At 48.6% G+C, this 57,671-nt stretch carries 51 protein-coding genes, 3 tRNA genes and 1 pseudogene (2 of these 55 only partly in view); 18 read left to right on the top strand and 37 right to left on the bottom strand.

Going from position 1 to position 57,671, the window contains the following annotated elements; translation table 11 throughout:
• The 21 genes from NYE58_RS27545 to NYE58_RS27645 all read right to left on the bottom strand — a co-directional run.
• Positions 1-754, bottom strand: the 5' portion of a protein-coding gene (locus tag NYE58_RS27545; protein ID WP_341003567.1) for an MTP-1 family protein. Its footprint begins 212 nt before the window's first position; the window shows 754 of its 966 coding nt (coding positions 1-754); the start codon lies at positions 752-754; the stop codon falls past the left edge of the window.
• Between the two features lie 26 nt (positions 755-780).
• Positions 781-2,991 carry a GH92 family glycosyl hydrolase gene (locus tag NYE58_RS27550; protein WP_341003568.1) on the bottom strand — a complete coding sequence of 737 codons (2,211 nt, stop codon included), beginning with the start codon at positions 2,989-2,991 and terminating at the stop codon, positions 781-783.
• A 66-nt stretch (positions 2,992-3,057) separates the two neighbouring features.
• Positions 3,058-5,520 carry a discoidin domain-containing protein gene (locus NYE58_RS27555; RefSeq protein WP_340397244.1) on the bottom strand — a complete coding sequence of 821 codons (2,463 nt, stop codon included), beginning with the start codon at positions 5,518-5,520 and terminating at the stop codon, positions 3,058-3,060.
• Between the two features lie 275 nt (positions 5,521-5,795).
• Positions 5,796-6,272 (bottom strand): GDSL-type esterase/lipase family protein, encoded by a 477-nt coding sequence (locus NYE58_RS27560; RefSeq protein WP_306083607.1) that lies wholly within the window; start codon positions 6,270-6,272, stop codon positions 5,796-5,798.
• A complete protein-coding gene (locus NYE58_RS27565) occupies positions 6,269-7,327 on the bottom strand; it encodes a glycoside hydrolase family 130 protein (RefSeq protein WP_340397247.1) in 1,059 nt (352 codons plus the stop codon). The genes NYE58_RS27560 and NYE58_RS27565 overlap by 4 nt, the downstream gene beginning before the upstream one ends.
• Before the next feature lie 98 nt (positions 7,328-7,425).
• On the bottom strand, positions 7,426-8,370 hold the full coding sequence (locus tag NYE58_RS27570; protein WP_340397249.1) for a DUF1861 family protein: 945 nt from the start codon (positions 8,368-8,370) through the stop codon (positions 7,426-7,428).
• A 208-nt stretch (positions 8,371-8,578) separates the two neighbouring features.
• A complete protein-coding gene (locus NYE58_RS27575) occupies positions 8,579-9,625 on the bottom strand; it encodes a response regulator (protein WP_340397250.1) in 1,047 nt (348 codons plus the stop codon).
• Positions 9,625-11,376, bottom strand: a complete 1,752-nt coding sequence (locus tag NYE58_RS27580; RefSeq protein WP_339287605.1) for a sensor histidine kinase — start codon at positions 11,374-11,376, stop codon at positions 9,625-9,627. The genes NYE58_RS27575 and NYE58_RS27580 overlap by 1 nt, the downstream gene beginning before the upstream one ends.
• A 208-nt stretch (positions 11,377-11,584) precedes the next feature.
• Entirely contained in the window at positions 11,585-13,210 is a 1,626-nt protein-coding gene (locus tag NYE58_RS27585; RefSeq protein ID WP_339287606.1) for a hypothetical protein, read from the bottom strand.
• A 37-nt stretch (positions 13,211-13,247) separates the two neighbouring features.
• On the bottom strand, positions 13,248-14,966 hold the full coding sequence (locus tag NYE58_RS27590; protein WP_341003571.1) for a hypothetical protein: 1,719 nt from the start codon (positions 14,964-14,966) through the stop codon (positions 13,248-13,250).
• Between the two features lie 84 nt (positions 14,967-15,050).
• Positions 15,051-15,932 (bottom strand): carbohydrate ABC transporter permease, encoded by an 882-nt coding sequence (locus NYE58_RS27595; protein ID WP_340397255.1) that lies wholly within the window; start codon positions 15,930-15,932, stop codon positions 15,051-15,053.
• Positions 15,933-15,948: 16 nt separating this feature from the next.
• Positions 15,949-16,878, bottom strand: coding sequence for an ABC transporter permease (locus tag NYE58_RS27600; protein WP_076208696.1), 930 nt, complete (start codon positions 16,876-16,878; stop codon positions 15,949-15,951).
• Between the two features lie 377 nt (positions 16,879-17,255).
• Positions 17,256-17,393 carry a hypothetical protein gene (locus tag NYE58_RS27605; RefSeq protein WP_179089147.1) on the bottom strand — a complete coding sequence of 46 codons (138 nt, stop codon included), beginning with the start codon at positions 17,391-17,393 and terminating at the stop codon, positions 17,256-17,258.
• Between the two features lie 66 nt (positions 17,394-17,459).
• Complete coding sequence (locus NYE58_RS27610; protein WP_341003572.1) at positions 17,460-17,609, bottom strand: hypothetical protein; 150 nt, start codon at positions 17,607-17,609, stop codon at positions 17,460-17,462.
• 620 nt (positions 17,610-18,229) lie between these two features.
• A complete protein-coding gene (locus tag NYE58_RS27615; protein ID WP_339287611.1) occupies positions 18,230-19,198 on the bottom strand; it encodes an MTP-1 family protein in 969 nt (322 codons plus the stop codon).
• 23 nt (positions 19,199-19,221) lie between these two features.
• Positions 19,222-21,432 (bottom strand): GH92 family glycosyl hydrolase, encoded by a 2,211-nt coding sequence (locus NYE58_RS27620; protein WP_341003573.1) that lies wholly within the window; start codon positions 21,430-21,432, stop codon positions 19,222-19,224.
• Positions 21,433-21,545: 113 nt separating this feature from the next.
• Positions 21,546-26,450 carry an S-layer homology domain-containing protein gene (locus tag NYE58_RS27625; RefSeq protein WP_341003574.1) on the bottom strand — a complete coding sequence of 1,635 codons (4,905 nt, stop codon included), beginning with the start codon at positions 26,448-26,450 and terminating at the stop codon, positions 21,546-21,548.
• Between the two features lie 72 nt (positions 26,451-26,522).
• Entirely contained in the window at positions 26,523-26,666 is a 144-nt protein-coding gene (locus tag NYE58_RS27630) for a hypothetical protein (protein WP_341003575.1), read from the bottom strand.
• A gap of 138 nt (positions 26,667-26,804) precedes the next feature.
• Positions 26,805-28,355, bottom strand: a complete 1,551-nt coding sequence (locus NYE58_RS27635) for an extracellular solute-binding protein (protein WP_341003577.1) — start codon at positions 28,353-28,355, stop codon at positions 26,805-26,807.
• Between the two features lie 73 nt (positions 28,356-28,428).
• Complete coding sequence (locus NYE58_RS27640; protein WP_076205096.1) at positions 28,429-29,307, bottom strand: carbohydrate ABC transporter permease; 879 nt, start codon at positions 29,305-29,307, stop codon at positions 28,429-28,431.
• A gap of 10 nt (positions 29,308-29,317) precedes the next feature.
• The gene (locus tag NYE58_RS27645; protein ID WP_042130110.1) at positions 29,318-30,256 is read right to left on the bottom strand and encodes an ABC transporter permease; all 939 of its coding nucleotides are present in this window, start codon (positions 30,254-30,256) and stop codon (positions 29,318-29,320) included.
• Positions 30,257-30,493: 237 nt separating this feature from the next.
• Between NYE58_RS27645 and NYE58_RS27650 the strand changes: the two genes are divergently transcribed.
• The 6 genes from NYE58_RS27650 (at position 30,494) to NYE58_RS27670 (ending at position 37,099) form a co-directional block, all read left to right on the top strand.
• The gene (locus tag NYE58_RS27650) at positions 30,494-32,806 is read left to right on the top strand and encodes a helix-turn-helix transcriptional regulator (RefSeq protein ID WP_341003579.1); all 2,313 of its coding nucleotides are present in this window, start codon (positions 30,494-30,496) and stop codon (positions 32,804-32,806) included.
• A 357-nt stretch (positions 32,807-33,163) separates the two neighbouring features.
• Complete coding sequence (gene manA, locus NYE58_RS27655; RefSeq protein WP_341003580.1) at positions 33,164-34,108, top strand: mannose-6-phosphate isomerase, class I; 945 nt, start codon at positions 33,164-33,166, stop codon at positions 34,106-34,108.
• A 135-nt stretch (positions 34,109-34,243) separates the two neighbouring features.
• Positions 34,244-34,642 (top strand): sigma-70 family RNA polymerase sigma factor, encoded by a 399-nt coding sequence (locus NYE58_RS27660; protein WP_341003581.1) that lies wholly within the window; start codon positions 34,244-34,246, stop codon positions 34,640-34,642.
• Positions 34,643-34,692: 50 nt separating this feature from the next.
• The gene (locus NYE58_RS27665; RefSeq protein ID WP_076148292.1) at positions 34,693-34,890 is read left to right on the top strand and encodes a helix-turn-helix domain-containing protein; all 198 of its coding nucleotides are present in this window, start codon (positions 34,693-34,695) and stop codon (positions 34,888-34,890) included.
• Between the two features lie 700 nt (positions 34,891-35,590).
• Positions 35,591-35,809, top strand: coding sequence for a helix-turn-helix domain-containing protein (locus NYE58_RS37580; protein WP_445671793.1), 219 nt, complete (start codon positions 35,591-35,593; stop codon positions 35,807-35,809).
• A 78-nt stretch (positions 35,810-35,887) separates the two neighbouring features.
• Positions 35,888-37,099, top strand: coding sequence for a tyrosine-type recombinase/integrase (locus NYE58_RS27670; protein ID WP_341003584.1), 1,212 nt, complete (start codon positions 35,888-35,890; stop codon positions 37,097-37,099).
• 168 nt (positions 37,100-37,267) lie between these two features.
• Here NYE58_RS27670 and NYE58_RS27675 read toward each other — a convergent pair.
• The 3 genes from NYE58_RS27675 to NYE58_RS27685 all read right to left on the bottom strand — a co-directional run bounded on the left by NYE58_RS27675 (position 37,268) and on the right by NYE58_RS27685 (position 38,751).
• Positions 37,268-37,353 (bottom strand) — tRNA-Leu (locus NYE58_RS27675).
• A gap of 159 nt (positions 37,354-37,512) precedes the next feature.
• Entirely contained in the window at positions 37,513-37,989 is a 477-nt protein-coding gene (locus NYE58_RS27680; RefSeq protein WP_076136668.1) for a WGxxGxxG-CTERM domain-containing protein, read from the bottom strand.
• Positions 37,990-38,064: 75 nt separating this feature from the next.
• Positions 38,065-38,751 carry a M15 family metallopeptidase gene (locus NYE58_RS27685; RefSeq protein WP_076220018.1) on the bottom strand — a complete coding sequence of 229 codons (687 nt, stop codon included), beginning with the start codon at positions 38,749-38,751 and terminating at the stop codon, positions 38,065-38,067.
• 117 nt (positions 38,752-38,868) lie between these two features.
• Here NYE58_RS27685 and NYE58_RS27690 point away from each other — a divergent pair, with 117 nt between their 5' ends.
• Complete coding sequence (locus NYE58_RS27690) at positions 38,869-39,033, top strand: hypothetical protein (protein WP_169744799.1); 165 nt, start codon at positions 38,869-38,871, stop codon at positions 39,031-39,033.
• On the opposite strand, the gene NYE58_RS27695 is transcribed toward NYE58_RS27690, so the two are convergent.
• The gene (locus NYE58_RS27695) at positions 39,030-39,365 is read right to left on the bottom strand and encodes a YolD-like family protein (protein ID WP_076128863.1); all 336 of its coding nucleotides are present in this window, start codon (positions 39,363-39,365) and stop codon (positions 39,030-39,032) included. The two genes, NYE58_RS27690 and NYE58_RS27695, sit on opposite strands and share 4 nt — an antisense overlap.
• 214 nt (positions 39,366-39,579) lie before the next feature.
• Entirely contained in the window at positions 39,580-40,140 is a 561-nt protein-coding gene (locus NYE58_RS27700) for a hypothetical protein (protein ID WP_076128860.1), read from the bottom strand.
• A gap of 117 nt (positions 40,141-40,257) precedes the next feature.
• On the opposite strand from NYE58_RS27700, the gene NYE58_RS27705 reads away from it, so the two are divergent.
• The gene (locus NYE58_RS27705; protein WP_076128858.1) at positions 40,258-40,746 is read left to right on the top strand and encodes a PH domain-containing protein; all 489 of its coding nucleotides are present in this window, start codon (positions 40,258-40,260) and stop codon (positions 40,744-40,746) included.
• Between the two features lie 73 nt (positions 40,747-40,819).
• Here NYE58_RS27705 and NYE58_RS27710 read toward each other — a convergent pair whose 3' ends face one another.
• Both NYE58_RS27710 and NYE58_RS27715 read right to left on the bottom strand, forming a co-directional pair.
• Positions 40,820-42,295 carry a glycosyl hydrolase gene (locus NYE58_RS27710; RefSeq protein WP_076276762.1) on the bottom strand — a complete coding sequence of 492 codons (1,476 nt, stop codon included), beginning with the start codon at positions 42,293-42,295 and terminating at the stop codon, positions 40,820-40,822.
• A gap of 174 nt (positions 42,296-42,469) precedes the next feature.
• Complete coding sequence (locus NYE58_RS27715) at positions 42,470-42,886, bottom strand: cytidine deaminase (RefSeq protein ID WP_038572821.1); 417 nt, start codon at positions 42,884-42,886, stop codon at positions 42,470-42,472.
• A 106-nt stretch (positions 42,887-42,992) separates the two neighbouring features.
• Between NYE58_RS27715 and NYE58_RS27720 the strand changes: the two genes are divergently transcribed.
• Positions 42,993-43,424 carry a NucA/NucB deoxyribonuclease domain-containing protein gene (locus NYE58_RS27720; protein WP_076192139.1) on the top strand — a complete coding sequence of 144 codons (432 nt, stop codon included), beginning with the start codon at positions 42,993-42,995 and terminating at the stop codon, positions 43,422-43,424.
• Between the two features lie 81 nt (positions 43,425-43,505).
• Here the strand turns inward: NYE58_RS27720 and NYE58_RS27725 are convergent, their stop codons facing one another.
• Positions 43,506-43,655, bottom strand: a complete 150-nt coding sequence (locus tag NYE58_RS27725; protein ID WP_155288175.1) for a hypothetical protein — start codon at positions 43,653-43,655, stop codon at positions 43,506-43,508.
• A 149-nt stretch (positions 43,656-43,804) separates the two neighbouring features.
• Here NYE58_RS27725 and NYE58_RS27730 point away from each other — a divergent pair, with 149 nt between their 5' ends.
• The 7 genes and pseudogenes from NYE58_RS27730 (at position 43,805) to NYE58_RS27760 (ending at position 47,670) form a co-directional block, all read left to right on the top strand.
• Positions 43,805-43,981, top strand: coding sequence for a YjfB family protein (locus tag NYE58_RS27730; protein ID WP_076098563.1), 177 nt, complete (start codon positions 43,805-43,807; stop codon positions 43,979-43,981).
• Between the two features lie 163 nt (positions 43,982-44,144).
• The gene (locus NYE58_RS27735) at positions 44,145-44,696 is read left to right on the top strand and encodes an ImmA/IrrE family metallo-endopeptidase (protein WP_036683410.1); all 552 of its coding nucleotides are present in this window, start codon (positions 44,145-44,147) and stop codon (positions 44,694-44,696) included.
• 66 nt (positions 44,697-44,762) lie between these two features.
• Entirely contained in the window at positions 44,763-44,924 is a 162-nt protein-coding gene (locus NYE58_RS27740) for a hypothetical protein (protein WP_155288176.1), read from the top strand.
• A gap of 365 nt (positions 44,925-45,289) precedes the next feature.
• The gene (locus NYE58_RS27745) at positions 45,290-45,625 is read left to right on the top strand and encodes a DUF3139 domain-containing protein (protein ID WP_076220020.1); all 336 of its coding nucleotides are present in this window, start codon (positions 45,290-45,292) and stop codon (positions 45,623-45,625) included.
• Positions 45,626-45,738: 113 nt separating this feature from the next.
• Positions 45,739-45,831: pseudogene (locus NYE58_RS27750) on the top strand (phosphomethylpyrimidine synthase ThiC); the annotation flags it as partial.
• 358 nt (positions 45,832-46,189) lie between these two features.
• Positions 46,190-46,684 carry an RNA polymerase sigma factor gene (locus tag NYE58_RS27755; protein WP_076220021.1) on the top strand — a complete coding sequence of 165 codons (495 nt, stop codon included), beginning with the start codon at positions 46,190-46,192 and terminating at the stop codon, positions 46,682-46,684.
• Positions 46,681-47,670, top strand: coding sequence for a hypothetical protein (locus NYE58_RS27760; RefSeq protein ID WP_081387487.1), 990 nt, complete (start codon positions 46,681-46,683; stop codon positions 47,668-47,670). The genes NYE58_RS27755 and NYE58_RS27760 overlap by 4 nt, the downstream gene beginning before the upstream one ends.
• 782 nt (positions 47,671-48,452) lie before the next feature.
• Here the strand turns inward: NYE58_RS27760 and NYE58_RS27765 are convergent.
• On the bottom strand, positions 48,453-48,956 hold the full coding sequence (locus NYE58_RS27765) for a hypothetical protein (protein WP_076128844.1): 504 nt from the start codon (positions 48,954-48,956) through the stop codon (positions 48,453-48,455).
• A 399-nt stretch (positions 48,957-49,355) separates the two neighbouring features.
• Between NYE58_RS27765 and NYE58_RS27770 the strand changes: the two genes are divergently transcribed.
• Positions 49,356-49,721 (top strand): hypothetical protein, encoded by a 366-nt coding sequence (locus NYE58_RS27770; RefSeq protein WP_076128842.1) that lies wholly within the window; start codon positions 49,356-49,358, stop codon positions 49,719-49,721.
• A gap of 33 nt (positions 49,722-49,754) precedes the next feature.
• Positions 49,755-50,972 (top strand): sialidase family protein, encoded by a 1,218-nt coding sequence (locus NYE58_RS27775; RefSeq protein ID WP_076128840.1) that lies wholly within the window; start codon positions 49,755-49,757, stop codon positions 50,970-50,972.
• Between the two features lie 441 nt (positions 50,973-51,413).
• Here NYE58_RS27775 and NYE58_RS27780 read toward each other — a convergent pair.
• The 7 genes from NYE58_RS27780 to carB form a co-directional block, all read right to left on the bottom strand.
• Positions 51,414-51,487 (bottom strand) — tRNA-Ile (locus NYE58_RS27780).
• Positions 51,488-51,531: 44 nt separating this feature from the next.
• Positions 51,532-51,608: transfer RNA gene (locus NYE58_RS27785), tRNA-Met, on the bottom strand.
• An 82-nt stretch (positions 51,609-51,690) separates the two neighbouring features.
• Positions 51,691-51,855: a hypothetical protein gene (locus NYE58_RS27790; RefSeq protein WP_167347621.1), complete on the bottom strand. Its 165-nt coding sequence runs from the start codon at positions 51,853-51,855 to the stop codon at positions 51,691-51,693.
• 112 nt (positions 51,856-51,967) lie between these two features.
• A complete protein-coding gene (locus tag NYE58_RS27795) occupies positions 51,968-53,455 on the bottom strand; it encodes an ABC transporter substrate-binding protein (protein ID WP_076219144.1) in 1,488 nt (495 codons plus the stop codon).
• 1,551 nt (positions 53,456-55,006) lie between these two features.
• Positions 55,007-55,645, bottom strand: coding sequence for an orotate phosphoribosyltransferase (gene pyrE, locus NYE58_RS27800; protein ID WP_076279282.1), 639 nt, complete (start codon positions 55,643-55,645; stop codon positions 55,007-55,009).
• Positions 55,642-56,388: an orotidine-5'-phosphate decarboxylase gene (pyrF, locus tag NYE58_RS27805; RefSeq protein ID WP_076146022.1), complete on the bottom strand. Its 747-nt coding sequence runs from the start codon at positions 56,386-56,388 to the stop codon at positions 55,642-55,644. Before pyrF ends, pyrE begins: the two co-directional genes overlap by 4 nt.
• Positions 56,389-56,499: 111 nt before the next feature.
• Positions 56,500-57,671: the 3' end of a carbamoyl-phosphate synthase large subunit gene (gene carB, locus NYE58_RS27810; protein WP_076185242.1), read on the bottom strand. The gene runs 2,056 nt beyond the window's last position; only the last 1,172 of its 3,228 coding nucleotides appear in the window; its start codon lies off the right edge, out of view — the gene reads right to left on this strand; it ends in the stop codon at positions 56,500-56,502.

Raw genomic sequence — 57,671 nt, forward strand, 5'->3', positions numbered from 1 at the left:
CCTGCGCCTTATGCGTTTCGGGATCGAATACAAAGCTGATGTTCAGATACACTAGGATTTCCTGGCCGTCTTCGCCTTTGTCCAGATAGCTTTTATGTCCGATGACGCCAACCTTGCCGCTGCTCAGCAAGTAAGCCTGGTTGCAGCCGCCCCATTCATCCTTCCCGAACAGGCCGTCAATCACCGAAGCGTTCTCGATCACCTCCGCCGTGAGTTCGTCCAGACTGTTAATGATCGCAAACCCGACGATGGATTCACTGCCGTAACGCTTGCGGATTTCTTCGCTCCGTGGTCTGGAGAACACTCCAATCCGCTTGTCCTTCAATTGAACAAGGCGAATATCCTTCATGTAATCCGGGCCGGTCGTGAAATAGTAGAGATTATTCAGATCCGTGCCTCTGTAAAAATAGCCGTAGTAGGTCTCTCCCTTGCCCTGCTTGTAGCGGACATGGGTGCCTCCCAGAATCATCGTTCCGTCCATGATGCTGATATACGGGTCCTCCAGCTGATAAATCATGCTGTCTTGAACCAGCGTCCACTCGTCCTCCCCGGTCTGCTCGAACAATCTCACCCAGGAGCGTGCCCACTCCTCGCGTTTTTCCACACGGCCGTAGATATAGGTTTTATCTTCCCATGGAAAGGGGAGGGAGGGATTGTAGACATCGAACCCCTCGACTCCATGAAATTGCAGCTTCTTGCTGTCATAAATCGTCTTGGTCTCTTCGAATTGCTTTCGTTGTTCCTGAAAGTTCATCATTGTTGCCTCGTTTCTTGTAGGATTTATCGCCGGGCGGACAGGGAATAGGGAAGTGCCTTATTCGCTGACGCCAACTCATCCGGTTCTGCGGACAGCTTGAACTCAATCGCTGCTCCCTGCACGAGCTGTTCATGGGAGAAGTACAAGTCTTGGTGCCGCTGCCCGTTCAGCTTGACCTCCTGCACGTAGCAATGGCCTTCCGCCTGATTCTCCGCCTCCATGTGGATTTCCTTCCCGTTCTCCAGATGCAGGGTGATTCGTTCGAAGACGGGACTGCCGATTACATATTCGGGAACGCCGGGACAGAACGGATACATCCCCAGGCTAGCAAAAATATACCACGCGCTCAGGCTACCGTTGTCTTCATCGCCAGGCAGTCCATCCGTCTCAGCGCTGAACAGCTCCTCGGCCGTTTTTCTCACCCAGTACTGGGTTTCGGACGGCGAGCCGATCACCGCGAATATATAGGGCAGATGAAAGCTGGGCTGGTTGCTGATGGCAAATTGCCCGAAATTGACAGCAGCCATCTCCGACATCTCATGAATCTCGATGTCATAGCCGCCAGTTTTGAATTCCGGAGGAGCGGTCATCAGCTCCTTCATCCGTGCTAGAAGCACCTCTCTTCCGCCCATGTGTTCGGCCAGCCCCAGCATGTCATGCTGAACGGCCCAGCTGCTCTGCCAAGGCCCCCCTTCACAGTAGGCTCCGCCCCACTTCAGGAGATCGAACGCCTCCAGCCAGCTTCCATCCGCTTTCCTGGCCCGCATGAAGCCAATCTCAGGGTCAAGCAGGCGGGTGTAATTGCCCGCACGGCCGATCAGCAGCTCGTAATCTTCCCTTCTCCCCAGACCCTTTGCGACCTGGGCAACACAGAAGTCCCCGTAGGCATAATCCAGGGTGCTGCTGACACTTTCATGATAGACCTCTCCCGGCAGGTATCCGTATTTCTCATAGGCCTCGAAGCCCTTTCTTCCGAAACGGGGGTCCTTGGAAGCCTTCAAGGCATGCTTGCGCAAGCCTTCATAGGCAAGCTCCACATCAAAGCCTTCGATGCCTTTGGCATACGCATCGGCGAACACCGCATCAATCAGCGTCCCCGGCATGGCGCTACGTTCACCCGGCGAGCACCATTTGGGCAGCCAGCCACCCTCTTGATAGGCATTGACATAGGATTGCAGAATCTCGCCCAACCGGCTTGGAAAGAGCAGGCTGAACAAGGGATACGAGGTCCGGAACGTATCCCAGAACCCGTTGTCGCAGTACATCGGCCCTTTCTCAATCTGTCCGTTATATGGACTGTAATGGACCTGCTGCCCGTCCTCCGTGAATTCATGCCACATCCGGGGAAACAGGCAGGTCCGGTACAGGCAAGTGTAGAAGGTGCGGAGCTTGCGTTCGCTCCGGTCCTCGACCTGAACCCGGCTCAGCGTATCTTCCCAAGCCTCGGCCGCTTCCGCCCGAACAGCATCGAAGGATTTGCTGCCGATCTCCTGACGGAGATTGGCGGCGGCCTGCTCGATGCTGATGAATGAAGTGCCTACCGTAAGCCCCGCTTCGCCAGACTCCGGCAGGCACAGGCCGATAAAGGCTCCGACACGTTCACCGGTTCCGCTCAATTGAATAACAGTCGCCCCGTCCCCTGTGAAGGTGCCGCAGGCCTCTACATCAAAGTCGCAGTCGAAATCCATCACGAAATACATAGCGAAGTTCTCGGGAACGCCCTCCGAATTGGCCCGGGTGTACCCGCTCAGTCTTCGGGCTACAGGGTCGATCGTAACCGAGGATTCGCCTGCAAACGGCACGGCGAGAATTCTCGCCTCCTCACGCTGCGTGAACTTCAGGCGAATGCTCGCACAGCGCTCTGTCGGGCTAAGCTCCAGTGAAGCACGATAGCGCCGCAAGGAAATACGGAAATAGTCGGGCTTAACCGTCATGTCCTCCGGGCGAAAGGAGGAAGAACGCTGACTGGCCGGCAGGGCCAGTACCCCGCTCTGCGGCATCAGAACGAGATGTCCATAATCCCTAATCCATGGACTGGGCTGATGGGTCAGACGAATCCCTTCGAAATGACGGTGATCGGGATGGAAGAACCAGCCATGGCCACCTTCGTCCGTTTGCGGACTCCACGCCGCCATGCCGAATGGCCGTGCAATGAGCGGAAGCGTATTTCCGTTGGAGAATCGAAATGTAGAGGCTGTCCCCTGCAGAGGATTGACATGCTGTAATAAATTCAAGATTAAACACCAACCTTTTCTTCATGTTCTTTTTCTAGAAAACAGATCCATCTCTTTCATTCCGCATTAGTTGCTATACACTTCAAAGTCATAGATCGAATAGGCATATTGCGTGCCTCTCGCCGTTCCATACATTCTTACATACCGTGCATTGACGGGATTAAAGGTTATGTTCTGCACCCCGCCGGTTCCCGATGTCGTCGTATACACATCCGTCCAGCTCGATGCATCATTCGAGGTCTGGAGCTTGAAGCTGCTGGCATAGGCCGCTTCCCAGCGGATCACCGCCCTGCCCACAGGCTGTGCCGCTCCCAAGTCCACATAGATCCATTGGGGGTCTCCGGAACCCGACTCCCATCTCGTGGCTGCCGCTGCATCCGTAACGCCGCCTGCCAGATTGCCGTTCGTGTTCGAGCTTGCCGCCGCCTGCTTGCCCGCAGCCAAATCAGCCGGAGCATACACTTCAATTTCATAGATTGAATAGGCATACTGCGTGCCTCTTTCCGTTCCATACATTCTGACATATCTGGCGTTTACGGGACTGAATGCCATGTTCTGCACCCCGCCGGTGCCGGACGCCGTGGTATAGACATCGGTCCAATTCACCGCATCCACCGAGACCTGAAGCTTGAACGCTTTGGCATAGGCCGTTTCCCAGTTCAGAGTGACGCTGCCGACCGTCTTGGCCGCTCCAAGGTCGACGTAAATCCACTGCGGGTCTCCGGAACCTGATTCCCATCTTGCTGCTGTCATTCCGTCCGTAACGCCATTTGCCACATTGCCGTTCGTGGTAGAGCTTGCCGTTGCAGTCTTGCCGAAGGCCAGATTATTGGAAGGGCGGTATCCGACAAACACATTGTTGACCAGAATCTTGTTTCCGCTGTACGTTTTGGTTCCGTTTGCCGGCGTAAGAACGATGACTGAAGCCGAATCGGCGGCGATGGAGAAGGATTGCGTTCCGCTTACGTTTGTTTTCAGCACTGTGTCGCTTACAGCATCATAGATATCCACAGGGGACGCGCCTACATTGATATTTACCGTTTGACCGCTGGTGTAGGGATTGTAGTACAAATACGACGGATAGGCCGGATCATGGAAAAAGTCCGTTTTCAACAAATCAAGCTGCAGAATCTGGCTTACATTGGTCGTCTTCACGATTCCGCCGAATACGCCGGACAACGCTCCGGAGTAGATGCCAAGGTTCGTATTGTAAGGCCAGTTGTAGGTCAGCGGATCTCCCGTTGCGAATGGCGCCTTGCTGCTGTCACCGATCTTCTGATACCGGAGGCCTTCATAAGGAATCGCATGATTCGGGTCGCCCGCCCAGGCGCTGTCCTGCTGGTCCGCCCCAATCTGATCCCCGTAGAACAGTCTTGCATTGCTTGCGGCATTCAGCATCCATTTGCCGATGGCTCTGGCGTACCGCTGGTCATATCTCGCCACAGGAACGATGCCCATCGCTGCAGCGAACGTATTCATGGTGAAGGCGTAATTCCCGCCATTATCGCCTACCGAGCCCATAAGCCCATCCATGGCATGGCTGCCGAAGCTTCCGTTAACTCCGCCCCAGAACGGCCGGTGGGTCGAATTCGTATCGAATGCCCAGTTCATCATTTTGGTGACGTCGTAATTGCCGCCTTGCTCCGCGTTTAAACGGGAGGCGAGCAGCGGACCCCAGTATTCAAGCACCTCATAAGAAGGATTGCTGGATAGATTCTGCAGGAAATCCATGCTCCATTTAGAAGCGTTCAGATAGTCGGTTCCGCCGAATTTTTTGTACGCCCAATATTGCAGCAGACCCGCCCCGATTGCAGCGTCAGGCTCTGTACGGTTTCCGGTAATGGGAGCATCCGCCCCGAAGTCATAACCCAGATAGTTGAAATTCACGTTGCTTCCGCCCATATCGACAATCGCATCATGCCAGCTGTTCGCCGTGTTCTGCAAAACGGCGTCCATGGCGGCCGATGGGTACAAATAATCAAGCCCGGCGAATATCAGCGTGGGATAAAGTGCGTACCAGAACTCCGTGCTGGCCGAACCGGAACCCGGATTGTTGTTGATGATGCCTTCGGCGGTGTAGTAGGTTCTGGTCATATCCGCGAAGTTGACACCCGCGTAGCCATTGCCGGTCTGGTTGCTTTTGTCGATGCCGGCCAGGGCTCCCCCCAGCACAGCCGCCATGCCGGCAACCGCTTCCTGGCCGCCGTTCGAAATCGGATTCTTGGGTCCGACATAGGCTGGAAGCTTGAAGGTGGTCGTGGACATATTCAGATGGGTGTCATCCCACAGAGCGATTGGCTTGTATGTTCCGGTGGAGGCAAAGTCGAACACGGTAGCATCAAAATTGCGGGCTCGCTGGTTCCAGTCAATCATGCTGTAATTAACAGGCTGATTAGGGAGTGTATTCACAAAAGTAATGCCTGTCTGAGTGACCGGAGCTGCTGCAGCTGCACCCGGAAAGGCCGTAAATACGGCAGAGATCCCTACGCCTGCAGCGAGCAGTCCTGTCAATATTCGCTGATGATTCATTATCCAAAATCCCCCTTATTTTCTTTTTTAATGGTAACGTTTTCAAACTAAAGCGGATAACCAATCTTCATCCAGCCTTCAAGAGCCAGGTTGGATGAAGATTGGCTTACCCTACCATTAAGCTCCCACGGCCTTCAGCCAGGCTTCGGCGATCCAGCCGTTACCCGCCGCCGTAGGATGAACTCCATCCGGCGACCAATATTAAGGGCCGGTCCCGCTGGCCGCTGCCGTGAATAACCCGTTAAGCGGAACATAGGGCAGGCGAAATTCTCCTGCTAGCTGGCGTATAACCTGGATCTTCGGGTCCAAATCCTCCGCCACGTTCTCTGTTCTTCCCGTACGGGAAGCAGGAAAGGTTCAACGAGAACTATGATTACATTTAATTGGTCCTTGGTGACGGTCAGAAGGTCCCGGTATAACGTGTAGAACTGTTCGGTTCTCAGCGGATTGTTCTCATCGTAGCGTCTCCAGGTATCGTTGATTCCCACAAAGATGGACACGAGCGTAGCCTTCAAATCATGGCAATCCTTCTGCCATCTACGCGTCAGTTCGATGACTCGATCTCCTCCCACATCCCGATTGAGAAAGATGGCTTTATTGTCCGGATGCTTATAGCCGAACTGGGCGGCGATCACCTGGGCGTACCCGATTCCGAGGTCTAATCCGTCCTCCTGGCGGCGCCAGTTCTCGGTGATGCTGTCTCCCTGGAATAAGACAATGCCGTTTGCCGGTAAGGACCATCGTTGATTCACTCCTTGACCTGTGTGGGGATAAGGGTAGCTGTGATGGACGCCACGGACAACTCCGCATAGCCGATGCTTGTGTCACTTGCCCCATAATACATTTTGAGGAGGCCCTCCTCATAGAGTGCTCCGCACGGAAAGATAACGTTACCGAAGAACCCTTCTGTCTCGTACTCTGCTTCCGGGGACATGAGCGGCAAAGCGCTGCGCGCGAGAACCCTCCACGGCTCGTTCTTGTCCAGCAATAAAGCCCCTATCGAGTACTTGTTGTCGCGGTCCGCCCCGTGGTAAATTTCCAGCCAGCCCTCGTCGATCTCCAGCGGCACCAGGCTGGCGCCGATCCGCCCACCGTCCCACTGCCGTTCGCGTACGCCGATCAGCTGTCGGTGATTGCCCCATTGCATCAGATCGGTGGATTCGGCGATCCAGATTTCCGGCTGACCGTAATGGGAGCAGGAAGGCCGGTGAAGGGCATAATATTGGCCCTGTATGCGCTGCGGGAACAGGACGACATCTTTATTATCCGGATGGAACAGATTACCGTGCCGCTTAAAGCCGATAAAATCCGTGGTAGAAATCATTGAGGCACAAATCCCGTACTCCGATATCGCGGAATAGGTGATATAGTACGTATCGCCGATTTGCGTAATCCGCGGGTCTTCGATTCCATAGCTCTCGTATTTCGTCTCCGGCGTAATCGCCGGCCTGTCGTCTATGCGGAAATGAAGACCGTCACTGCTTCGCGCCACCCTGAAGTGAGAAATCGAGGTCAAATAATTCCGCTCTGACGTCTTGACCACCCGGGGGTCGGAGAAATCGTATTCCGGCTTGCGCGGAATGGCATGCAGGATAACTTCGCCCAATTCCACATCATACAGCGGGGTTAAGTATACCGAAGGGTCCCGGTTAACCGCTGTCTCGGCTACGCGAAGCATAAGGATGACCTCATCGCCAAGACGCGCTACCCCGGCATTGAATACGCCGATAACTTCCATCGCAGAACTGGAAGGAAGGATATCCGCCGGCTTTATAATCGGGTTAAGTTTTGATCTGTGCACTTCCATGGTCTGAACACTCCTATTCTTTCGTTACGCATACATTATAGAAACAAAGCATCATCAGATGCGAATCCAGGTCGAAAGGAACTCATCAGCAGGCCTCCCTACCGCTGCTCGTATTCTAGAAAAGGATCGGAAATCTCTATTCTGTAGGCTTCGGCATCACTGGCCCCGACATACAACTCGGCCAATCCTCCGGTCTTCCGAACCAGGCCGCCGCTGAAAATAACATCCACCAGATCGGCCCGCTTGCTGTCTCCCTCCGGGAAGTCGGAACGCCGCGCAATGATCTTCAGTGGCGTCCGCTCCAAGGTATCCGGGTTGAAGGCGAAGGTGACCGCATAATAATGCCTATGGCCGCTGCCGTCGAAAGAAGCGATATGCCCCAGTACGCCGATCCGGCCGTCTGCCAGCAAATGTGGTTCATTGGCTCCTCCCCATTCCTCCAGTGCAAACTGGTTCTCAAACAGCGGAGCCGCTTCGATGTCTTCCCGTGTAATATCCGCGAGCGAACGCGCTTTATAGAAGCCGATGCTTCCCCGGCCACCCTTGAGCCCCTGTGGTCTTGTCAGCACGCCAATCTCACCGTCTGTCAGTTCAATAAGACGCAGATCCTTCATGTGATAAGGCCCTTTGAGGAAGGCCCGCAGACTGGCGATGTCCTTGCCACGGTAGAATTGGGTTACCCAAGATACGATATGCTCCGGGTATAGCGGATCGGGAATGACCCGCACACCTCCGAAGATAAGCTCCCCGTTGATCAGGGTGAAGAAAGGGTCCTGCAGCTCATAGGAAGGATAATCGGGATGCGGCACCCAGACATCTTGCTCCTGCCGAAAAAAAACAACCTCGGAATATTCCGTCTCCCGGCCCTCCAGGCGTCCGGCAATAATCTGTTCACCCCGGTCGATGAAAGGTGCGGTAATGTTGTATACGTCCTTTCCTCCCGTTCCTTCAAAACGAAGCTTAGTCCCTTTGAGGGCGTTTCCTTTGCCGTATTGCTCCAGTAACGATAAGGTAGTTTGGATATCGTTTTGTTCGAATTGCATAAAGTGCCTCCACCAGGTTTGCAAGCAAACCCTTTCTATATATAAAAATGATGTTCCGGTGATATAATCATACGCCGGGCATCCTCCGGAACGGGATAGAGGCATTTGCCGCAATCACAGGATTTTTTTATCTGCCTGAGGCGGTCAGCACAAAAAAAAGACCCATCCGGCAAAATTTTCTCCTGCCGGATGGGTCCATAGCGGATATTCAGCTTTTTCGGCTCAGCACACGGTACTCAGACGGTGCTACCCCGTTTTTCATGCGGAAGATTTTGCCGAAGTACTTCTCATCCTGGAAACCCGACAGCTCGGCAATCTGGTAGACGGGATAATTTGTGGTATGCAGCAAGTGCTGGGCCAGCCGGATATTGCGGTCCTGCATATAGTTCACGAATGATACGCCCACAATCTCCTTGAAGCATTTGCTGAAATAGCTGATGCTCATATTAATGGCCTTGCAGATATCACTCTGGCTTAATTTATTGCCTTCATGTCGGCTTATGATATCGAGGGAACGGATGATCGAATCAATCACATCCTCCGAATGCATCGTGCCTCGCAGCAGCTTCATCGCCTCCCAGCGGTAGGAAGACAGCCAGCTCTTGAGATCGGCGAACGAGTTCATTTCCGCAAGCTCCGGTTCCCCTGACTGCAGCTTCTCAAGCACCGGACAGATCAGGCTCCAGTTCCGATGAGCAGTAGCAGCGTGATCCCTCCATTCGGAGAGGCTCAGGCACTCCTCGGAACGGCGCATCAATTCCTCAAATTCCGATTCCTTCACCAGCCAGGACAACCCCTTCCATCGCTTGAACAGCTTTTCCTTCTGGCTGGAATCCTGACTTTCCTGAAGCTTCTCACGTTCCTCGGCTGCAAAGGACTGGTGAATCTGCGTCGATACCCTGCCGAGCAACGCATCAACGGATTGATCGTCAAACTGTGTTTTCACCATATAATCCATGGCCCCGAGTCTGAGCGCCTGCTGCAAATAATCAAAATCCTGATGGCAGGTCAAGACGACGGTGCGGACCTTCGGGTGCTTATCCCTCAACACTCGGATGAAATCAAGTCCGTTCATGCCCGGCATGGAGATATCAGTGAATACAAGATCGACATCTTGGCTTCCTATCACAGGGAGCGCTTCTTCTGCGGAGGAGGCATCACCTACCAACTGCATCCCGTACCGCTCGAACGGGAGTATGCTGATGATGCCTCTGCGAACCAGCGGCTCATCTTCCACCAGATACACCTTAATCATTAGAATCCCTCTCTTTCTAAAGTTGCCGGTATGCGGATGGTAATCACCGTACCTTCGCCAATTTTGCTGTTAATGGTCATTTCCGCCCCGTTGCCGTAGTACACCTCCAGCATTTTCCGCACGTATCCCAGTCCGATGCCCATTCCAGATTTCTCGCTCTTGTCTGTATTCAACAACTCGTTCATCCGCTCCTCCGGAATCCCGTTCCCCTCGTCGGCCACCGTTAGCAATATCACCTCCGCTGTCCGACGCACGGTTACACTGATGGAGCCTTGATCGCTCTGCAGTCCGTGGTACAGCGCATTCTCCACGAGTGGCTGAAGCACAAAGCGGGGAATGGGAACCGCTTCGATCTCCGGGTCCAGCTCCACAGGAATATTGAACCGGTGATCATAGCGGATATTTTGCAGCTCGATATAATCCTGAAGCGCATCAATCTCTTCCCGGATGGTCACGATCATATTATTCTTTTTCAGATTATAGTGCAGCACTCGCGTAAAGACTTTAACCAGCTCGAAGATATCCATCTGGCCCTTCTCCAGCGCAAGGAACTGGATCGTGTTAAGCGTGTTGTGCAAAAAATGCGGATTGATCTGGGACATCAACTTCTCTACTTCAAGCTCCGCTTTGCGGCGCTCCTTGTCCTCCACCTCGGCGAGAAGTCCGGTGACTTTCTGTCGCATCTCTTGAAAGCTGTTGAAGAGGGAATTGAATTCCTTCAGGCGGGTGTGCAGCTGGGGCAGTTCCTTCTGATTGTAGCTGAACAGCTTGATCTCCTTGTTTATATGGCTCAAGGGGCGATAGACCATCCGCCAGATAAACAAGACGGTCATGACTGTGAGCGTCAGCGACAGCAGTGCCGTAAGCAGAAACTGAATCTGCCATTGATTCAATTCTTTCGTATACACGCTCTGCGGAATCAGAAACAGCTCCTTCCAACCGTTCACCCCTTCGGCCGAGAAAGACTTATAGGACTGGAGCCGACTGTCTCCCGTCTTAAGCAGGGTTCCCGCCGAAATCTCCTCCACTTGCGAGAACAGCACCTTACCTGCGGGATTGACTATCAATTGGTTAATGGAAGCGCCGATATCCTTCGAGGACAGCTTGATATCCGGGGCAAACCGAGTTTCCAGGTAAATGTAGAACACATTCCCAAGACTGTACTCTATTTTGCGGGTGAGCGAGAAGACCGCTTCGGGATGGCCCACAAACACGGAAGGATGTGGCCCTTGGTAGGAGAGTTGATTGGCCACGTACAGTGTGGGAAATAAGTTTCCCATGAAATGCTCCTTCGAGATCTCGGCCTGCATCGGCGCGGATTCGAATTGGAACGGCGCTTCGCTGTCCGGGAAATAGAAGAGCAGTCCGTTGACAGTGGGGCTGGAAAAAATAATATTGGTCATCGACTTATCGATGGCGAGATACTGCTCCGTCTTCTGCACTGGATCATTGTTATGCAGATACTCGATGACGTCATCCCCCATTCCCCCATCGACTACCAACAGCTGCGAGACACTACTCAAATTGGCGAAAACCTTCTCTAGGGAATCCTTACGTGCATTCACCATTGACTGATAATTGGAACTGATTTTCTCCTCCTGTGCCTTGTACATCCAATAATACGAAGTGAACCCGATCAGGATAATGGGCGTGATTGTAACGATCACGAGCAGAATCCACAATCGTCCCTTCAGTGTATCCGGCCAAAAGAGCTTACGCCAAAGCCGCTTCTCCACCATTCTCATTCCCATCGCCAATCCCCCCGGAACCTAAATTATACAATCGCGGGCGGAGAGGCGTTACCTGCTCATTTGTTCTTATACGCGTGTTTTTTTGTCCGCGCTGCCTCTGAAATCCCCATCCCCGCGTATAATCAGTATAACACGGAAGCGCTACACACATAGAAAAGAGGGCATTCCAGCTATTCTCTGAAATGTCCTCTGAAGGGTTTACAGCCTCCTAAGCTCCAGTCTGATAATCAATGACAATCCCGTTGCAGCGCCTAATGCTGCCTTCGTCCGTTAAGGTTCCATCTTGCGGAATGATAACCGCCAGCACCGCCGAAGACGGGGGCAGCTTGAGCTGGCGTGAATCACCGGGAAGCAGCCTGTGCGCCGCCGCGTCGTACACCCGGAGGTCCGCCGCGCCTTGTATGACGTTCACCGTGACAGGAACGTTAAAAGGATTGAAGTACAGATAAGTCGGAAAGGCTTCCTCCCGGTAATAATCCGTGCGTAGGCAATCCAGCTGCAAAATGCCCTCCACTTCGGTCTTTTCAATGATCCCGCCGAAGAGGCCGACATGCGAGGAACCGTACAGGCCAAGATCAATCCCGCCCCAACTGTAACGGATCGGATCTCCCGTGGCGTAGGGGCTCTGGTAATCCCACCACTTGCGCAGCCCCTCATAGGCAATCACGTCATCCTCGTCAGGAATGTAGAACGAGCAGGACTGCTGCTTGCCGGGCAGGAAAGTCGGGTAGAACAATCTTGCCGCGTTCGCCGCATTCAGCATCCATTTCCCGATATCGTGAGCGAATCGGCTGTCGTAGCGCACCAGCGGCACAAGCGCTGCTGCCAAGGAAAACGTATTGGCAGCAAATGCGTAGCCGCTGCGCTCCGGATCATAATCGGCTCCAGCATTTTCCTTCACCGCATCCCAGCGCTGCCCCCAGTCTGTAAGGCTGCCGCATAAGCCGTGGCAATCATAATCGCCCCACCGCTCAGCCACGATACCCCACCCTGGACGGCAGGCACTATCCCCATCGAAGCACCAATTGACCAGCATTTTCATATCGAAGCTTCTGCCGTGCTGCGCATTCATTCTAGCGGCTGCATAAGCGCCGTAAGGCAGCAGGATTTCATAGAACGGATTCTCGCCTCGCTGTTCCAGCGATAGCAGGCATTCTTCTGCTGCCTCAAGCCTCTCCTGCCCGCCCCAGCGGATATAAGCCATCAGCTGAAGCCAGGCGACACCGGCCGCACCCTCCGGTTCCTTCCACCTTCCGTTGTCCACCGGTTGCATTGTCTCGAAGCTAAAGGCGAGATGATTGAAGTCCGGCAGGCCAGACTCATCCTTCAGCGCCCGGCAGGCCGACAGCCATTGATCAGCAGTCTCCAGCATAATATCATCAAGTTTGCCAGCACCGGGATAATAATAGGCCAATGAATAGAGCAGGATATGCGGATAGATCTCGTACCAGAACGTCCGGCCGGATCTTAAATCCGTGCGGTTAAGAAATAAGTGCTCCCCGTTATCCGTATTGAAGTAAGCCTCAAGCATGACCACCCGGTCTGCCCCACCCGTTCTTTTGTCCAGTCCGGTCAGTGTTGCCCCGAGTACCGCCGCGGCCGTATTAACAGCCTCGTGCCGGTCTCCTCCCCGCTTCATTCCGAGATAAGAAGGTAGACCGAAGGTCTCTGGCACGCCGTTGTGCCCGGTTAAGTCCCTCCAGATCAGGGGAAAGAAGTCCCCTTGGCGGTGTTCATCAAATACCAGTCCGTCATATCGTATGCTCACTTGCTTCCAGTCCCGCATGAGATAAGGGCTGGGCATATCCGGCATGTTCTCAACTTTGGTAATCATCGCGGCCGCCTATCCTCCTTTAGCAACAGCCTGTGAATTATTGAATGGGATTAGCGTCGAGATAAGCCTGAACCTGTTTCTTCACTTCGGCTTTGATCGTTTCGATATCCGCCTGCAGCTTCTTATTGCTCTCCCATTTCTGCTGCAGCTTCTGCAGCCCTTCTGTAGGATTCTCTACCATCCCAAGGGTATAGCTCAGCTTTTCGGTTGCAATGTTGGCGAAATCCGGGTTGGCCAGCTGGCCTTTGACCGGATCCTGGTTGAAGGCGAAGCCCGTTAACGCCGATTTCACGAAGCTCTTCTCGTCCGCCACATAACGGTAGTAGTCAACCAGCTCATTAGGCACATCCGCCGGCAGGCGGATATAATTCGGGTTGTTCGTCATAAGATAGCCGGAGAAATTATAGTTCTGCCCGAGGTCAATCCCTTCTGGATATGCGAATTTATCATCGCCTACGGCCTTCCAGTTCGTTCCTTCGATGCCCAGCTCAAACAGATCATGATTGGCCTGGCTTTCGAACAGCCAGTTGATGAAGGAAATCGCCCGGTCCGCGTTCGCGGATGACTGCGGAATGCAGAGGAAATTCCAGTAACGGAAATCGCTGATCCAGGTCGGATTAGGCTGTACTTTATTTCGGACATCCTTCTGGTACAGGTAGACACCAAGCTGCGCATCCGGATTGCCGGCCAGCAGCTCGGAGTTCAGGGTCGAGAAGTTCGACAAGCCTTCCGTCATGGCTGCAGCCTTGCCTGCGGTGAAGGTTCCTCTCGCATCCTTTCGGACAATGGGTTCCTTCTCGATATATCCTTTGTCATGCCATTCACGAATGGTCTCGAACGTTGAATACTCCTTCACATTCAGTGGCGCCGGGAAATTGGCGATGCTGGCCACCTTGTCGCCCGTCATGCTGATATCCGTCACCTTATTGTCTTTGATGATCATGGTAGCTGTTACATCCGGCCCTAGCTTCAGATCCCAAGCCCCCAGTTGCGGCTTATTGGGCTGTTCCTTCTGGTCGGCGATGATTCCGTCCGCTCCGTAGTTGCCATCGTTCTTAATAACGAATGGGATTACATTCTTGTCGTTCTTAAGTACGTTGTCGAAATAAGCCAGCAGATCCTCATGATTCTTGATGTCAGACATACCGTATTTGGCGGCAAAATCCTTCCGGTAATAAATAGCGTTTACATCTCCGAGGTATTGGCCAATCGGCACGCCGTAGGTATGCAGCTGACTGTCAGCGCCAGTGAATTTGTTGTTGTTCAGAATCTTGTCGCCGAACGCCTTCTTCAGTCCCGGATAACTGTCATTATTGAAATAGGAGTCCAGATTGGTATAATTGTCCTGTGCAATGAATGTATTCATATTCATCCACGGCGCATCAAAGGCGATATCGACCTGCTCTCCCGCAGCCAGCTTCAGCTTCAGCTTGTTGACATAGTCGGCTTGCGGCGTGAACGTTACATTCAGCTTCAAATTAAGCGTATCTTGGGTCTGCTTCTCAAATTCGGCAACAATGTTATCGAACTGCTTGGGCTTATCACCCCACAGCATCACGTTCAGCGTCATTTCTTTTGGCTTCGCATCCGCCGGGGTAGCGTTATTGCCCGCTGCCGTCGGTTCGGCCGTGTTGCCTCCGTTATTATTGCCCCCGCCACAGCCGCTCATCACGGTCATCAGCATGACAATGGCAAGCGCCGTAACTATTTTCTGTTTCTTTTTCATTTTCAACCCTCCCATGAATGTATGCCTCAACTCTATGTCAATCGGTCCTATGCCAATAAGAACACCGGCCGAGATTGACCTTTACATTTGACTCTTGCAGCCAGTTGCCTGCCTTCACCCTTTAACGGCTCCTACCTTCAGACCGCCTACGAAGTAGCGTTGGAGGAACGGATACAGGAAGATGATCGGCCCCACCGTCACAATTGCCGTCGCCAAGCGGACGGTATACGCCGGTGCAACCTGACTGGTGGATTGCGCGCCGGCTACGGCGATGTTCTGCGCCATGTCCACATTACGGATAATCTGCATGATGATGTATTGCAGCGAGAACAAATCTGGGTTGTCGATATACAGCATCGCCGGTGTCCAGGACGACCAGTAACCGAGAGCATAGAACAGGCCGATAGTAGCCAATGCGGGCAGCGACAACGGAAGGACAATGGATCTGAGAATGCGACTTTCTCCCGCTCCCTCCAGCTTGGCCGACTCGAACAGTTCCTTCGGGATGTCGTTGAAGAAATTTCGCATCAGGAACAGGTTCCAGGGCGACACCAGCACCGGCAGAATGTACACCCAGATGGAATTCTGCAGATGCAGATATTTGGTCGTAAGGATATAGCTGGAGACCATTCCGCCGCTGAACAGCATAGTGAAGTAGAAGAACATCGCAATGTGGGACGCATAGTACAGTCTCCGCCCGGAGAGCGCATAGGCCGCCATGCTGGTAATGACCAGACTGAGGAACGTCCCGACAACGGTGATGAAGATGGTGATCGAATACGCGCGAGGAATCGTACTCGTCGTGAAGATGGCCTTATAAGCCGAAACGGACATTACACTGGGAAACAGCTTGTATCCGTCGCGGAGCAGGGTCGATTCATCCGTGAGCGAGCTTGCCAGAACAAGCAGGAAAGGATAGAGACACGCTACTGCGAATACGGCGATGAATACGTAGAAGAACACGGTCATCCATTTGTCGTAGATAGAATTTTTCATTGTACATACCCTCTCCTTAGAATAAAGCCGAATCTTTATCGAGCTTCCCGGCAAGCTTATTGGCAACCATCACAATGATGAATCCGACAACCGACTGATAGAGGGCAATCGCCTGGGTCATACCCAGAGAGCCTACCGTGCGCAGAGAGCGGAATACGTAAGTGTCAATGGTATCGGTTGTCGGGAACAGCAGGGAATTATCGCCGATCAGGGAAAAGATCATTTCGAGATTTCCGCCGAAAATATTGCCGAGACTCAGCAGGAAAAGCATGGAGATGGTGCTTTTCAGCAGCGGTAAAGTGATGCGGAAAATGCTCTGGAATCTGGAGGCGCCATCGATTCTGGCCGCCTCATACAGTTCCTTGTCGATCCCGACAATGGCCGCCATATAGACGATTGCGCCGAATCCGGCTGTTTTCCACAAATTCATAATAACAAAGATCGGAGGCCAGACTCCGGCATCGGTGTAGAAGCTGATCGGCTGCATGCCCAGAACGTCCATCAGCTTGTTGATAACTCCTGTATCCGCGCTGAAGAAGGTAACGGCGAACAGCCCGATAATCGGCCAGGAGATGAAATTGGGCAGGATCATCACGGACTGCATCGTTTTGACCGCAGCGTTCTTGCCAAGCTCGGTCAACATAATGGCCAGGGTGAGCGACATTACCGTGCCGGTTATGATGAACAGGATATTGAAGACCACCGTATGCCCGGTGATGACAATCCAGTTCTGGCCTCGGAAGAAGAATTCGAAATTGCTGAATCCGACCCATTCGCTATGAAATATTCCTTTAAGGGGGTTGAAGTCCTGAAAGGCGATAGAAATGCCGATGAGCGGCAAGTAGGCGAATATAATACTGAACAGTACCGCAGGTATTGTCAGCATATACAGATATTTATTGCGCAGGAGATCCCGGGGGCCCTGCAACCGGATGGCCGGTTTCATATTCTGTCACTCCTTCCATAGTTCTTCCCGGCTAATGTCCGGGGAGTACTTCTATTATAATTTCCGAAAGCGCTCTCCCGTTACCTGACGGGTTATCGGGATACGGGGGTTATTTTCGTCCAAAGCTGTCTGCACACAAAAAAAACAGCCAAACTGACGAAGAATTCACTCCGTCCGTCTGGCCGGCAAACCGGCTTGGCCACCCCATGCCTTAGGGTTCCAGGTCATATGATTTTTTCAGTTTACCTAGATACTAGTTTAGAGGCAGACCTTAGGGATGAAGCTGTCCGTCCGGTCCGGTAATTGTATTATTGTCTAGATACATGCCGCTGAAGGCGCGCTTCAGTCCCGGATAGTCGCCGCTCCCGAAATACAGATCAAGATTCGCATAGCTCCCCTCCGCGATAGAAGTCGTTCATGTTCATCCACGGTGCATCAAACACTAAATCTACCTGTTCACCTGCGGCGAGTTTCAAATGGAGCATATCTATCGTCTGCTGCTCGAATTTGGCCATCACCACGTCGAACTGCTTGGCTTGTCTCTCCAAAGCGTAATATTTAATGTGGCAGGATCCGCACTGTCAGCTGTCGATTGCCGTTGTTGTTCCCGTCAGCATTGAAACAAGACTCAGCAGACCTCCGTTTTGTATAATTAAGAACGAGAGCATAAATGAGCGTGCTGTGAACCTTTTCATAGGCAACTCTTCAATTCTTCCAGCATACGTTTTCATCCCTACCAATATAATCTGAAACTGCCTGACGGAAATTTTCCCGGTATGGATACATCCCACGTAAGCACAAGTGGGAACGGCTCTGCCGTCCTTTTTAAGACCGGTACTGTTTCAGTGAGAAATCGAAGGATAATTAATAGCGTTAAGCCTATAAATTCGTATATTTTCAAAAAATCCGCCAGTTGTATTGGCGGATCAAAAATGGATGCAGAGAGAATAACCAGCAGAATGAAAAGAACTACTTACGGATAATTCCTCCACGAAATAAATATCAATACTATTTGACTTTCCTACAAATAGGTTTTCCATAATAACAACTCTATAAAAGGAAGAGGACATCACAAATATATTCATAGGGTATATTTTTCTGACATTATCCCTGTCCGCGCAACTTGACCCATTCAATGCGGCGCAATAGGTCAAGGGGCTGTGAGGAGGGGTTCATGCCTGCCTGGTTGGTTGGCTGGGGCGATAGCTGCCGATATATTTACCTTTATTCTGCTCTCCTTAGGTAGGCTGCTTAAGGCAGGCAAACTAAGCGGCATCAAACGCACCTAAGCCTGAAGTCCCACTGCAGGTATCCGGTGGGACTTCAGAATAGAGCAACTGAGAGAAAATAATTACCCCTTGAGGGTGGACAGAATTTCCCCATATCCTTCAAAAGGATAATCGATCACAATTCTTCCGGCCTCGGCATCGCTGATTCCGCTGTACAGATCCGCTTTGCCGTCCTCGCGCATCACAATGCCGGCAGTAAAGGCACAATCGATCAGGCTAGGTCTTTTGGCCGGTCCAGCCGGATAGCAAGGACGGGTACCGATGATTTTGAGCTCCTGTGCCTGATGCGTTTCGGTATCGAATACAAAGCTGATGTTCAGATACACTAGGATATCCTGGCCGTCTTCGCCTTTGTCCAGATAGCTTTTATGCCCGATGACGCCAACTTTTCCGCTGCTCAGCAAGTAAGCCTGGTTGCAGCCGCCCCATTCATCCTTCCCGAACAGGCCGTCAATCACCGGAGCGGTCTCGATCACCTCCGCCGTGAGTTCGTCCAGACTGTTAATGATCGCAAACCCGACGATGGATTCACTGCCGTAACGCTTGCGGATTTCTTCGCTCCGTGGTCTGGAGAACACTCCAATCCGCTTGTCCTTCAATTGAACAAGGCGAATATCCTTCATGTAATCCGGGCCGGTCGTGAAATAATAGAGATCATTCAGATCCGTGCCTCTGTAAAAATAGCCGTAGTAGGTCTCTCCCTTGCCCTGCTTGTAGCGGACATGGGTGCCTCCCAGAATCATCGTTCCGTCCATGATGCTGATATACGGGTCCTCCAGCTGGTAAATCATGCTGTCTTGAACCAGCGTCCACTCGTCTTCCCCGGTCTGCTCGAACAGTCTCACCCAGGAACGCGCCCACTCCTCGCGTTTTTCCACACGGCCGTAGATATAGGTTTTATCTTCCCACGGAAAGGGGAGGGAGGGATTGTAGACATCGAACCCCTCGACTCCGTGAAATTGCAGCTTTTTGCTGTCATAAATCATTTTGGTCTCTTCGAATTGCTTTCTTTGTTCCTGAAGGTTCATCATCGTTGCCTCGTTTCTTGTAGGATTTATCGCCGGGCGGACAAAGAGTAGGGAAGTTCCTTATTCGCTGACGCCCGCTCATCCGGTTCAGCGGACAGCTTGAATTGAATGGTAGCTCCTTGCGTCAGCTGTTCATGGGAGAAGTACAAGGCTTGATGTTGCTGCCCGTTCAGCTTGACATCCTGCACGTAGCAATGGCCTTCCGCCTGGTTCTCCGCCTCCATGCGGATTTCCTTCCCGTTCTCCAGATGCAGGGTGATTCGTTCGAAGACGGGACTGCCGATTACATATTCGGGAACGCCGGGACAGAACGGATACATCCCCAGGCTAGCAAAAATATACCACGCGCTCAGGCTGCCGTTATCTTCATCGCCGGGCAGTCCATCCGTCTCGGCGCTGAACAACTCCTCCGCCGTTTTTCTCACCCAGAACTGGGTTTCGGCTGGCGAGCCGATCACTGCGAAAATATAGGGAAAATGAAAGCTCGGCTGGTTGCTGATGGCAAATTGCCCGAAATTGACAGCAGCCATCTCCGACATCTCATGAATCTCGATGTCATAGCCGCCAGTTTTGAATTCCGGAGGAGCGGTCATCAGCTCCTTCATCCGTGCCAGAAGCACCTCTCTTCCGCCCATCTGTTCGGCCAGCCCCAGCATGTCATGCTGAACGGCCCAGCTGCTCTGCCAAGGCCCCCCTTCACAGTAGGCTCCGCCCCACTTCAGGAGATCGAACGCCTCCAGCCAGCTTCCATCCGCTTTCCTGGCCCGCATGAAGCCAATCTCAGGGTCAAGCAGGCGGGTGTAATTGCCCGCACGGCCGATCAGCAGCTCGTAATCTTCCCTTCTCCCCAGATCCTTTGCGACCTGGGCAACACAGAAGTCCCCGTAGGCATAATCCAGGGTGCTGCTGACACTTTCATGATAAACATCCGCCGGCAGGTATCCGTATTTCTCATAGGCCTCGAAGCCCTTTCTTCCGAAACGGGGGTCCTTGGAAGCCTTCAAGGCATGCTTGCGCAAGCCTTCATAGGCGAGGTCAGTATCAAAGCCTTCGATTCCTTTGGCATACGCATCAGCGAACACAGCATCAATCAGCGTCCCCGGCATGGCGCTACGTTCACCCGGCGAGCACCACTTGGGCAGCCAGCCGCCCTCTTGATAGGCATTGACATAGGATTGCAGAATCTCGCCCAACCGGCTTGGAAAGAGCAGGCTGAACAAGGGATACGAGGTCCGGAACGTATCCCAGAACCCGTTGTCGCAGTACATCGGCCCTTTCTCAATCTGTCCGTTATATGGACTGTAATGGATCTGCTGCCCGTCCTCCGTGAATTCATGCCACATCCGGGGAAACAGACAGGTCCGGTACAGGCAGGTATAGAAGGTGCGGAGCTTGCGTTCGCTCCGGTCCTCGACCTGAACCCGGCTCAGCGTATCTTCCCAGGCCTGCGTCGCCTCCGCCCGGACAGCATCGAAGGATTTGCCGCCGATCTCCTGATTGAGGTTGGTGATGGCCTGCTCAATGCTGATGAATGAAGTGCCTACCGTAAGCCCCGCCTCGCCAGACTCCGGCAGGCACAGGCCGATAAAGGCTCCGACACGTTCACCGGTTCCGCTCAATTGAATAACAGTCGCCCCGTCCCCTGTGAAGGTGCCGCAGGCCTCTACATCAAAGTCGCAGTCGAAATCCATCACGAAATACATAGCGAAGTTCTCGGGAACACCCTCCGAATTGGCCCGGGTGTACCCGCTCAGTCTTCGGGCTGCAGGGTCGATCGTAACCGAGGATTCGCCTGCAAACGGCACGGCGAGCATTCTCGCCTCCTCACGCTGCGTGAACTTCATGCGAATGCTCGCACAGCGCTCTGTCGGGCTTAGCTCCAGAGAAGCACGATAGCGCCGCAATGAAATACGGAAATAGTCGGGCTTAACCGTCATGTCCTCCGGGCGAAAGGAGGACGAACGCTGACTGGCCGGCAGGGCCAGTACCCCGCTCTGCGGCATCAGAACGAGATGTCCATAATCCCTGATCCATGGACTGGGCTGATGGGTCAGGCGAATCCCTTCGAAATGACGGTGATCGGGATGGAAGAACCAGCCATGGCCAGCTTCGTCCGTTTGCGGACTCCACGCCGCCATGCCGAATGGCCGGGCAATGAGCGGAAGCGTATTTCCGTTAGAGAATCGAAATGTAGAGGCTGTCCCCTGCAGAGGATTGACATGCTGTAATAAATTCAAGATAAAACACCAACCTTTTCTTCATGTTCTATTTCTAAAAAACAGATGAGGCTGAGATTAGATAAACAAAACCTAGAACAGCGATTGGCTGCTAGGTTTTGCCTCATTACTCTTTATTGATTGCTTTGATAATCCTGCATCCGCAGCAGCATCGCTACTGCTTCCGCTCGGCTTGCTGTAGCATTCGGTACGAACTTGCCCTCGCCGCGACCGTTTACGATCCCGAGTTGGTGCATGGCTTCAGCCGCAGCCTTCGCCCACTTCGGAATGGCTGCGCCATCCGCGAAGCTGGTTGCGTCTTGCGCATTCAGCGGCAGCTCCAGCGCTCTCGCGATCATCGCCACCATCTCCGCACGCGTGATAAGCTCGTTCGGCTGGAAGTTGCCATCCGGGTAGCCGCTGACGATTCCAGCTGCCACTGCCTTCGTCACCGCTTCCCTTGACCAAGCTCCGATCTTCGCTTCATCCGCGAAGGCGAGAGTTAAGCCTTCCCCTTTCCAGCCAAGCGCTTTAGCCAGCATCACCGTGAATTCAGCCCGGGTGATCGCAGCGTTCGGTTTAAACGTGCCATCCGGATAGCCGGTGATCAACTGCTTGCTCACCGCGTTGCGGATAACATTCTCGCCCCAATGTCCGGCGATGTCCGTGAACGTAACAGCAGGCTGCCCCGGATTCGGTTCGACCGCCTTCTTCCCGACCGCCATTACCGCAAATTTCGTAAAGTGGTTCACTACAGCCGTCATCCACTCTCCGTTCACGACTCCGCCTACTTCTATCCATTCCCTCTTCTCTTCATTATAGTAGAAAATGGCTGCTCTCTGATTCACACCTACCTTAGCCGGATCAAACTTCATCGTGAGGATGACCGATTTGCGGAATGGCCCCGGCACATTCTTCGTCATCTCATAAACGGAGCTGATGAAAGCTCCTTGATCAGCTTGCGGTATAGCCGCCGTCGCGAGCTTTTCAATGATCACTCGCAGTTCACTGTTCGCCGCACCTACCGGAAGCGAAACCGTCACGTCTCCGTTCAGGCTCACTTCGCCGGATTTGCCGCTCGGGATAACAATACTGCCATTCGTGGAGATGACCGTAGACAAAGCGCTAGTCCCTGTGCTACCAGAATCACCTCCGTTATCTGGCGTTACCGGAGCAAGCGGAGTCACAACAGCCATGTTCGAGAACGCGCTCTCCCCGGCCGCATTCGCGGACTTCACCGCGAATGCATAGCTCATGCCGTTCGTCAATCCAGGTACCGTATAAGCGGTGGCCGTAATACCCGCCTCGACGAGTTCCCATGATCCGGGATCGGCTGGGGCCTTCCCTCCCTTATAGCTGTAGACGGAATAGCTATTCGCCCCAGTGGCGGCACTCCAACTCAGAACCGTGCTTCCATTCCCTGTCGCAGCGCTCAGGTTTCGTGGCGCTGCCGGAACTTCCGGCAATGTCGCACTCGGCACTCCGATGATCACGTTGGAGAAGTCACTCTCCCCGGCCGCATTAACAGCCTTCACCGCGAACGCGTAGCTCGTTCCGTTGGTCAATCCGATTACCGTGTAAGTGGCCTCCGTTACGCTGGTTGTCAGCTTCCACTCGGCCGGATCGACCGGGGCCGATACACCTTCATACCGGTACACCGCGTAAGTCACCGCATCCGCTGATGCGTCCCAGTGAAGCCGCACCTCTGCGTCCCCTGCCACTCCGGTCAAGTTCACCGGGGCGAACGGAACCGTATGTGCTTCACCGGTGGGAGTCGCAACCACAGCGGGGGAGAAGTCGCCTACCCCGGCCAGATTAACCGCTTTGACTGCAAAGGTATAATTCGTTCCATTGGTCAGTCCCACAACCGTATAGGTCGTCGGTTCAAGGTCCGCTTCTACAAGCTGCCAAGCGCTTGGATCGGCAGGCGCCGCGTCGCCTTCGAAGCGATATACCTGGTAGCTGTCCGCATACGGAACAGCATCCCAACGAAGCGTGACCTTCCCATCACCCACCAGCGCAGTCAGATTTGCCGACGCTTCCGGAACTTCCGGATTCACATAATCGGTTCCCCATTGAACGGTCACACCGGTTTGCACTGTGATCGGGGAAAATGCGCCAGGTAGTTTCAGAGCTTCTCCGGATAACTGAATGGTCGCACCGTTAATATCCGCGTCGAAGATCTTCCCCATCCATGTCAGTCCCGCGACTCCACCGGTCGCTCCGGGTAACCGAACAAAGGCGGGAGCTCCAAGGTCCATACGATATCCATTGGCCATCCACACGTTATCGATGAGGTTAACGATTCCAAAGAGAGAAGGATAAATACTCGTCGCAATTGGAATGGCGTTGATATCGTCCGAAGACTTCTCGTATACCTCAGCGAAGGTCTTCGTTCGCACGATATCGCGGGTGACGGAATGAATGAATGAGGAGGCTTCCTCACTTAACCCGTGATCCAAGAGACCGTAAGTCATATATTGCGCGTTAGGCGCTTTAAGCCCTTTGAAACCTGCTAACTGCATCTCCGGGTTATACTCCGAGTGGAAGCGGTCCACCAGCTCATTGACATAATATTCGGGCAGTCCGGGCACATGGAGACCGGTGGCCACAGAACTGGTCTGTCCGGTGAGGTCGGGTCGACTTCCGTCCAGCCAATGCTTATAGAGGGTTGTCCCTTTCTTCGGGAAAAACCAGCTCTTGTAATCCTCAGTGAGTTTCAACGCCGAGTTTGCCCACTCTTCTGCATCGGCCGTTTTGCTGAGGCTCTCGGAGATTTGCCGCGCATATTCATAATCGATAATGAGCGAGATGACAAATTCCCCGTCCCGTTCATTCGGACCGCCGTCGCCAAAACTCCAGCGCAGATTGTTGGCAGCCCAGCGCAGATGCTTGACCAGATTGTCATAGATTCCTGCCAATCGTTCCTTATCCCCGGTGATCTGATAGAGAATCCAGGCGGTCTGGGCCTTCCGGGCCGGAAGCGATTCGCCTCCCAGCTTACCGTCCGTCTCGACACCTGCCATCATCCCTTCGAAGGTCTCCCAGGCAATATCCGGCTCCACATAAGCCAAGAACTGCATACCGAACAGCGAGTCCCAGCTTGCCGAAGCTTCTGCTCCTTGCGGTCCGGACGTGTACATCGAAGGCTTCCCGGTGGCAATCTGCCGATGTGATCCCCCGCGCTCAGGTGTTGGCGGCAGTATGTTTTGGGAAAGCCCGATCCATGCCATATAATACATTTGCTTCACATCTTCGGAAGTAACGCCGACTTTATTGACATGGAGAATATCGAAGTCCTCAACCACCGGCACCTTGGCAAGGAATTCGTCCCAGTATGTAGCATAGTGGGCTCTACTGGTTGCAACTCCTTCAAGCGTCGCCGCTGCTGTTGCTCTCTGCGCGGCCGTATCGATGGCACTCGCGTCTCCACCTACGGCATAGCCGATGCCGACGGCATAGTCTCCCTTCCCCGGCAAGGTCGCAACCCAATAACCGGAGCCCGAAGAAGGCGTCTTCATCGCGTTGTGTCCCAAGCGCACATCATTTGCCGATGTGAAGAAGAATGGAACCGCATCTTGAGGCAACGCGATGGCGTATGTGTAATCCCGATCCTTGTCAATGACCGTCAACACGTTCCCGTCGGCTGCAAAGGCTGCAGAACCGGAGTACTCGCCAGCGACCGCGATAGCTCCGGCAGACAAGTCGGAGTGAATTGTCCGTGTCACCGATTCCGTGTCAAAGAAAAGATCAGAACCTGTAACCGCTCCTGCAGAATAGGTTCCGTTATAATCGATCGCCTCGGGGCGCCATATCGTCTGCGACGTAGTTGCCGTATTTAGCCAGCGGTCATCGGAGTGAATAGCTAAATGATCGATTTTCGTCCATGAGCCCTGTCCGCCAACCTGAAAAATCTTGATCTTGAATTTTTTGACTCCCGACCAGCCTGTGATTCCGGCCAGATCGTAGGTAAATACTCCTGTATCCGAAGTGTCGCCTTGGAGGGTATAAGGCTCATACTGCCCGCCGGTATTGAGCTTGATGGCCCACTTTCCAGTGGTCTCCGGAATTTTCACGCTGAGCGATGGCGTCTCGCTGAGATTGACCGTCACTTCACGCTCAATCGCACCGTAGCCATCATTCGATCTGATCGTGATTTTGCCCAGCCCGTCTTCATAATTCATAACGGTTTGATTGCCGGCGCTTTCAGCGGTTTTCCACAGTGTGGAAGTAACGGAATCGAAGACATCTTCGAACCCGATCTGCTTGCCCTCATAGGGATCCTTTGTATTTGTTGGCGGAACACCTTGGAATTGCAGGGAGTCAAATTCGGCTGTGTTCCCGCTTCCGCCGCTCACAAAGAGCATCACCTTGAAGGTCTGGTTGCCCGTTAGTTCCTTTGTCTGAGGCAATGTCCTCAAATCGAACAGGAAGGAACCGGTTTGGGTCGTGTCCTGCTGAACATCCCGCTGATAGCCTTTATCGATTTTGAGTGCCCATTTACCGGTTGCTTTCGGCACGGTCACTGACAAGTAGGGCGAGTCTGTAAGGTTCAGGGTGATTTCCTTGGACGTGACGCTTCCCCAATCGCCGGTTGTCGTTACCACTGCGCATCCATCTGTCGCAGAGGCGGTTACACCGGAAGTCTGCCAATCATTGGCTGAGAGATTGTCAAACGGCTCATTAAAGACGACCGGTTTTTGTTCGACACTGGGAGGCAGCATTCCACTTGCTTGGAAGGTCTCCAACAGCCGATCCTGTCCCTTGGCTTTTCCTTGTACGTAATAGCCGCTACCGAGCGGAAAATGCGCGCCGCCGTCCGGATGGTTGCCCGGGTTGAGAACAATGCGAGAATCCGGGATGGACAGCCATCGTTGCTGCGTTGCCGAGCTGTCCGCAAGCTGGGCCGAGGTCATTGAAAGTGTCGAAGTCATCCCGCTTTCTTGCACCGGTGATGCGTAAATACGATCAACAAGATTCACAGAAAATAATGAAACGGTCAAAGACAAGGCTAAACAAGCACTTATCATTTTTTTCATGTGATTTTCAACCTCCTGAGTTCAAACTGAAGCCCGCCCCTCTTCCCTGCGGAGCTTCGGGTTGAGATATTTTTAAATCAAGGGTCCTTCGTATGACACTGTATCGAATATATCTTCCAGCGGAATGTCCGCCACAGCCATCACTTCATCGAGCGCTCCGTGATACAGAGTCAGCCAGCTGCGTTCGATGCGGATCGGCACTGTGCCACCGCCCATCAGCCGCCTTTCCATGCGCCCGGGCGCAGCCCCATCAGGAAGCGGTGGCTACACCTGTGTTTAACGCATAAAGAGGGAAGGGAACGAATTCTCCGCAAAGCGGTAAGCTACATCCTCTTCCCCACAGGTTATCTTTGCTTACTTGGCCGGCATTGCGTCGACTTGCTTCTGAATCTCGTCGATGACCTTCTGACCGCCAACCCCGAGAATCTTGTCCTTCATCATCTTTAATCCTTTATCGGTAGGCAATACACCTTGAGCCATCGGCAAGTACAGGGAATCATAGAAAGGAGAAACCTTAGCGTACTCCGTCTTGACCTGATCCGCGTTGAAGGTGAACCCGGAAAGCGGACTCAAGAGAAAGGTTTCGGCCAATTTCGACTTCTCAAACCATTCCTTATCGCTCGGCAGCATACTGTCCGGGGTACGAACTAGGGTAGGACGCCATGTCATGACATATCCCGGGAAGGAGTAATTGGACAGCTGTTTGAAGGACGTATCTCCCGATGCTTCCCAATCCTTGCCTTCAATTCCGTATTCCAAAAGGTCATGATTTTCTTTAATAGAAAGCCAGTTGGCTACGTCCATTACCAGATCGGCATGCTTAGAGGCTTTAGGAATGCACATAAAGTTCCATTGCTGGAATGTTGAATACGGCTTAGCCGATTGGTCGTAAGGCACTACCACTTCAAGCTCGACACCTGGAATCTTGAGCGCTTCCAGGTATTTCAGACCTTCCACTCCGTCAGACGCATACAGCGTTGCCGCATACTTACCTTGCGTGAACAAGGTTTGCGCATTTTGCTCCTGAGCAATATTCTTGGACAGGATACCGTCATTGTAAAGCTTTGTGATCCGGTCGAAATTCTGCTGGAGGGACGGATTCTCCCAGGCGCCTACTATCTTCTTGTCTTTCTGGGAGTAATAGAACATCTTAACCGTAGTTTCCACATAGTTATCTTTGCTGGTATTATTTGAATAATCGGTGAAGAGATTCGGCATAGTGTCGGCTCTGCGACCATCGACAATGAATGGTTTGATCGTCGTTTCCTTTTCCTTCACGGTATAAAGGAAATCTTCAACATCTGCAACCGTTTTCAACTCCGGCATGCCGTATTTCTCACGAAGATCCTTCCGGATCAAGAAACCGTTCATCGCTCCTTGAGTTGTGCCCAGCGGAATTCCCATAATCTTGCCTTCGAATTTGTTCGACGCCCACATTTGCTCAGGGATCGAATCCTTCAGTTCCTTGCGGGCCGCCACCATGTCGTCAAGCGGAATAATGGAACCGCTTGAAATCATTTGTGCCATCGATAGCCAGGGAGCGTCCAGGTACATATCAAAATCCTCTCCTGCCGACATCTTGACCGATACGGAGTTGCCATAATCCGACCATGGCAAGAAATTGATATTCAGAGAAGCGCCTACATTGTCGGCTTTCAGCTTCTCGTTCACGGCCTTCATTACCTCCTCGAATTCGTTAGGCTTATCGCCGGGAAAATACGCTTTCAATTCAACGATTTCCTTTGGGGCCTCCGTAGCTGGAGCCGTGCTGGCCGTGGACACCTCTCCATTAGTGGAATTACTCGGGGAAGCATTCTTGTTTCCCCCGCCTCCACAGCCAGCCAGCAGTAGAGAAAGCGATAAGCCGCTAACGAGAATGGTACTGATTGCTTTGTTTTTTTTCATAATTTGACCCTCCTTGAAAAGTAATCATCTATGCGTTAATCCGGTCGCCCGGTTAATGCCGAAATCCATTCATTCAACCCTTTACCGCTCCAACAGTCAGGCCTTTGACGAAATACTTTTGCAGCATCGGATACAGCAGAATGATCGGTCCGATAGTGAGTACCGTCGTAGCCATTCGTACGCCATAGGTGGGCGCTTCTGTCGAGATCGCTGCGGCAGCAGGAATCAAATTTTTAGCCGCTTCCATGTTAGAGACCATCCGCCGTAGGATTAGCTGCAGCGGAAACAGTTTTTCATTGTCGATGAACATTAAGCCCATAAACCAGTCGTTCCAGTAATATAGTGCATAGAACAAGCCAACGGAAGCTAGGATCGGCTTTGAGATCGGTAGGATAATCTGGAAGAATACCCGCATTTCGTTAGCGCCGTCGATCCGGGCTGCTTCTTCCAGTTCATCCGGCACGGTGCGAAAAAAGCTGACCAGTAGGAAGACGAGAAACGGCTGACAGAGCAACGGCAGAATCAGTGCGCCGATGCTATTCTGCAGATGCAGCCACTGGCTGACAACAATATAGAAGGGAATGATCCCTCCCGAGAAAAGCATAGGCAAGTAACAGAACAGGAGTAGCGGTGTCTGCAGCACATTGCGCTTGTTGGACAACGAGTAGGCGAGCATCGCCGAGATGCACAGTGCCGAGAGTGTCCCGATCACCGTAATCAGGATAGTGACTTTATATCCCTGGGCCAGTGCATCGGAATGCAGCAGCGCCTTATAAGCCGCTGTAGAAAAATGCTTAGGAAACAGGGTATACCCGTTCACGATCAGTTCGCTTTCCTTCGTGAAGGAGCCGATGATCATCAGTAGAAACGGGAAGACACAGAAGATCGTAAACAAAATGAGAATGATGTAGGCCATGGCTGTAAAAGTACGGTCGGATGCCGTCTGTTTCATGATTTCCCTCCTAGAACAATGCGGATTCCTTAGATGCCTTACGGGTGATGGCGTTGGCGGACACGACGAAGATGAGCCCCATGACCGATTGGAACAGGCCCACAGCTGAGGACATCCCGAAGTCGTGTAGCTGTCTCATCGAGCGGAAGACGAAGGTATCAATGACGTCTGTGGTTGAATAGAGCAGTGAATTGTCACCGATGATAGCATAGATCATGGCGAAATCGCCATTAAAGATACGGCCGACCGACAAAAGCGTCATGATCGAGATCGTTGGGACCAGCAGTGGCACCGTGATCTTCATCATGATTTGGCGTTTAGATGCACCATCAATGCGGGCGGCTTCATAGAGTTCCTCGGAGATTCCGGTGATCGCGGCCAGAAAGATGATCGACAGGTAGCCGGCACCTTGCCAAACCCGGATCACCGTGAGGATGGCCGGCCATAGCTTCGACTCGAACATCCAGTTGATCGGCTCTAACCCGAGATTCTGCAGCCAGGTATTAACCGGTGGCTGTTCGCCTCCCAAAAACGATTGGACGAGCATACCGATTACAATCCAGGACATGAAATAAGGTAAGAAAATTAGCGATTGAGATATTCTCTTGAAATACTTGTTGCTTACTTCATTGAACATTAGCGCGATCAGCACCGCAAAGAAGGTTGTGAACATGATAAACAACACATTCAACCCGACCGTATTGCGGAGAATCACCCAAAAGTCATTCGAAGTAAAGAAATAGTCAAAGTTCTTAAATCCAACCCACTTGCTCCCGGTAATCCCGCGGGAGAAATCATACTCCTTGAAGGCGATCATGATTCCGTATATAGGGAAATAACTGAATATTAGAAAAAACAGCAAACCGGGAATCGCCATTAGGTATAAAAAAGGACTGTGTGCGATCTGCTTCAGCTTCCAGCGTATGCCCCGTCTTTGAGCATGCTCCATGCTCCTACCCCCTTATTTGTCATTGGTCCGTGCACGGCCGAATGTCTGAAATCACCATATCAAGCCGTTGAGCAGAGAACAATTACAACATGCAACGGTACTTCTTCCTTGCATCCATTCACCGGTTCTTGAATCCATCACTCACCGCAAAATCCATTGATTTGGTTCAGTGAAGATGCTTCTATGGTACAATAAACCCTGCATTCCTAAACAAAAGGAACCATCCGGGGGAGCTCAATGGAAAATATATTTAATTGGAAACGAATTAAACGACGAACGACTTTTCTAAAAATCCTCATCTATTTTATTAGCGCAACGACATTCCTGCTCGCCGTTTCTTTTGTTGCCCTTTACGGGCTGTCTGCCAAAACCCTCTTAAACGAAATCGGCGATCATACTGAGTCAGCTCTTGTCAATGGCGGCAAGAATACGGCTCAATTGATGGAATGGTCCATCAACTACGCTTACTCCTCCAGCTCTGACAGCCAGCTAGAGTCCTATGCACTGGCCGAAGTAAACAGCACTTTTGAGACCTATACGGTCTGGAGTCGGCTAATGAATGTGAAGAATGGCAATCCATCCATTGATTCGGTCTATCTGATCAATGATTACACTGACAGTATCATCGATTCCCGGCTGGGGCTTACCGACATCGACGAGTTCTATGACCAAGAGGTACTGGAGCGGCTGCGTACACGCAAGATTACGGACGGGGCATTTCTGATTCCGCGCACCCTCCATATGCCTCTGAATTCTAGCAAATATCGGAGGGTGATTACGGCCATTATTCCCTATGAAACCGGCAAGTCCATATCGGCGTTTGTATTGAACGTGGATGCGGACAGTATTATGACACTGCTGCAAGCCAACAGCTTCCTAGAAACCAACCTATTTGTCCTTAACGACAAGAATGAGATGATCTTCAGCACCGATCGACTAAGTCAGGATCAAATACAGGATTTCACCGCAGCCAGCTCGGATAAGGTAAATGGCTGGAAGCTCTACAAGCCTGAAAACGAAAGGGAACAGATGCTGGTTTACGCCCAGACCTCGATTAAGGGTATTCAGAACTGGCGCTTCTATGAGACCATTCCCAAATCTGTCATTCTGAGCAGGATCGATTTCCTGCGTAATATCACCCTACTGTTGTTCGGCGGACTGCTCCTAGTTTCGCTCGGAGTAGTCGCTCTGCTGTCCCGAAAAGTCTATTCGCCGATTCAGGAGCTGGTGCAAAACGTCATGAAACAGCACCAGTCCGAAAAGCAAGACGGTCTGCTGGCAGCCAATGAGCTTGATTATTTGTCCCAGGTCTTCGTCTTTCAATCGGAGAAGATCCACGAACTGACAGAGGTGGGCCGGCAGCACAAATTCTTCGCTCGGGAACGCTTCATGCGTGAACTGCTCAGCGGTCCGGCGCCTTCTCTTGAGGAGATTCGCCAATCTATCCGCCGGCTGGAGATTGAGCTTCCGGAGGAGAACCTGTCGGTTGCCATCTTCCGGATCGACTACTTTCCGTCGTTTGTCCAGAACTATTCAGATAAAGACCAGCGGCTGCTGCGGTTTGCTATGACCAATATTGTCGGAGAGTCACTGCAGCCCTTCTTCGCCGCCCGAATTCAAACCGTGGATATGGGAGCGGATCATATCGCCGTCATCCTGCCGGTGGACAAAAGGCAGCCTTATGCTATTGCCGACAAGCTGCGGGAGTCGCAGCGGCTGGTGAAGCAGTATCTCTCCATTAGCACAACCGTGGCTTCCGGCAAATGTATGGAAGGATTAGCCGAGCTGCATGAAGGATACATGACTGTATACGAAATGACCCAGGAGCGCTTTCGGCTGGGGCATGGCTCACTCGTGTCGGAAGAGCAGGCTGATAGTAGTCCGAACGAGCTGTACCATCTTCCGCTTGAACTGGAGAGGCAGATGGTACATGCAATTCAGAAGGCCGACGGCGACGCTCTGCTCCCTACGATGGACGCTGCTCTCTCCGCGCTTAGAGAGCGGCCTTATTTTGAGTGCAAAATGTCGCTTATCACCTTTTTCATGCATGTTCGCCGTTCTCTTCAGGAAGCTGCTCCACATTTCATACTGTCCAGCTCCTGGGGACTCACTTCCGTCGAGAATCAGATTATGAAGCTTGAGACCCTCCAGGCATTCGGAGAATGGATGGAGGACTTGTCCAGCCAGACGCTGGCGGAGATCGCCGCTGCCCGCAATGTATCCAAGAAGGCGGGACTTGTCCAAGAGGTAGATCAACTAATCGCAGCACATCTGACCAATCCTAATCTGGCTACCAAGCTGCTTGCCGATGAGCTCGGATTGTCGATTAATTACCTGCGCAACCTCTACAAGCTGGAAACCACCCGTTCGATTACCGAAACAATATCCGAACGCAGGCTCGACATCATTTGCGAGGAGCTGCTGGCGAGCGACGAGCCGATTGAGCCACTTAGTCAAAAGTATGGATTCACAACACTGAACACATTTTACGCGGCGTTCAAGAAAAGGTACGGAGTAACACCAGCCATGTACCGGAAAATGAATAAATAGCGGTATGAGACCCGCTTTACCTATCCGGAAGTCTCTAGCTTACAGGTCCCCTCTTCAAGTAGTTATATACTGAAGCCTGTACAAAATCAGACCATAAACAAGATATCAGATTGACTCACCATCCATATGATCACCAGCCAAGTTCAAGCAACGAACCGGTTGGAAAATACTCTTATGGGTATATGCAAGGGAACGTCGCAATTAAGGTGAACGGATACCCTATGATCTATCTGGCCAGCTTGAAAATGGGACATGTATTATCCCCTCCATTGCTGCTGCTCTCCAATAAGACGCTAATTTAATTGATGTTGCAGGCCTTATTCTTACCCATTATTAATAAGAGGAGTTATAACATTTATGAATCTACCTATTTTTTTGCAACCTGTTTTTCAAGAACGCATTTGGGGTGGAACTAAACTCAAGGACTTGTTCAATTATCCCATTCCAAATAACTCGACTGGCGAATGCTGGGCGATATCGGCACATCCTAATGGACAGAGCATTGTAAAAGGAGGGGTCTTTCAAGGTATGTCACTTGGGGAGCTATGGAACTCGAAACCCGAACTATTCGGATCAAGTTCACCAGTGTTTCCTTTACTTACTAAAATTTTGGATGCCTCAGATAATTTGTCTGTTCAGGTGCATCCAGATGATGGCTATGCTGATAAGAATGAGAGTGGAGAGCTTGGTAAAACGGAATGTTGGTACATTCTCGATGCTGAGCCTGATGCCACTATTATTTACGGGCACGAAGCATCATCTAAACAGGAATTAGAATATATGATTCAAAATGGGGAATGGGAGAAACTGCTCAGAAAGATTCCAGTAAAGCAAGGAGATTTTTTCTATGTACCCAGCGGCACATTACATGCTTTGGGGAAAGGAATTGTCGTATTGGAGACCCAACAAAGTTCTGACACGACTTATCGAGTATATGATTATGGTCGCCGAGATAATTATGGGAATTTGCGTGAACTTCATTTAGGGAAAGCCATCGAAGTTACAACTACACCACAGATACATACACCAGCTTCATTTATAACCCGAAAATATGACGGGCTCAATATAACCCAATTTGTTTCCAATTCGTACTTTACAGTAGAAAAATGGGAAATTATTAAAAAAACAAAATTGCCAGTTCATCCGAAATATTCTCTCATTAGTGTGATTGAGGGCAGCGGTTATCTTTTTATCCACGACGATAAGTATAGACTAAATAAAGGTGATCATCTTATCCTACCTGTTGATTGCGGACCTTATGAAATTGAAGGAATGATTCAGCTTATAATTTCACGTGAATAAGTTGTGCCCTTACGCTATATTATGCTAATTATAGTAAAAATGTCGAAATATTTTTTTACATTTCTTGTATATTAAATCCTAAGGTTGCCTTTCCCTCTCATCATTCCCATTTTATTAATGAGAGGAGATGGAAATATGCATAATGTTAACGAAGATCAAAAAGCAATTAAAAATGCTTTTAGTAGTTATGTACAGTCGTGTTTACGTCATGCAAGCCGGGATTACTATAAAAAAGCTCTTCGCCATACTTCTCATACTATTCTGTTGGATGAAAAGGAATTTAATGGCATTAAACCCACATTTAACATTTATTTGTCGTCCTCTACCCGAGTCGAAAATTGTGCTACATTGATACAAATTATCGATGAATTGAAATTTAGTACTGTAGAAAAGAGGGTATTGGTCTTAAAGTACTGTAAGGATCAAACTGATAAAGAAATTGCATATAATCTTGGTATCTCAAGACAAGCAGTCAGTAAAATGAAAGCAAATTTATTACGAAAATTAAAAGAGCACCTCGCTTTACATTGTTAAACTAATAATTCTCTTAACCTTACATTAAATTCAAAAGGGATGAAATCATTATGCAAGAAATAGGTACACTGATTGAGTTGGCTCAGAGTGGCAATCGTGATGCCGAAGCTAGACTGATTTTTCTTTATCAACCACTGATAAATAAATTTGCAAAACAAAACGGGCATATAGATGAGGATTGTAGACAACACCTTACTTTAGAGTTCATATTAGCAGTACGTCGTTTTAATCTTAATCGTTATCGTTAGAATATGAAGAATGCGTTTTTAATCTTTGCATTATAAACATTAATTTATCATTTCTATAACCTTTAATTGATAGATATTTTTATTAACCTGTGTGATTAATTTGTAACCCCCTGTCTTTATGGCAGGGGGTATATTATATTAGTGAAAGCATTCTATCCTGACAAGTAGAGGAGCAAAAACAGTTCAAAAGTATAGAATTTTAATTGCTTATTCCTTATCTCATCCCCATTTATATTATATGGGCTAAGCTATAAAAAAGCCCGTTTCTAAATTTCTCACTTGTTCTTTGATATCTACATATCTTCTGTTCAAGTACTTTCCCATTGCCTCTGTAACAGCAGAAGCGACATAGCGGAAGCGCCAAGACGGTCACATGTGACCTGAGCGACTATCTTTCCGACTTGAATCATCCTATGGTAGGATGAATCGCAATGACCGGTATTGGGGATTATGATACTTCTGCCTGGCCAGCGTCACTGCATTGGGGGCAGCCCGCTCAGATGGGGGGGAGCTTTAACAAAGCTATGATGTCGAGTAACCGTCGGCAGCTTGAACAGCTCTCTATAAATTTCTCGAGAATATAGTGATTCATGAATAATACCTTTATCCTCCATATATATACAAATATTCCCATTGTTAGGAAGTGCTATGGATGCACACTGATATAGGACAGCCAGAACTTCAATCTTTACTTCTGTTTATGTATCGTAATTTTCCCGATGTAGTTAACATAGATCAACTGTGCGTTATGTTAGGTAATATAAGCACAAAAACTGCTTACAAATTATTGCAAACTGAACGTATACAGTACTTTAAGATTGGTAGGATATACAAAATCCCTAAAATCTATATAATCGAGTACTTAGCCACAGTTATAATTGGTACTTCACCCTCTAGCTTTCACACTTTACCGCATTGAACCATTCTTCTCATACGTGTTATAATTAAAAACGTCAATGGTAGAGTTAATGCGGGCTGCTATGAAGGAGGAGAATTCATGGTAGCAGGCCACCTACAAGAAAAAAAAGGGCTTTTTTATATGGTCTTGAATTGCAAGGATGAAGAAGGCAAGAGAAAACCAAAGTGGATTCCAACTGGTCTTACGGTTAAAGGAAACAAAAAAAGAGCAGAAGCATTGCTATTAGAGACAAGGAGGGAATTTACTCTTCTTTTAGAAGTTCCTGAGGAAGAACCGATAATTGAAGAAATTATCGAAGAAATGCCAGCTGAAGAGCCAGTCGATCAAGGACCACTATTTTCTGTCTTCATGCTTCAGTGGCTAGCAATGATGAAACACAAAGTCGAGTTTATCACTTACGCTTCCTACCACAATGTTATAACGAATCATATTGTTCCTTACTTTGAAGAAAAGGGACTCTTTCTCAAAGAATTATTACCCAGTCATATTCAAGATTACTATCAGTATGAGCTTGACGAAAATGGAGTGACAACCAACACGGTTCTTCATTATCACGCAAATATTCGCAAAGCGCTAAAGCATGCTCTCAAGAATGATTTAATTAACACTAATCCGGCAGATAAAATTGAACGACCAAAGAAAAATGATTTTGTTGGCAGTTTTTACAACAAGCAGGAGACTAATATTCTGTTTGAAAAAGTTAAGGGTGAACTGATAGAGCTAGCAGTCATTCTTGCCGCTTTTTATGGATTGCGGCGAAGTGAAGTAGTCGGATTGAAGTGGACAGCTATAAATTTTGAAAACAAAACGATTAGTATAAGGCACACTGTAACTCCGGTTTATTTTGAAGGTCAAGAACACATCATTGAAAAGGACCGGGCTAAAAACAAACCGAGTCGCCGCACTCTACCTCTTGTGCCGGCCTTTGAGGAATTACTGCTTAGGACTCGCGATCTACATGCACTCAACAAAGCAATATGCGGAAACTCTTACTGCACTGATTATGAGGAGTATATCTATTTGGATAAATTGGGACAACGAGTTAAACCCGGCTATATTACACAAAACTTTACTAGAACTCTTAAAAAAAATGGTTTACGTCATATTCGCTATCACGACCTGCGTCATAGTTGTGCAAGCCTTTTACTCGCCAATGGAGTCAGCATGAAAGAAATCCAAGAATGGTTGGGACACAGCAACTATTCCACAACAGCTAACATATATTCTCATTTAGAATATAGCTCTAAAGTATCATCAGCCTCAACGATGAGCAATGTTCTGGTCTTTTAATAAAAAAGACCGCATTGCCCTCAATGTTTCATGAGAGTCATGCGATCTTCTCCTCGTTCCCTCCTCCGGAAAAAGGAGAGAACTGCAGGAGAGAACTCGATAAAAAGTTCTCACCCAAGCTGTTTCAAAAACCAAGGTTTTTCGGAAAAAACCCTTATAAATCAAGGATGCCGAGGACGGGGGTCGAACCCGTACGGTACTCACGTACCGCAGGATTTTAAGTCCTGTGCGTCTGCCTGTTCCGCCACCCCGGCATATTATGTGTTGAAGCTTCATACGTTGTTCACATATAACGCGACAAGAAATATAATATCATGAATATCGATAACGCGCAATCCTTTTTCGAAAAAAATTTATTCACAATAAAAATAACCCGTTCAGCCAGAACCGATACGGGTTATTATAAACGCGGATTATCTACGCTCGTCACTTCTGCTTCTCATTCCGGCAAGACCCAAAAGTCCAAGCAGACCGAGCCAGCCCCAATTAGATCCTTTGTTAGTTGCAGCATTCGTTGTTGTACTAGTTGCACGGTATTTGCCGGTCTGTGTGGTGTTGGTTGCCGGGTTGACAGTGCTGTTGGTTCTGTAGTTATTTCGGGTGTCATTGTAGTTATTGGTGTTGTAGTTGTTAGGTCTGTAATTATCATCGATGCGGATCTTATCTTTCATAATGCTCTCATGCTGATTCAGCGTTCCAGTGGTGCCGTTCATTAAATTGCCTTCCGTGTTCATCATCCGAGTGTGTTCCGCAGTCCCATCCATCCCGGTATTCGCGGCTGGGATACCGCCCAATGCTGCTGATCCCACGGCATTTGATGCATAGCTAGCTCCCATTAGACTCATTGATAATACAGTACCGCATGCAAGGCTTGTTATCAGCTTGTTCACAGTGTTATGCCTCCCTTTAAGGTTAGTTATCACTGATAATTTCCCCTTGGACGGCACTGTCTATGCATGGTGGTTTTACTCTTTTACTACATTAACTGTCTTAGTCACAGCATCATAAGTAACCTTTGCTCCAAGCGCCTCAGCCAGCGCACGTATGGGTACATAGGTTGTTCCGGTATCGAGAACGCCATCGGTAAGCTTGCGGCCGTTTAGGTTAATGGTCACTGTAACGTCTTTGTTCACCTGATCATCCCCTCCGGTAATCTTTTTTAAAGCCTCTTTGGCTTGGTCCGTCGTTGGACGTTTACCTGCCCGAAGTTGATCTATAGTTAAACCGAAAGTCATTTGCAGATGTGAATAATCTTTAAAAGAGGTCCAGTCCCCGCCCCATTCTAAACCAAGCCGCTTAGCCTCCTGTACAACCTCTTGCCAATCTGCTGTCTTATCCTTATCACCATCACGATTGATATCCCAAGAAAGGCTAGTGCCATTCGGCAGCAAAAGCGCAAAATCAAACGCAAGACCATAATTATGATAGCTGGTACCGCCTTTAGCGTTGGTAACTATCGGTCCTGGTTTGCTTCTACCCTGCGCATACAAAGCATTTTGCTCAGCAATGGTCCGTAGACCCTGAGTAATAACGATAGGGACTCCTCTCGCATGGCTTTGCTGAATCAAAACATTCGCACCTGCCGCCAAGACAGGATGAAGCCCGACCAGACGCGCCGCGGATTTTTCCCTCAATTGCTCCAAAGTCAGCATAGAATCACCCCTTTGGTATATTCAATGATGCCTTTGCCCTATTTGCCTGTACCCCTGTCCCCCTTAGGATGATTTCCACAAAAAAGGACAAAATATTTAACGAAAGGTGGGAGACATATGGATATTCATAGCGATAGCTATAAAGTTGCAGCCCTTAGTGAACAGGAAGAAGCACTGGAAATTATTCGGAATGCTGAAGCTTCCATTGCACATCTGACCGGTAATCCTACCGTTACCTTAATCGCTTATGAGAAAAGCGAAGGCAACGGTTCTCAGCATTAAACGATGTAGACCTCGACAATATCATCCACATCGATCCACTTCCATTCCTCCGCCCACTGCAGCTTAAACTCACGCGAGTGGGTGTGAATGGAAGTCACAAAACCACTTAACATCGTATTTTCAAAAGGGTCAAAAAGAACAACTGTCACTCGTACATGACTCCGCAACGACAAAGCCAGTGTACATTCAATCTCCTCCAGCTTCTGCTCATCCAGAATAGGCTTGATGCGGCGCAGCGTTTCCCGTTCATCTCTTATAATTCGTATCTTATGCTCCGGCAGCATCATGCGGCTGCTTTCCCACAGCCCGTTTTTCTCCAGCTTTTTGCCCATGGTAACCCCTCCTTAATTATATATCTATTCCTCTAAACACGAACGTATGTTTGTATTATATCCGCATCTTCGCATATTAATCAATAATCAGGAAAAAGATACCTTTTTAAGGGTTACTCTTTATTCAAAAGATGTATATTAATGTATATCTATTCAAGATAAAATTCGCAGCAAAAAAACGCTGACAGATAAACTGCGCAGCGCCTGATTTGATTTATTCTTGAACAACGTCCCCAGACTCTGAGGTAGCCTGACCTTCGGAGTCTATAAGTCCTGTTGCTTCTCTTGCCTCGTTAAGCTTGGAAATACCGAATAACATCGCTACATCAGCGTTCTGATTCAATTCATTAAATTGCTCAGCCGTAACGTTTGCGGAATCAGCACCTTGAGAGGCCTCTTCTTTTAAAGAATAAGCACTTTCAAAGGCAACTTTAGACTCTTCGAGCAACTTACGAATGTCTTCAGGCAAGCTGGAGGAAATTTTTACTTTCTCGGCTTGATTCGATAAATCTGTTGCGGTACTCTGGAATTGCTTAATTTTCTTCTCCAACTGCTTGTCCGTGAGTTCTCCTGCTGAATAACCCGCAATGGCTTCGTTGAACTCCGCTAAAGAAGTTTTTCCTGACTCTTCAAGTTTAGACATTTCATTGTAGAAGTTTTGCACGGTCTCCTGCACTTCTTCCTCCGTGGCAGGTGCCGATGAAGTTGAATTATTGCTGCAGGCGCTAAGGATGACAGTCATCATCAGCATTCCTATTAGTAAAGCTTTTTTCATTATTTATCCCTCCACTTAACAGGATAATGTCGGTTTGTGTAAAGCGCAAATGAAATATATGTAAAATGACTGTTATGTTATAATTATTTTAATTGTGATCAGGAAAGGAGAGTATTTATGCCTTATTGCACCACCTGTGGAGCGGAATACAAGCAGGGCGCTAAATTTTGTGGAGAATGTGGAACCAGCCTTGACGGTACTGCTCCAGTAACCGCTCATCGACCAGCAGTAGATAATCATGTCATTCAAGAAGTCGTGCTCTGGAAAGGCAAACCTGCCGGCATCTCGGATCGACTCAAAGGAATCGTAGGACTTAACACAACTTCATATACCATTACAAGTCAGCGTATTATGGTAAAGACCGGACTTATCGGTAAAAATGTTGAAGAAATCGAATTGCTGCGCGTACGCGATTTATCCGTAAAACAGTCTATCATGGACCGGATGCTTGGCATTGGATCATTAACTGTATTTTCTGATGATGCCTCAGCGCCTCAGCTTCTTTTTCGAAAAATCCATGATGCCCAAACCGTCAAAGATGTTCTGCGCAAAGCCGTTCGTGACGAGAAGATCGCCAACAACATTAGCTACCGCGAGCAAATTTAAGACGTTCATACGTAAAAAGGCCCCGGAAAACCGGGGCTTTTTGCTTGCGCTTGCACACTTGAAGTACTCTTTTTTAAGGAAGATAAAATGCCCCCGCTGGGATAACCCCCTTGATCTGGCTCGGACTCTCCCACTGCAAAACAACCCGGGCGTCGCCCGCATTCTCATAATACTCCACCTTTATTTCATACGGCTTACCTGCAATCAGGTTTATACTCCCTTTTCGTTCCTGGCCGCTCTGATTCACCCAACTATCAATGACTAGCCCGCCATCAATCCATACCCGTATCCCATCATCAGAGTAGGAATAAATGGTATACACCTCGCTAAAAGCAGCCGTCAGCTTCCCACTCCACCGCACAGAGAATGCATCTACACGAATGGCAGGATCAGGTGAACCTTGTCTCCATGAAAAGTTAATATTGGCATCCGTTCGCAACAGTGCAGGCGTGCCGCTAAGCGTCATGTTATTGTAATATTGGCCACAGAGTCCACTCTCCAGCACACTATCCCCGATAGCAGCGAAAGCGGCGGCCTCAGCAGCATACTCCTCTCGTGTGAATACCATTTTGTCGTTCATAAAAGCTTTTATCACAGCGTCGGTATTCTTCTCATAGAGGAGTTTCCCCCAGGTCAGCTGATAAGACCATTTGGGCTGTGTTTTGGACAACAGTTCAGCAGACGGAAGCTCTCCATTCTCACCAATCGCAATCAGCTTGCCACGACCCAGATCCCATAAATTATCATAATGACTAATCTTGAAATCCGCGTCATAAATGTCGAGCGCCAGCACATCTACCTTATCACTGCCCGGATAGTATTCTGCCGGCTCATCACACCACTGATTTTTTGCGTTTGGACTCCAAACCCACAATAAATTATGCAGCTTATGATAATTGGTAAAACGATCGAACATAAGGCTCCACAATGCAGCGTAATTGCTCTTTTGCCCCCACCAAAACCATCCACCATTCATTTCATGATACGGCCGCCAAAGTACAGGAACCCCTGCGTCATTAAGCTTTTTCAGCGACAGGGCTATCTTATCCAGATCAGCTAACAGAGCATTATACTGGGTGGTACCTGGGGTTATATATTTATCAAAATCAGCATTGCTTAGGCTCGTATTTACATTCCCCCAAGTTGGCGCTGTCCCCGGTAATGCAGCGTGATAACACATCGTTACAATCCCGCCGGCCCTAGACCAGCGTATCGCACTGCTGACGACCCAATTCCGTTGATTGTCAATTAGAGCCTGTGACTGATTATTGATTGCTCCCAGCTCGTAGCCATGCAGCGCAGCATATGCCCCGCTGGTATTTTTAAGCTTCTCCATGAGCTCGTCTGCACTTTCCAAATAATCATGTTGGCCGCTTATCACACCCTTTCCCTGCAAGTAATAGAGGGTATTCAGCAATAGCTGAGCCGAGGACGACAGCCCCGAATCCGCCGGAGCCATTTGTAATCTGCGAAAAGCCATCTGCCACTGCACATCGCCCACGAACCTTGATGCTGAATCAACCATCTGACGAATAATCCGCTGCTCCATCTATTCTCACCATCCTTTTAAATCTTTTTAAGTTATAGTATGGGGACAATAATGACATGAACTCAGCGAATGGACATGAAGTTGTAAAATAAGTTGGGACGATATAAGGAACTGCTGAATAAATTCACGGCTCAACAAAAAAAGGAGCTCCGCGGCTCCTCATTACTTTTTTTCTTATCTCGTGTACCTTAAAGGCAATAGCTCAGTGATTTCATATTTAGCTAATCGGTCATCCTCCGATACAATTATCTTGCAGTCTATTCCATAATCCGCAATTAACTCTCGGCACATGCCGCAGGGAGAGACTACTTTAATCTCTTTTTCCTCGCTGTCTGGGTCAGAATGCCTTACCGCAACAATCGTATCAAATTCCTTATAACCTTCGGATATCGCTTTGCCAATCACCATCGCTTCTGCACAGACTGTAATCCTCCCCATGCTGGCTTCCACATGTACCGCTGTAAAAATCTCTCCTGTTTTAGTACGAAGCGCTGCACCCACATGGTGCCGTCCCCATTCATAACGCCTGGTAATTATATCTTCGGCAGCCGTAATAAGCGTCTGATCCTCAATGGTAATTATGTACTCCATATCCAGTTCCGTCCTCCTTTATTTTACCTAATTATATTAAATCGCACTGAATTATGATATAAGATATACTATTTTAAGTGCCAAAAAAGGAGGAGCAGATTTGAAAGTGAAAAAATGGATCTCCAGTCTCATCATTGTTGCATTACTTGCTTTGGCTAGTTACTGGTTTGAACAAAACGGAGAGCCTACAGACCCCTCGTCTCCATCCGATTCGAGTGTTGTTCAGCTAACCTTCCCATCAGACCGCTATCCTGAGACCGCCAAACATATTCAGGATGCCATTGCGAAGGGTGAATCCGCCACATGTACGATTAACCGAGAGCAGGCTGAAGAGAACCGTAAAGAGTCCTTAAAAGGGATTCCCACTAAAAAGGGGTATGACCGGGATGAATGGCCAATGGCTATGTGTAAGGAAGGCGGCGTTGGTGCCGACATTGAATACATAACGCCAAGCGATAACCGCGGGGCAGGAAGCTGGGTTGGCAATCAGCTGGAGGATTATGCAGACGGAACCCGGGTAGAATTTATGTTTAAATAACGGTCTGTCTGACCAGCCCCAGGCAATAGAATAGCCCCACCTGGCATTCGCCAGATGGGGCTACACTGCACATCAGCTAACTTAGAATAAGCAAGCTTTAGTGATGATAACCAGCAAGATGAAAAGTACCAGAATTGCTCCTGTTGAAGTCCAAGGACTACACACCGGACCTACTGATGCTGGACTTACTACCGGACCTACGTTACAACCACAACCATGTTCCATTCCCATTTTCAATTCCTCCTAATGATTAATGACTACAGCACAAGATATGTAAAAAGGAGATAAGCCGTTTGGGCGAATTGGCAAACAAATGCCAATCACCTAATGAATTGAAGGTAGACAGTCGATAAACAGGATATACACAAAGGAGGTGCAATATGGATATAGCTGCATTATCAATGGCAATGAGCCAAGCATCCTTAGCTCAAAATGTTGGGATACAGGTCATGAATATTGCCAAGAATCAGGCTGAAACCCAGAGCCAAACCATGGTGGAAATGCTGGGCAAAAGCGTTGCTCCTAATTTGGGAAAAACACTTGATATTAGTGTGTAATTGCTTTATGCTAAGGATACATGAGAACGAATGTTCCTGTGTATCCTTAGCATTTTTTTACTCTACATAGCCCTTCGGGCTTTTCTTTTGCACATTTATGCGAACATACGATCCCATTAGTGATTTATTAGTGATTTTAAACGAGGTGAATAAGTTGGAGAACATGAAATCATATTATCAAATGACTGTGCTTGAGAAATGGACAGAGGATTTATACAAGCGATTAAATCTTCATCAGCCTTCACAAATTTCAATATCGTATATTGCAGAGCGGCTTAATATCTGGGTTCATTATTTGGATGTGAGAAGCAAGAGCATTGAAGCGTCTGCAGGGATGTACAGCCTGTTTATCGACAACCGCCTTCCAGCCAATCTTCAACGGCTAGAGTTTCTTCATGAACTGTGTCACCTCCTTCGCCATGGCAGTGATAATCAGACCTTGATGCCAGAGCATTTCACGCGGGCACAGGAGGATGAATCGGAGCGTTTTATCTTGTATGCGGCGATGCCTTACTCCATGATCTCCCGCATGACATTGCCTGAGCAACGGGAGGATGCCATCTCCTATCTCGCAGCAGAATTTCAAGTTCCTGCCGAGCTGGCCTTACAGCGGATTGATCAGATCCAAAGACGTGTGTTCCAAGGGCAATTATTGGCCGTGATGGGAAGAAACGAAGAACGACTGACACATATTCGCAACGGATCACGGAGATAATAAGCTTAGTTGCAATAGTGCTCTGCATATTCATTTATGGTGGAATTTCTCGTGAGGGGGAACGACATGGAAGCCATTAAAGTAATTGAATTATTACTGACTCATCCGGATTATAATGTAGATGCAGTACACCCCGAAATCCCGGATTTCGTGGGCATTGAGACGATTGAGGTGGATCACGAAACGGGGACCTTCTCCATTTTATTGCAAGAACCCAAAGAGGACTAAAAGAGAATCATTATTCTTCATAAGTTAAAAGGCAGCAAATATAGTATATCCCGGCAATTCTTCTTTCGCTTACGCCTGGATTACTATCAGTATTTGCTGCCTTTTTGTATAATCTGTTATGCAGATACAAACTGTATCACACCAATAAGAATTAGAATAACAAATACACCGACAAAACCCCATATTTTAAAACTATAAGATTTTCACCTCCGGCAGCCTCGGACTTGCCTGGTCCTCCAGCATCTTAATTTGCTGCTCCAGCTCCAGTATTTTCTCTTCCTCCTGCGTCATATATCTATGAATGACATACCAGTCTCAGTATATTATCTTATACTATATACAAATTATTTATATGGAGGGAATTAATGAAGAAAAAAACAAAACTAATCTTCATCGTTCTAATCCTTTTAATCTATGGAATAACATCCTTATCCTTCCACTACTTCCAAAATCATATGAACAGAGAAGTCATTCATTATCTAGTAGAGACGAGAAATTATAAGAAAGAAGATTTTGATAAAGTATACACCCAGATTGCCAAAGCTCCCCTCGTAAGTACCACGGTGATTTTTGCAGACGAACCCTACGCAAGATACTTTTATCGAAAAGAAAATGGAAGGATCTTTCAATACAGCAGGGCTCCTGTTAAAGGTAATGATCCTAGCTATACATATAAACATATCGAGGAGAATCTCCCGTGAAGGAGTTGCCCTATAAAAAAGACGCGTTTGTCCAGCAGTCAGCACTTGGCTGCTTGGGCAAACGCGTTTTTTAATCTTCCCTGCTCTAAATAGGTAAACATCGTTTGCGTAGACAGGTGATGGTAGAGGGTCCAGGACATGTGCCGATGCACTTGACTAAAGAGAGTATGGATAAGCAACTTGAAACTTGTAACGAAGCCCCTTTTTAGACATTAGGTCCACTGACTACAGATAACATTGGCGTGGTTCTTAGCAGCTATCGGACACAGTTGATCTTATGCGCGGTATAACCCTCCATTTCAAAGTGTAGCGGACCCCATAGCCTTTATTGGCATGAAAAACACCATATAAGACCTCCTTTTTAAGGAATAGCGTCACTGGAGTCCGCGAACCTGCTCAAAAGCCTATAAATATACAAATAACGACTTCTGAGTCCGTAAGCCTGTGGAGATAATTTATGAATAGGTATTCTTTACGCTCAAACACAAAGGAATTTTCTCAGGAACAAAATGTGACCTAATGCCGTCCTAAATGGTGTTATAGGTAAAGGGAGGGCACAGTATCATGCAGCGATCCATGACCCGGCCGGGAAATCATGTGATGAAGAGTTACGAAATCTACGCAGATATGCTGTTCCGGATCGCATTGGTCCATCTAGGCAGCCGGCAAGATGCCGAAGAAGCCACTCAGGATACCTTCATCAAGCTAATAGAAAAAGCGCCGGAGTTCAAAGATGCCGAACATCAGAAGGCATGGCTGATCCGGGTGATCACCAACCATTGTAAAACACTACTGGGCAGAGGCTGGCGCAAGCGTGAGGTTAAGCTGGAGAGCGCTGAGCCAATTGCGGCAGACAGCCCCGAGGATTGGGCTCTGCTGCAGTTAGTTATGGCGATGCCCATGAAGTATAAAACCGTAATCCATCTTTATTATTACGAGGACTATCCCATCCAGGAGATCAGCAAGATTCTGCAGATTAGTCAGTCTGCCGTGAAGATGAGACTTCAGCGGGGACGGCAACTGTTAAAACTGGAGCTGGAAGGAGCGGAACCACAGTGAAGGAAGATCAGTTTCGAACAACATATAAGAAAGCGGTGGATTCGATGAAACCAGGTGAAGAGATGAAAAAAGAATTGTTCAATAAAATAGAGCAGCGGCAGGAGCGGAAGCGTCCGCGCAAAACCGTTTATATCGCGGCAAGTGTCGTGCTCGCCGCAGGAATCGGTCTGGCTGGGCCTAGTATATGGCAGCAGTTGAACAGTCAGAGCTCCCCAGGGCAGGTTGCCCAGGTAACTCCGGGAGCAAGCATTGCTGGCAATTCAGGCACAGCTACATCCGGCAGCATTGTCATTCCCAAGCTGAAACTGCCAGATAAGGAGTCTGGCGTGAAGGCAGATATGATCGCCTTGGTCGTGTATAAAAATAATATTTATACACAGTCAGCGACTCGCATTGACGCTGACGATGCTGCTGCTCTGCGCGGTGACAAGTTGGGACGCACTACAGGCGGCATCAACGAATGGAGCATTAACGACGAATATATTGAGTTAGCCTCGAACATCGGCGAAACGGATCTCTATTCCGTGAAGGGCTATGACTCCAGCTTCCTAATTATGTCCTATTCGGAAATCAACGGTAAGGTATTCGCCGAACTGTATGAGCACACGAACGGCATCACCATAAACAGCGGCGCCGACCTGTTCGGCAAGCTGAATCTTGAAGGCCGAGTTACTTCTGCTCAATGGGAAAGCTTCAACAGCTGGAACAACGGCCTCCAGCAGCAGGCGCCAATCGCCAATGGCGAGGCGCTTGATGGCTTCCTGACAGCCCTCCAAGCTGCCAAACCGCTGGCAGCAGAGCCGCTGATCGAGCAAGGCATCTACGACAGCGAAGACCGTAAGATCATCTATTTGCAGCTGGAAGACAACGCCCGAGTAGAGCTGACGCTGTTCGGTCAAGGACTTGTTCGCTACGGTCAAGCACCGGTATTCTTCGAGGTCGAATCCGGGGCATTCCAGCAGCTGTGGGACAGCATGAAACTTTAGGGATGCTGGTGGAAACCCAGGGATAGCGGTTGGGACTGCGATCGGGACTGCGATCGGGACTGCAATCAGAACTGCGATCGGGACTGCAATCAGGACTGCGATCGGGACTGCGATCGGGACTGCGATCGGGACTGCGATCGGGACTGCGGTTGGGCCAGCGATCGGAGGCAATTAGGGACAACGTTTCGGTCGCCCTGCTCTCCATTGGACAATTTAGCTGGCTGTTAACAAAAACGGCGCTGCTTCAAAACCATTTCATGGTTTGGAGCAGTGCCGTTTTGTGCTTTACTGTATGGTTTACGAGCCCGCATACTAGATATGCTGGTTGTAGAGGTGAGACTACTGATTGTTCCTTTAAAAGCTGCTTCTCATTGTAATTTCTGCAACTAAATCTATGAAGAGCACGGCACTAACGAGCTAACGAATTAACGAACTAACCTCCTCCACCTCGAGCTATCGGACCCAGATGTCGCTATTTGCTGATTTTCAGCCTTAAGAGCATGGTTTCGGACTCCATGGACGCTAATGCCTAGAAAGAGGCTCACATGCGGTACTTTTTATGCCAATAGTGACTATGGAGTCCGTTAGAATTGCAAATTTGGAAAAAAAACGCTTTAAGGGTCAGCTGTGTCCGACAGGAGAAGCATCGTTCACGTAATTGTTATCGAATCAAATTTCAAAGGAACACAGGGTCTCTCTCGATACTTCCAATTGCTACAAAAAAGGAACGCCCACCATGGACGCTCCTTGAATTTCTTATTAGTCTACTACACTCTAGCTAGTTACGCATTTACACTTTCCGTTTTACGATCCTGTCTTGCGTGTAATGTTTTCATTGCAAATCTTGCGATCGGCTGCGCAACCAACAGTTCAATCCAAAATGCTATTCCAAAGTTTCTCGGCCAGATGTGAAGAAAGTTTTTAAGTGGATCCAGGCTTATTTGTTTCGTCCCAACCCATGTGCCGATAATTGATAGTAAAATAGATAACACTGTGACATTCAATAAAGTATTCAACAGAATCCTTGCATTAAATCCATCGGTTTGTCCCATGAATTTCGGCATCACTTTTCCAACAATCGGTCCTGCAACTAATCTTACGGATAAAACTACGATCATCCACATAAACGGAATAACCTTTAGTGTATCTATATACACTTCCTTACTGAAGCCGCGTTCCAACCCCACAATAATAGGGGCGATAGTGTTAACTGAAATGATTGAAATAATGAGTAAAAATAGTATACCTTCTTTTCCGTTTCTGGGCAGTCTTGTGTCTCCATGCATGTTTGTCATCTCCGTGAATAATATTTCAGATGGCAGACGTATCATGAGACATATATTTTTGGTCCAATAAAAAAGACCAATATCTCTACACACTGATATTATAATTATAACATTTATTTAAAATAAATGTCAGACCTTCTATTTAAAATTCTCCTGCTGATAGTGAATAGTTACCTGCATACGCCTTACAAGAGCTGCAGTGGCAGAGAAGTCGTAAAAATCCTCAATTGCTGTTCAACTTATAATCAAGTTATCTTCAGATTTCTGAAAATTTATTTGTATTTCCCCACCTAATTAGACCTCTCAGTATTCATTTCCGCGATTTTTCTGATTCCCTTGTCCAAACACAATGAATCTCAATTCATATATATATAGCAAACTAATAAAGAGGTGAAGCTCATGGCAACAACAACAGGCATCATTACGAACACAGGGACTACCCCAGCATCCAACGTGCTCATTAATATCGATAATGACAACCTTAGTTTTTCATCTAACGTAGTCTATCACGTTTACGTATGGAATACCTTGGTTAGTAAAGGTTTAGTCTACTCCAACTCATTAAATGTTAATGCTAACACCAGCCAGTTTCTCGGTTTTAATATCGCAGGCAATTCAGCTTATGAAGTCCAATTTCTAGTAACTGGAAACGCACCGGCAGACACGATTATCACGGTGTTCGGAACGGATTCGTCAGGAAACGTCATTCCCCATCAAAGAGTGCTGCAATCCGAACTTACTTTCATAGCTCAGCTGAACCCATAAGTACCGAAAACTCTCTGACGAAAGGAGCTTAGCATGGCTAATATTCAAATTTCGCCGAGCGCAAGCGTTCAGTTTGAGCCCACCATCGCGGTAAATTGGCTTAATCCTTCAGTTATGGTTGCCGTAGCTGTAGATCTTCGATTAGGCCCTCCTAATATAGGTTTATACAAATCTATTGACGCAGGTGCCACTTGGACAACAACGTTATTGCCGTTACCGACAGGATTTGCAGGCATCGAAGCACCACATATTGATTATATTTTCCCGACCACTTTCGTAGTATTAGCCCACGCCTTCGATTCAGACGGTCTCAGCGGGTCGATCGTTTCCTATACATCTGCCGACAATGCCTCTTCATTCGGACCTCCAGTCATCGTGAATCAAGGGTTTGGGCAGTTTGTAAATGATGATCAGGTGGTCGTTGTCACCGACAAAGCTGGATCAAGTCCCTTTTTTGGAAATGTATATACTGGTTATACGCATGATTACAACACACAATTCATACCGGGAAATACGATATTCTTCAATCGTTCCCTAGATAACGGTAGTACCTATTCCAGTCCCTCCCTGCTGTCTTCGGTCGAAGAATTCGAAGAATTCCCCGGTATAGCAATTACATTAAATGGGATTGTTATCGTGGGATGGATCAATCAGCCTCCCGGTAATACTGATCTTAAAATTCGCACATCCTCAGACGGTGGGGTCATTTTTACTCCTGAAACCATGGTCGCCAGCGTTGTAGTCCCACCAGATCCATTGCCGGGATATACATTTAGATGTCTGACATACCCTTCCCTCGCAGCAGATATTTCTAATGCACCGACGACGCGAGGTAATGTCTATGCTGTATGGCAAGATTTTCGAGAAGGTTATTCCGATATTTTTCTTGCCACTTCCACCAATTTTGGTGTGGATTGGGGGGCACCAATATCCATTACAGGTAGTCCGGTGGGCTCCCAAAACTTTTTCCCAGCCATCACCGTATCCCCTGCGGATGGTGCAATATTCGTTACCTATTACACTAATCGAGTCAACCCCCTCAACCTTGATGTTTATCTAGCAACCTCTAGAGATGGCGGTATGACGTATACAAACACCCGGATAACAACAACTTCCTTTGACGTCACCGGCATCCCCCTAATTGGGGACTACATCGGTAATGCCATCGTCCCCCAAACAGGCCGTCTAGTGAGCGTATGGACAGACACGCGGACCGGTACTGAGAACATCTGGTTTGGGGATAATCAATAAGCTATTAATCAACTTCTGATGATAAATTAAAAGGCTGTTAAGTTAGTATACCCATCTTCAATAAAGGATGCCGAGCGAACATGCGGCATCCTTTATTGCTTCTTATCAAAATTCAGCATTAACCTGTTCAAAGAAATCATCAATTTCAGCGTATTGGACATGCTTTTAATTCAATCAAAAATCTACGGCGTATGGTGCTTCTACTTAATAGTCTATATGTCTTGACTGTCCCCCTTTCCTCTACAAGAGTAGGGCAGTTCCACAGAATACATACTTTTTACCGTTTTCCAGATGATCTATGATAAAACCAGTGGATCTAACAACGCCGTGACCAAAATGTGATCATTCTCTATTTTGTCGCTTTTCCAACTCTTCCACTTCTACTTACAAGGGAACCTACAGACAGCAAAAAACCCTTACAAAGTAAGGGTTTTTGATAAGTGGGCCCTGAGGGACTCGAACCCCCGACCAATCGGTTATGAGCCGACCGCTCTAACCAACTGAGCTAAGGGCCCGGATCTAAAAATATCCGAATGTACAATTGCTGTTGTACTAAAATTGGTTGCGGGGGCAGGATTTGAACCTGCGACCTTCGGGTTATGAGCCCGACGAGCTACCGGGCTGCTCCACCCCGCGTCATAAATAATATTCAAACAGCGACAATAAATAATATACAGTACAAAATGGGTCTACGTCAAGGATGAATTTGTAAAAGTTCTCAAGGCAAAAATCTAACCCCATATCTTCCTTTGCGGGATCGATAAATCTCCACAAAACTTGGGTCATGATAGCCATAAATCCAGCCATCTTGCTCCAGTCTTTTTGCCAAACAGCCTGCTTGAAATCTCGTTCTGAACAGTTTCGCGAAGTATATCCAATTCATGATGCCCTCTTCTCCTTTTCGCAAATTAATCTTACGCTGCTCTGAACTTATCATGCCCAAATTCCACAAAATAAGCCACCGGAAATCCGGTGGCTGCTACATATTCCAAAACTCAATCCCCTATGGAGTCAAAATAATATGTGGGATCTTTTTCGAGCGTACCCAGCATGGTATTCCCTTGCTTCTCCCAAGCTTTTAGGGCACTCTCGACCGTTCTCTTGCCCTGATAAACTTCAGTGAACAGTTGGCGCCCAACATCGTTAATACGGCTAATTCCAGGCTTCTGTGTCTGTAGAATGTTCATCATAGGATCATTGGCAGGTAACGGTTTGAGCGTATAGAAGGACTCCAGATTTACTGAAGGAACCTTCGTAGTAATGTAATCCTTACGGGAAGTTAGTTCTCCGCGCGTATGGGCTTTTATTTTGGCTACATCATTACTGTTGACGAACTTGATCAAATCCCAAGCATCTTCCTTATTAGCAGCCATAGTGTTGATAGCCATCATATTACCTACCCAAGTACCTACAGCCACTCCTGGTTTCTCCTTAAAAGTAGGTACGGTAACGAAACCCCAATCGACAGGATTATAATTTTTAATCTTTGCTGCATTGCGGCTCACACCTGCAAGCTCATTAAGATAATCGTATTCTCCAATTACCATTGCAGCTTTTCCGGTAAGGAAGAGATCCCCTTGGACAGGACTATAGGAGCTCCGTTCTGTTTCTATAAAATCCATACCGTTTAACCCAGGTGTAATTTGCTTTTTCACCAATTGGCTGTAGGTCGTCCAAGCTTGACTCCACTGTGTTTGATTTACCTCCATCTTATGTCCCTTGTTGTCATACATAGCAAGCTCAAGCGGTGAGACATAGGTCTGCATATCCCAGAAAGGATCGCTCATATAACGGTTCATCGAAAAGCCATATATACGCTTATCTTTATTTGTCGATTTCTTGGTCACCTTTTCAGCCAGCGCGAACACTTCATCCCAAGTCATTCCATCTGTCGGATAACCTGCACCTGCAGCATCAAAAATACCTTTGTTAAAATATAACGCACTCGACATAAAGGTCGGCGCTAACGCGTAAAGACTTCCTCCACCCAGCTCACGAACTCCACTTAGCATCGTAGGCGCCATATTGCTTAAATCATATTGATCCCGTGCGATAAGCGGCTCCAGCGATTGCACCAGATTATGTTCCACCAAACTCTTCACCAATGTACTATCACCGACGATTACATCAACCGGCTGTGCACCGCCCATAATCGCTCGGATATTCTCCATATTATCTGGGTTAACCTCTGGATACGTGCTGTCAAAACGAAGCTCATTCATATTAATGGCTGGAATAATCTCAAGTTTGATTTCAGGATGCTGCAATTCATACATATCTGTAAACTGCTGACGAAAAGAAGAATCGTCCTCTCCAGACCAGAGGCTGCCAATACGTAACACACGCTGTTCTGCAGATGGCTTAGAAGCCTCCGCCCAAGCTGTGTGCCTGCTTTCAGAAATTAAAGGCAATAGGAGTGCTGCACATATTCCAAAGCTTAACCAGCGCCGCCATAGCCTTCTATTATTATTTATATGATTCATTCTTGAACCCTCCCATAAAATACTCAATCCATCCACCTTATGAATAATTACCCATAATTCTAGTAACAGTATATAGCTTTATTCAGGAGGGGAAGTTACAGGCTGTTTAAAGTTAAACTACGATTTCTTCATATTATTTCTATAAAAAACATTCCGCGAGTTTCCTGAGGATACTGAAATGCCCTTCTGCGACAGGATAATTGCACTTTGTGCAACTATTACAGCTGAGTGTGTTGTGCTTCTCCTTTTAATTGCACTATGTGCAGTTAAAAAACGTTATTAGGTGCTTTCAGCGGATTTCTGGCTGATTTAATTGCACAAAGTGCAACTATATCGCCAGATCCTCTAAGGAAGGTTAGTTTAAGTGCACAAACTGCAACTATTCGGCGTTTGAGACGACATTGCGATGGAATCACGGGGGCAGAGTATAGTATTCCAGAGTGTCAGAGCGTTCAGAGCGGAGAGCATAGAGCGACAGCGCATAGCAGCAGAGTAGCAGATTAGCAGAGTTTCAGAGCGTTCAGAGCGTTCAGAGCGTTCAGAGCCAGAGCATAGAGCGACAGCGCATAGCAGCGGAGTAGCGGAGTAGCATAGTAACAGAATCCCGAGTGTCAGAGCGCAATATACCAGAGCGACAGAACGCAGGTCAGCCAAATGTCAGAATGAGAATGAGAATGTAAATGTAAATTCAAATGTAAATGTAAATTCAAATGTAAATAAAAACAGCAAAACCCCACTCTCCACTCTACTTTTCCTTTTACCAATACAGCATTTTCCTTCCATACTAACTAACCTACTGACTAACCTGCTACATTTCATGTGACCGGCACAAATCGCCCCCTTCTACGCAGGATAACTGCACTTTGTGCAACTATTAAAGATGAGTGTGTTGTGCTTCTCCCTTTAATTGCACTATGTGCAGTTAAAAAACGTTATTAAGTACTTTCTGCGGATTTCTGGCGATATAATTGCACAAAGTGCAACTATATCGCCAGAACCTCTAAGGAAGGTTAGTTTAAGTGCACAAACTGCAACTATTCGGTGTTTGAGACGACAGCGCGATGGAATCACAGGGGCAGAGTATAGTATTCCAGAGTGTCAGAGCGTTCAGAGCGGAGAGCGATAACACATAGCAGCAGAGTAACAGAGTGTCAGAGCGGAGAGCGATAACGCATAGCAGCAGAGTAGCAGAGTAACAGAGTGTCAGAACGGAGAGCGATAGCGCATAGCAGCAGAGTAACAGAGTGTCAGAGCGGAGAGCGATAACACATAGCAGCAGAGTAACAGAGTGTCAGAGCGGAGAGCGATAACACATACCAGCAGAGTAGCAGAGTAGCAGAGTAGCAGAGTGTCAGAATCCCGAGTGTCAGAGTTTACACCTGCCGCGGGTGGATAATTGCATCTTTTTGCAATAAATAGCAGCATACTTCATGCACCTATACAGCAGAGTGTGCTTTAAGCTTTCCTTTTTATTACACTCAATGTAGTTAAAAAGAAAAACCTCCCACCAAAAAGTGAGAGGCCCGTCCAAACTATAATCAAATATTTAGTTTAAACGCCAAATGCGGAAGGATCTTTTCTCCAAGATTTCAGCAGTTCCACATCTGTAGCTGCGATCTTGCCTTGTGTAAGAGCCACATCAATCAATGTGCTATAGTTGGATAAGCTTTGTAATGGCATTTCAGCTGCGGCAAAAGCCTCCACCGCACGGTCCAGCTCGTAGCTGAAGATTGCCAATACAGCCAACGCTTCTGCGCCTGCTTCTTGCACAGCTTGAGCTGCTTTGATGGAGCTTCCGCCAGTGGAGATCAGGTCTTCGATAACGACTACCTTTTGCCCCGGCTTAATCAGTCCTTCGATCTGGTTCTGCTTGCCGTGACCTTTAGCTTTATCGCGGATATAAGCCATTGGCAGATTAAGTTTATCAGCTACCCAAGCTGCGTGAGGAATGCCTGCGGTTGCTGTACCTGCGATCACCTCTGCGTCTGGATACTGGCTCTTAATAAGCTCAGCGAAGGCATCAGCAATATAGTTACGTACCTCTGGGTAAGCCATGGTCAGACGGTTATCGCAATAGATCGGGGATTTAATACCAGAGGTCCAGGTAAAAGGCTCCTGCGGACGCAGTGCCACTGCTCCTATCGTAAGCAGATAACTTGCTACTTGTTCACTTCTATTTAATGTACTCATGCTAGGGTCATCTCCTCAATAATATTTAGTGCTGCTTGACGTGGATCAGCCGCAGTTGTAACAGGACGGCCCACCACCAGAAAGTGGCTGCCTTGCTGAATCGCTTTGCCCGGCGTCATCACCCGGGACTGGTCACCTAGGGATGCACCTGCTGGCCGGATACCAGGTGTAACTGTACAAAATGCGGGCCCACAAGCCTCTGCGATCGCTGAAGACTCTTGCGGTGAAGCCACTACCCCATCCAGACCTGCAGCGGCTGCCAGCTTAGCGTATCTGACCACAGTATCTGCTACGTCTCCTGCGATTCCAATTTCGTTATTCATCACTTCTTGGCTCGTGCTGGTCAGCTGTGTAACTGCAATAATCAAAGGCATTTTAAGCGCAGCATTCGCATTAACTACTGAAGCAGCGCCTTCCCGGGCTGCAGCCATCATCGCTGAGCCTCCTGCGGCATGTACGTTAAACATATCCACACCGAGGTTCGTAAGGCTTTCTGCCCCGCCTTTTACCGTGTTAGGAATATCATGCATTTTGACATCTGCAAATACAGAATACCCCCGAGATTTCAGTTCATTAATGAATTCCGGTCCGGCTGCATAAAAAAGCTGCATTCCCACTTTCATATAACAAGGAATCCCTTCCAGCTTGTCAATCAAGGTTCTTGCCCCTGCAACATCAGGGTAATCCAAGGCGATCATCAAGCGATTCGCCATTTCATTCCACTTTGCATCTCCCTGTCCCATAACCGTTCTCCCATCCAGTGCAGACTTAAATCCACACTCTTCATTTATTAGCCCCTAGGCATAGCGGAACGGTCTGCGTAAACGCAAACCGCCCTATACATCTTTATGAGATTAGTTTAATTGACCGACAAAAGCAGGCATGGACTGTGACGAGAAGTTGATCGTCTGCAGCATTCTGAGCAGTGCCGTTACTGTATCGAGTGATGTCATACATACGACGCCATTCTCAACCGCTTCACGACGGATACGGAATCCATCACGCTCTGGTGTTTTCCCTTTAGTCAGTGTATTAAAGACGAAGTTGGCTTGCCCACCACGAATCAAATCGAGAATGTTCGGCGCACCTTCATCCAGCTTGTTCACGTTCATTACGTTGAGACCTGCTTCTTCAAGCGCTTGAGCGGTGCCTCCGGTAGCAATGATCTTGTAACCCAGCGAGTGGAAGCCTTTCATAAGCTCTACAGCTTCTGCTTTATCTTTATCTGCCACTGTAACGATGATAGCGCCGGTTGCTGGAATTTTCATTCCTGCCCCGATTAGACCTTTATACAAAGCTTTTGCATACAATTTATCGCGGCCCATAACTTCACCCGTCGATTTCATTTCAGGTCCGAGCGTTGGTTCTACTCTACGCAGCTTGGCAAAAGAGAATACCGGCACTTTAACCGATACATAATCACTTTCCGGCCATAGACCTTCTGTATAACCGTCATCTTTCAGCTTGCCGCCGAGAATGATTTTGGTTGCCAGATGCGCCATTGGAATTCCAGTTACTTTACTCAAGAATGGAACCGTACGCGATGAACGTGGATTTACTTCAATTACGTACACTTCATTCTGATAGATAACGAACTGGATGTTGACCAGACCAATCGTTTTCAGTTCCTTAGCAATCTTGATTGTGATCTCAGCAATTTTTGCTTTCAGACCTTCATCCAGATATTGCGGAGGATATACAGCGATGGAGTCACCGGAGTGAACACCTGCACGCTCAACATGCTCCATGATCCCTGGAATAACTACCGTCTCACCGTCACAAATTGCGTCTACCTCAACCTCTTTACCTAACATGTAACGGTCAATCAATACCGGATGCTCCGGATTCACCTTAACCGCTTCTACCATGTAGCTAAGCAATTCCGCATCATTATATACAATTTCCATTGCGCGTCCACCTAGTACATAGGAAGGACGTACCAGCACCGGATATCCAAGCGATTGTGCAGTTTCTACTGCTTGATCTACGTTGATAACCGTCTTCCCTTTTGGTTGGGCAATATCCA

It is taken from the genome of Paenibacillus sp. FSL L8-0708 (assembly GCF_038009325.1).
Taxonomy (GTDB): Bacteria; Bacillota; Bacilli; order Paenibacillales; family Paenibacillaceae; genus Paenibacillus_AQ; species Paenibacillus_AQ odorifer.

What these genes read in the sequence shown, in the direction of transcription:
- NYE58_RS27555 (WP_340397244.1), bottom strand. Translation starts at nt 5,520, where the DNA reads ATGAATCATCAGCGAATATTGACAGGACTGCTCGCTGCAGGCGTAGGG.
- NYE58_RS27565 (WP_340397247.1), bottom strand. Translation starts at nt 7,327, where the DNA reads ATGGAAGTGCACAGATCAAAACTTAACCCGATTATAAAGCCGGCGGAT.
- NYE58_RS27570 (WP_340397249.1), bottom strand. Translation starts at nt 8,370, where the DNA reads ATGCAATTCGAACAAAACGATATCCAAACTACCTTATCGTTACTGGAG.
- NYE58_RS27575 (WP_340397250.1), bottom strand. Translation starts at nt 9,625, where the DNA reads ATGATTAAGGTGTATCTGGTGGAAGATGAGCCGCTGGTTCGCAGAGGC.
- NYE58_RS27580 (WP_339287605.1), bottom strand. Translation starts at nt 11,376, where the DNA reads ATGGGAATGAGAATGGTGGAGAAGCGGCTTTGGCGTAAGCTCTTTTGG.
- NYE58_RS27585 (WP_339287606.1), bottom strand. Translation starts at nt 13,210, where the DNA reads ATGATTACCAAAGTTGAGAACATGCCGGATATGCCCAGCCCTTATCTC.
- NYE58_RS27595 (WP_340397255.1), bottom strand. Translation starts at nt 15,932, where the DNA reads ATGAAAAATTCTATCTACGACAAATGGATGACCGTGTTCTTCTACGTA.
- NYE58_RS27600 (WP_076208696.1), bottom strand. Translation starts at nt 16,878, where the DNA reads ATGAAACCGGCCATCCGGTTGCAGGGCCCCCGGGATCTCCTGCGCAAT.
- NYE58_RS27605 (WP_179089147.1), bottom strand. Translation starts at nt 17,393, where the DNA reads ATGGCCAAATTCGAGCAGCAGACGATAGATATGCTCCATTTGAAACTC.
- NYE58_RS27610 (WP_341003572.1), bottom strand. Translation starts at nt 17,609, where the DNA reads ATGAAAACGTATGCTGGAAGAATTGAAGAGTTGCCTATGAAAAGGTTC.
- NYE58_RS27615 (WP_339287611.1), bottom strand. Translation starts at nt 19,198, where the DNA reads ATGATGAACCTTCAGGAACAAAGAAAGCAATTCGAAGAGACCAAAATG.
- NYE58_RS27625 (WP_341003574.1), bottom strand. Translation starts at nt 26,450, where the DNA reads ATGAAAAAAATGATAAGTGCTTGTTTAGCCTTGTCTTTGACCGTTTCA.
- NYE58_RS27630 (WP_341003575.1), bottom strand. Translation starts at nt 26,666, where the DNA reads ATGGGCGGTGGCACAGTGCCGATCCGCATCGAACGCAGCTGGCTGACT.
- NYE58_RS27635 (WP_341003577.1), bottom strand. Translation starts at nt 28,355, where the DNA reads ATGAAAAAAAACAAAGCAATCAGTACCATTCTCGTTAGCGGCTTATCG.
- NYE58_RS27640 (WP_076205096.1), bottom strand. Translation starts at nt 29,307, where the DNA reads ATGAAACAGACGGCATCCGACCGTACTTTTACAGCCATGGCCTACATC.
- NYE58_RS27645 (WP_042130110.1), bottom strand. Translation starts at nt 30,256, where the DNA reads ATGGAGCATGCTCAAAGACGGGGCATACGCTGGAAGCTGAAGCAGATC.
- NYE58_RS27650 (WP_341003579.1), top strand. Translation starts at nt 30,494, where the DNA reads ATGGAAAATATATTTAATTGGAAACGAATTAAACGACGAACGACTTTT.
- manA (WP_341003580.1), top strand. Translation starts at nt 33,164, where the DNA reads ATGAATCTACCTATTTTTTTGCAACCTGTTTTTCAAGAACGCATTTGG.
- NYE58_RS27660 (WP_341003581.1), top strand. Translation starts at nt 34,244, where the DNA reads ATGCATAATGTTAACGAAGATCAAAAAGCAATTAAAAATGCTTTTAGT.
- NYE58_RS27665 (WP_076148292.1), top strand. Translation starts at nt 34,693, where the DNA reads ATGCAAGAAATAGGTACACTGATTGAGTTGGCTCAGAGTGGCAATCGT.
- NYE58_RS37580 (WP_445671793.1), top strand. Translation starts at nt 35,591, where the DNA reads ATGTATCGTAATTTTCCCGATGTAGTTAACATAGATCAACTGTGCGTT.
- NYE58_RS27670 (WP_341003584.1), top strand. Translation starts at nt 35,888, where the DNA reads ATGGTAGCAGGCCACCTACAAGAAAAAAAAGGGCTTTTTTATATGGTC.
- NYE58_RS27685 (WP_076220018.1), bottom strand. Translation starts at nt 38,751, where the DNA reads ATGCTGACTTTGGAGCAATTGAGGGAAAAATCCGCGGCGCGTCTGGTC.
- NYE58_RS27690 (WP_169744799.1), top strand. Translation starts at nt 38,869, where the DNA reads ATGGATATTCATAGCGATAGCTATAAAGTTGCAGCCCTTAGTGAACAG.
- NYE58_RS27695 (WP_076128863.1), bottom strand. Translation starts at nt 39,365, where the DNA reads ATGGGCAAAAAGCTGGAGAAAAACGGGCTGTGGGAAAGCAGCCGCATG.
- NYE58_RS27700 (WP_076128860.1), bottom strand. Translation starts at nt 40,140, where the DNA reads ATGAAAAAAGCTTTACTAATAGGAATGCTGATGATGACTGTCATCCTT.
- NYE58_RS27705 (WP_076128858.1), top strand. Translation starts at nt 40,258, where the DNA reads ATGCCTTATTGCACCACCTGTGGAGCGGAATACAAGCAGGGCGCTAAA.
- NYE58_RS27710 (WP_076276762.1), bottom strand. Translation starts at nt 42,295, where the DNA reads ATGGAGCAGCGGATTATTCGTCAGATGGTTGATTCAGCATCAAGGTTC.
- NYE58_RS27715 (WP_038572821.1), bottom strand. Translation starts at nt 42,886, where the DNA reads ATGGAGTACATAATTACCATTGAGGATCAGACGCTTATTACGGCTGCC.
- NYE58_RS27725 (WP_155288175.1), bottom strand. Translation starts at nt 43,655, where the DNA reads ATGGGAATGGAACATGGTTGTGGTTGTAACGTAGGTCCGGTAGTAAGT.
- NYE58_RS27730 (WP_076098563.1), top strand. Translation starts at nt 43,805, where the DNA reads ATGGATATAGCTGCATTATCAATGGCAATGAGCCAAGCATCCTTAGCT.
- NYE58_RS27735 (WP_036683410.1), top strand. Translation starts at nt 44,145, where the DNA reads ATGAAATCATATTATCAAATGACTGTGCTTGAGAAATGGACAGAGGAT.
- NYE58_RS27740 (WP_155288176.1), top strand. Translation starts at nt 44,763, where the DNA reads ATGGAAGCCATTAAAGTAATTGAATTATTACTGACTCATCCGGATTAT.
- NYE58_RS27745 (WP_076220020.1), top strand. Translation starts at nt 45,290, where the DNA reads ATGAAGAAAAAAACAAAACTAATCTTCATCGTTCTAATCCTTTTAATC.
- NYE58_RS27755 (WP_076220021.1), top strand. Translation starts at nt 46,190, where the DNA reads ATGCAGCGATCCATGACCCGGCCGGGAAATCATGTGATGAAGAGTTAC.
- NYE58_RS27765 (WP_076128844.1), bottom strand. Translation starts at nt 48,956, where the DNA reads ATGCATGGAGACACAAGACTGCCCAGAAACGGAAAAGAAGGTATACTA.
- NYE58_RS27770 (WP_076128842.1), top strand. Translation starts at nt 49,356, where the DNA reads ATGGCAACAACAACAGGCATCATTACGAACACAGGGACTACCCCAGCA.
- NYE58_RS27775 (WP_076128840.1), top strand. Translation starts at nt 49,755, where the DNA reads ATGGCTAATATTCAAATTTCGCCGAGCGCAAGCGTTCAGTTTGAGCCC.
- NYE58_RS27790 (WP_167347621.1), bottom strand. Translation starts at nt 51,855, where the DNA reads ATGAATTGGATATACTTCGCGAAACTGTTCAGAACGAGATTTCAAGCA.
- NYE58_RS27795 (WP_076219144.1), bottom strand. Translation starts at nt 53,455, where the DNA reads ATGAATCATATAAATAATAATAGAAGGCTATGGCGGCGCTGGTTAAGC.
- pyrE (WP_076279282.1), bottom strand. Translation starts at nt 55,645, where the DNA reads ATGAGTACATTAAATAGAAGTGAACAAGTAGCAAGTTATCTGCTTACG.
- pyrF (WP_076146022.1), bottom strand. Translation starts at nt 56,388, where the DNA reads ATGGGACAGGGAGATGCAAAGTGGAATGAAATGGCGAATCGCTTGATG.